Origin of the sequence: Simplicispira sedimenti (assembly GCF_022760965.1) — a bacterium.
GTDB lineage: Bacteria > Pseudomonadota > Gammaproteobacteria > Burkholderiales > Burkholderiaceae_C > Simplicispira > Simplicispira sedimenti.
Genome location: NZ_JAKVIJ010000016.1, coordinates 1 through 55,277, shown reverse-complemented (window position 1 = coordinate 55,277; position 55,277 = coordinate 1). Strand labels below are relative to the sequence as shown.

The 55,277-nt window shown below is 66.2% G+C and carries 55 protein-coding genes and 2 riboswitches (1 of these 57 running past the window's edge); of the genes, 27 read left to right on the top strand and 28 right to left on the bottom strand.

The window, feature by feature from the left end; all coding sequences use genetic code 11:
* Position 1 carries a 1-nt sliver of a superoxide dismutase gene (locus MJ602_RS15440; RefSeq protein WP_162016167.1) on the bottom strand. The gene continues 581 nt to the left of window position 1, outside the view, so only 1 of the gene's 582 nt is visible here; the start codon is cut by the window's left edge — 1 of its three bases falls inside, at position 1; its stop codon lies off the left edge, out of view.
* A gap of 132 nt (positions 2-133) precedes the next feature.
* Positions 134-1,441 (bottom strand): exodeoxyribonuclease VII large subunit, encoded by a 1,308-nt coding sequence (xseA, locus tag MJ602_RS15435; protein ID WP_423246718.1) that lies wholly within the window; start codon positions 1,439-1,441, stop codon positions 134-136.
* A 346-nt stretch (positions 1,442-1,787) separates the two neighbouring features.
* Here xseA and MJ602_RS15430 point away from each other — a divergent pair, with 346 nt between their 5' ends.
* From MJ602_RS15430 to adk, 6 genes are all read left to right on the top strand, one after another.
* Positions 1,788-2,420, top strand: coding sequence for a MotA/TolQ/ExbB proton channel family protein (locus MJ602_RS15430; protein WP_243021671.1), 633 nt, complete (start codon positions 1,788-1,790; stop codon positions 2,418-2,420).
* A 22-nt stretch (positions 2,421-2,442) separates the two neighbouring features.
* Positions 2,443-2,874, top strand: coding sequence for an ExbD/TolR family protein (locus tag MJ602_RS15425; protein WP_162016164.1), 432 nt, complete (start codon positions 2,443-2,445; stop codon positions 2,872-2,874).
* A gap of 36 nt (positions 2,875-2,910) precedes the next feature.
* Positions 2,911-3,927, top strand: coding sequence for a tetraacyldisaccharide 4'-kinase (lpxK, locus tag MJ602_RS15420; protein ID WP_243021670.1), 1,017 nt, complete (start codon positions 2,911-2,913; stop codon positions 3,925-3,927).
* Between the two features lie 27 nt (positions 3,928-3,954).
* Positions 3,955-4,137, top strand: coding sequence for a Trm112 family protein (locus MJ602_RS15415; RefSeq protein WP_162016162.1), 183 nt, complete (start codon positions 3,955-3,957; stop codon positions 4,135-4,137).
* Positions 4,134-4,919, top strand: a complete 786-nt coding sequence (kdsB, locus tag MJ602_RS15410; RefSeq protein WP_243021669.1) for a 3-deoxy-manno-octulosonate cytidylyltransferase — start codon at positions 4,134-4,136, stop codon at positions 4,917-4,919. The genes MJ602_RS15415 and kdsB overlap by 4 nt, the downstream gene beginning before the upstream one ends.
* A 141-nt stretch (positions 4,920-5,060) precedes the next feature.
* Positions 5,061-5,717, top strand: coding sequence for an adenylate kinase (adk, locus tag MJ602_RS15405; protein ID WP_162016160.1), 657 nt, complete (start codon positions 5,061-5,063; stop codon positions 5,715-5,717).
* A 66-nt stretch (positions 5,718-5,783) separates the two neighbouring features.
* Here the strand turns inward: adk and MJ602_RS15400 are convergent, their stop codons facing one another.
* On the bottom strand, positions 5,784-6,761 hold the full coding sequence (locus MJ602_RS15400; protein WP_243021668.1) for an asparaginase: 978 nt from the start codon (positions 6,759-6,761) through the stop codon (positions 5,784-5,786).
* Positions 6,762-6,831: 70 nt separating this feature from the next.
* Here MJ602_RS15400 and lexA point away from each other — a divergent pair, with 70 nt between their 5' ends.
* Entirely contained in the window at positions 6,832-7,506 is a 675-nt protein-coding gene (gene lexA / locus MJ602_RS15395) for a transcriptional repressor LexA (protein ID WP_243021667.1), read from the top strand.
* A gap of 558 nt (positions 7,507-8,064) precedes the next feature.
* Entirely contained in the window at positions 8,065-9,072 is a 1,008-nt protein-coding gene (locus MJ602_RS15390; RefSeq protein ID WP_162016156.1) for a D-2-hydroxyacid dehydrogenase family protein, read from the top strand.
* A gap of 102 nt (positions 9,073-9,174) precedes the next feature.
* On the opposite strand, the gene MJ602_RS15385 is transcribed toward MJ602_RS15390, so the two are convergent.
* The 4 genes from MJ602_RS15385 to MJ602_RS15370 form a co-directional block, all read right to left on the bottom strand.
* Positions 9,175-10,305: a branched-chain amino acid ABC transporter substrate-binding protein gene (locus MJ602_RS15385; protein WP_243021666.1), complete on the bottom strand. Its 1,131-nt coding sequence runs from the start codon at positions 10,303-10,305 to the stop codon at positions 9,175-9,177.
* Between the two features lie 133 nt (positions 10,306-10,438).
* The gene (locus MJ602_RS15380; RefSeq protein WP_243021665.1) at positions 10,439-10,711 is read right to left on the bottom strand and encodes a hypothetical protein; all 273 of its coding nucleotides are present in this window, start codon (positions 10,709-10,711) and stop codon (positions 10,439-10,441) included.
* 334 nt (positions 10,712-11,045) lie between these two features.
* Positions 11,046-11,480 carry a DNA polymerase III subunit chi gene (locus MJ602_RS15375; protein ID WP_243021664.1) on the bottom strand — a complete coding sequence of 145 codons (435 nt, stop codon included), beginning with the start codon at positions 11,478-11,480 and terminating at the stop codon, positions 11,046-11,048.
* An 8-nt stretch (positions 11,481-11,488) separates the two neighbouring features.
* Entirely contained in the window at positions 11,489-12,997 is a 1,509-nt protein-coding gene (locus tag MJ602_RS15370) for a leucyl aminopeptidase (RefSeq protein ID WP_243021663.1), read from the bottom strand.
* Between the two features lie 23 nt (positions 12,998-13,020).
* Here MJ602_RS15370 and lptF point away from each other — a divergent pair, with 23 nt between their 5' ends.
* From lptF to MJ602_RS15340, 6 genes are all read left to right on the top strand, one after another.
* Positions 13,021-14,115 carry an LPS export ABC transporter permease LptF gene (lptF, locus tag MJ602_RS15365; RefSeq protein WP_243021662.1) on the top strand — a complete coding sequence of 365 codons (1,095 nt, stop codon included), beginning with the start codon at positions 13,021-13,023 and terminating at the stop codon, positions 14,113-14,115.
* Positions 14,112-15,215 (top strand): LPS export ABC transporter permease LptG, encoded by a 1,104-nt coding sequence (lptG, locus tag MJ602_RS15360; protein WP_243021661.1) that lies wholly within the window; start codon positions 14,112-14,114, stop codon positions 15,213-15,215. Before lptF ends, lptG begins: the two co-directional genes overlap by 4 nt.
* A gap of 15 nt (positions 15,216-15,230) precedes the next feature.
* Positions 15,231-15,611, top strand: coding sequence for a sirohydrochlorin chelatase (locus MJ602_RS15355; protein WP_243021660.1), 381 nt, complete (start codon positions 15,231-15,233; stop codon positions 15,609-15,611).
* A 43-nt stretch (positions 15,612-15,654) separates the two neighbouring features.
* Positions 15,655-16,596, top strand: coding sequence for a CysB family HTH-type transcriptional regulator (locus tag MJ602_RS15350; RefSeq protein WP_162016148.1), 942 nt, complete (start codon positions 15,655-15,657; stop codon positions 16,594-16,596).
* Between the two features lie 14 nt (positions 16,597-16,610).
* On the top strand, positions 16,611-17,768 hold the full coding sequence (locus MJ602_RS15345; RefSeq protein ID WP_243021659.1) for a pyridoxal phosphate-dependent aminotransferase: 1,158 nt from the start codon (positions 16,611-16,613) through the stop codon (positions 17,766-17,768).
* A gap of 114 nt (positions 17,769-17,882) precedes the next feature.
* Positions 17,883-18,854 (top strand): MBL fold metallo-hydrolase, encoded by a 972-nt coding sequence (locus tag MJ602_RS15340; RefSeq protein WP_243021658.1) that lies wholly within the window; start codon positions 17,883-17,885, stop codon positions 18,852-18,854.
* Between the two features lie 42 nt (positions 18,855-18,896).
* Here MJ602_RS15340 and MJ602_RS15335 read toward each other — a convergent pair whose 3' ends face one another.
* From MJ602_RS15335 to MJ602_RS15325, 3 genes are all read right to left on the bottom strand, one after another.
* Positions 18,897-19,754, bottom strand: a complete 858-nt coding sequence (locus MJ602_RS15335) for a YbgC/FadM family acyl-CoA thioesterase (RefSeq protein ID WP_243021657.1) — start codon at positions 19,752-19,754, stop codon at positions 18,897-18,899.
* Between the two features lie 5 nt (positions 19,755-19,759).
* Positions 19,760-20,686 carry an alpha/beta hydrolase gene (locus MJ602_RS15330; RefSeq protein WP_243021679.1) on the bottom strand — a complete coding sequence of 309 codons (927 nt, stop codon included), beginning with the start codon at positions 20,684-20,686 and terminating at the stop codon, positions 19,760-19,762.
* A 76-nt stretch (positions 20,687-20,762) separates the two neighbouring features.
* Positions 20,763-21,632: a 2-keto-4-pentenoate hydratase gene (locus MJ602_RS15325; RefSeq protein ID WP_162016144.1), complete on the bottom strand. Its 870-nt coding sequence runs from the start codon at positions 21,630-21,632 to the stop codon at positions 20,763-20,765.
* A 75-nt stretch (positions 21,633-21,707) separates the two neighbouring features.
* On the opposite strand from MJ602_RS15325, the gene MJ602_RS15320 reads away from it, so the two are divergent.
* Entirely contained in the window at positions 21,708-22,844 is a 1,137-nt protein-coding gene (locus MJ602_RS15320) for an iron-containing alcohol dehydrogenase (RefSeq protein ID WP_243021656.1), read from the top strand.
* 78 nt (positions 22,845-22,922) lie between these two features.
* Here the strand turns inward: MJ602_RS15320 and MJ602_RS15315 are convergent, their stop codons facing one another.
* The 3 genes from MJ602_RS15315 to MJ602_RS15305 are packed head-to-tail and all read right to left on the bottom strand — an operon-like array spanning position 22,923 to position 27,375.
* Positions 22,923-24,086 carry a patatin-like phospholipase family protein gene (locus tag MJ602_RS15315; protein ID WP_243021655.1) on the bottom strand — a complete coding sequence of 388 codons (1,164 nt, stop codon included), beginning with the start codon at positions 24,084-24,086 and terminating at the stop codon, positions 22,923-22,925.
* A 21-nt stretch (positions 24,087-24,107) separates the two neighbouring features.
* Entirely contained in the window at positions 24,108-24,956 is an 849-nt protein-coding gene (locus MJ602_RS15310; protein ID WP_243021654.1) for an HDOD domain-containing protein, read from the bottom strand.
* 31 nt (positions 24,957-24,987) lie between these two features.
* Positions 24,988-27,375: a Tex family protein gene (locus tag MJ602_RS15305; protein WP_243021653.1), complete on the bottom strand. Its 2,388-nt coding sequence runs from the start codon at positions 27,373-27,375 to the stop codon at positions 24,988-24,990.
* On the opposite strand from MJ602_RS15305, the gene MJ602_RS15300 reads away from it, so the two are divergent.
* Both MJ602_RS15300 and MJ602_RS15295 read left to right on the top strand, forming a co-directional pair.
* Positions 27,374-28,087: an Lcl C-terminal domain-containing protein gene (locus MJ602_RS15300; RefSeq protein WP_243021652.1), complete on the top strand. Its 714-nt coding sequence runs from the start codon at positions 27,374-27,376 to the stop codon at positions 28,085-28,087. The genes MJ602_RS15305 and MJ602_RS15300 overlap by 2 nt on opposite strands.
* Positions 28,084-28,581: a hypothetical protein gene (locus MJ602_RS15295; protein WP_243021651.1), complete on the top strand. Its 498-nt coding sequence runs from the start codon at positions 28,084-28,086 to the stop codon at positions 28,579-28,581. Before MJ602_RS15300 ends, MJ602_RS15295 begins: the two co-directional genes overlap by 4 nt.
* 26 nt (positions 28,582-28,607) lie before the next feature.
* Here MJ602_RS15295 and MJ602_RS15290 read toward each other — a convergent pair whose 3' ends face one another.
* The 6 genes from MJ602_RS15290 to MJ602_RS15265 form a co-directional block, all read right to left on the bottom strand.
* Complete coding sequence (locus tag MJ602_RS15290; protein ID WP_162016137.1) at positions 28,608-29,513, bottom strand: SDR family oxidoreductase; 906 nt, start codon at positions 29,511-29,513, stop codon at positions 28,608-28,610.
* On the bottom strand, positions 29,510-30,445 hold the full coding sequence (locus MJ602_RS15285) for a glutathione S-transferase family protein (RefSeq protein ID WP_243021650.1): 936 nt from the start codon (positions 30,443-30,445) through the stop codon (positions 29,510-29,512). The genes MJ602_RS15290 and MJ602_RS15285 overlap by 4 nt, the downstream gene beginning before the upstream one ends.
* A gap of 29 nt (positions 30,446-30,474) precedes the next feature.
* The gene (locus tag MJ602_RS15280) at positions 30,475-31,494 is read right to left on the bottom strand and encodes an NADP-dependent oxidoreductase (RefSeq protein WP_162016135.1); all 1,020 of its coding nucleotides are present in this window, start codon (positions 31,492-31,494) and stop codon (positions 30,475-30,477) included.
* A gap of 82 nt (positions 31,495-31,576) precedes the next feature.
* Positions 31,577-32,017, bottom strand: a complete 441-nt coding sequence (locus tag MJ602_RS15275; RefSeq protein ID WP_243021649.1) for a PaaI family thioesterase — start codon at positions 32,015-32,017, stop codon at positions 31,577-31,579.
* Between the two features lie 175 nt (positions 32,018-32,192).
* Positions 32,193-32,984 carry an SDR family oxidoreductase gene (locus MJ602_RS15270; protein WP_243021648.1) on the bottom strand — a complete coding sequence of 264 codons (792 nt, stop codon included), beginning with the start codon at positions 32,982-32,984 and terminating at the stop codon, positions 32,193-32,195.
* A 184-nt stretch (positions 32,985-33,168) separates the two neighbouring features.
* Positions 33,169-35,034: an acyl-CoA dehydrogenase gene (locus tag MJ602_RS15265; protein WP_243021647.1), complete on the bottom strand. Its 1,866-nt coding sequence runs from the start codon at positions 35,032-35,034 to the stop codon at positions 33,169-33,171.
* A 92-nt stretch (positions 35,035-35,126) separates the two neighbouring features.
* On the opposite strand from MJ602_RS15265, the gene MJ602_RS15260 reads away from it, so the two are divergent.
* From MJ602_RS15260 to MJ602_RS15250, 3 genes are all read left to right on the top strand, one after another.
* Positions 35,127-37,535, top strand: coding sequence for a Kelch repeat-containing protein (locus tag MJ602_RS15260; protein WP_243021646.1), 2,409 nt, complete (start codon positions 35,127-35,129; stop codon positions 37,533-37,535).
* Complete coding sequence (locus MJ602_RS15255; RefSeq protein ID WP_243021645.1) at positions 37,535-38,317, top strand: hypothetical protein; 783 nt, start codon at positions 37,535-37,537, stop codon at positions 38,315-38,317. The genes MJ602_RS15260 and MJ602_RS15255 overlap by 1 nt, the downstream gene beginning before the upstream one ends.
* Positions 38,318-38,448: 131 nt before the next feature.
* On the top strand, positions 38,449-39,492 hold the full coding sequence (locus MJ602_RS15250) for a hypothetical protein (RefSeq protein ID WP_243021644.1): 1,044 nt from the start codon (positions 38,449-38,451) through the stop codon (positions 39,490-39,492).
* 31 nt (positions 39,493-39,523) lie between these two features.
* On the opposite strand, the gene MJ602_RS15245 is transcribed toward MJ602_RS15250, so the two are convergent.
* From MJ602_RS15245 to MJ602_RS15230, 4 genes are all read right to left on the bottom strand, one after another.
* Positions 39,524-40,432, bottom strand: coding sequence for a pseudouridine synthase (locus MJ602_RS15245; RefSeq protein WP_243021643.1), 909 nt, complete (start codon positions 40,430-40,432; stop codon positions 39,524-39,526).
* 69 nt (positions 40,433-40,501) lie between these two features.
* Complete coding sequence (locus MJ602_RS15240) at positions 40,502-41,821, bottom strand: HD-GYP domain-containing protein (protein WP_243021642.1); 1,320 nt, start codon at positions 41,819-41,821, stop codon at positions 40,502-40,504.
* 109 nt (positions 41,822-41,930) lie between these two features.
* Positions 41,931-42,572 (bottom strand): 3-oxoacid CoA-transferase subunit B, encoded by a 642-nt coding sequence (locus MJ602_RS15235; protein WP_243021641.1) that lies wholly within the window; start codon positions 42,570-42,572, stop codon positions 41,931-41,933.
* Between the two features lie 10 nt (positions 42,573-42,582).
* On the bottom strand, positions 42,583-43,287 hold the full coding sequence (locus MJ602_RS15230) for a 3-oxoacid CoA-transferase subunit A (RefSeq protein ID WP_162016126.1): 705 nt from the start codon (positions 43,285-43,287) through the stop codon (positions 42,583-42,585).
* A gap of 76 nt (positions 43,288-43,363) precedes the next feature.
* On the opposite strand from MJ602_RS15230, the gene MJ602_RS15225 reads away from it, so the two are divergent.
* Positions 43,364-43,909 carry a PAS and helix-turn-helix domain-containing protein gene (locus MJ602_RS15225; RefSeq protein WP_162016125.1) on the top strand — a complete coding sequence of 182 codons (546 nt, stop codon included), beginning with the start codon at positions 43,364-43,366 and terminating at the stop codon, positions 43,907-43,909.
* A gap of 38 nt (positions 43,910-43,947) precedes the next feature.
* Here MJ602_RS15225 and pcaC read toward each other — a convergent pair whose 3' ends face one another.
* Entirely contained in the window at positions 43,948-44,337 is a 390-nt protein-coding gene (gene pcaC / locus MJ602_RS15220) for a 4-carboxymuconolactone decarboxylase (RefSeq protein ID WP_243021640.1), read from the bottom strand.
* Between the two features lie 91 nt (positions 44,338-44,428).
* On the opposite strand from pcaC, the gene MJ602_RS15215 reads away from it, so the two are divergent.
* Complete coding sequence (locus tag MJ602_RS15215) at positions 44,429-45,004, top strand: peroxidase-related enzyme (protein ID WP_243021678.1); 576 nt, start codon at positions 44,429-44,431, stop codon at positions 45,002-45,004.
* A 64-nt stretch (positions 45,005-45,068) separates the two neighbouring features.
* Here MJ602_RS15215 and MJ602_RS15210 read toward each other — a convergent pair whose 3' ends face one another.
* The gene (locus MJ602_RS15210; RefSeq protein ID WP_162016123.1) at positions 45,069-45,491 is read right to left on the bottom strand and encodes an acyl-CoA thioesterase; all 423 of its coding nucleotides are present in this window, start codon (positions 45,489-45,491) and stop codon (positions 45,069-45,071) included.
* Positions 45,488-46,270 (bottom strand): SDR family oxidoreductase, encoded by a 783-nt coding sequence (locus MJ602_RS15205; RefSeq protein WP_162016122.1) that lies wholly within the window; start codon positions 46,268-46,270, stop codon positions 45,488-45,490. Before MJ602_RS15205 ends, MJ602_RS15210 begins: the two co-directional genes overlap by 4 nt.
* Positions 46,271-46,412: 142 nt before the next feature.
* Here MJ602_RS15205 and MJ602_RS15200 point away from each other — a divergent pair, with 142 nt between their 5' ends.
* Complete coding sequence (locus tag MJ602_RS15200) at positions 46,413-48,101, top strand: electron transfer flavoprotein-ubiquinone oxidoreductase (RefSeq protein WP_243021639.1); 1,689 nt, start codon at positions 46,413-46,415, stop codon at positions 48,099-48,101.
* 61 nt (positions 48,102-48,162) lie between these two features.
* Here MJ602_RS15200 and MJ602_RS15195 read toward each other — a convergent pair whose 3' ends face one another.
* Entirely contained in the window at positions 48,163-48,621 is a 459-nt protein-coding gene (locus MJ602_RS15195) for an Lrp/AsnC family transcriptional regulator (RefSeq protein ID WP_243021638.1), read from the bottom strand.
* A 253-nt stretch (positions 48,622-48,874) separates the two neighbouring features.
* Positions 48,875-48,973: riboswitch (glycine riboswitch) on the top strand.
* Positions 48,974-48,986: 13 nt separating this feature from the next.
* Positions 48,987-49,110: riboswitch (glycine riboswitch) on the top strand.
* Positions 49,111-49,154: 44 nt separating this feature from the next.
* Here MJ602_RS15195 and gcvT point away from each other — a divergent pair.
* The 3 genes from gcvT to gcvP all read left to right on the top strand — a co-directional run bounded on the left by gcvT (position 49,155) and on the right by gcvP (position 53,747).
* The gene (gcvT, locus tag MJ602_RS15190; RefSeq protein WP_243021637.1) at positions 49,155-50,291 is read left to right on the top strand and encodes a glycine cleavage system aminomethyltransferase GcvT; all 1,137 of its coding nucleotides are present in this window, start codon (positions 49,155-49,157) and stop codon (positions 50,289-50,291) included.
* A gap of 55 nt (positions 50,292-50,346) precedes the next feature.
* Positions 50,347-50,721 carry a glycine cleavage system protein GcvH gene (gcvH, locus tag MJ602_RS15185; protein ID WP_162016116.1) on the top strand — a complete coding sequence of 125 codons (375 nt, stop codon included), beginning with the start codon at positions 50,347-50,349 and terminating at the stop codon, positions 50,719-50,721.
* A 131-nt stretch (positions 50,722-50,852) separates the two neighbouring features.
* Positions 50,853-53,747, top strand: coding sequence for an aminomethyl-transferring glycine dehydrogenase (gcvP, locus tag MJ602_RS15180; RefSeq protein ID WP_243021636.1), 2,895 nt, complete (start codon positions 50,853-50,855; stop codon positions 53,745-53,747).
* 70 nt (positions 53,748-53,817) lie between these two features.
* On the opposite strand, the gene MJ602_RS15175 is transcribed toward gcvP, so the two are convergent.
* Positions 53,818-54,879: an integron integrase gene (locus MJ602_RS15175; protein ID WP_243021635.1), complete on the bottom strand. Its 1,062-nt coding sequence runs from the start codon at positions 54,877-54,879 to the stop codon at positions 53,818-53,820.
* Positions 54,880-55,015: 136 nt separating this feature from the next.
* Between MJ602_RS15175 and MJ602_RS15170 the strand changes: the two genes are divergently transcribed.
* On the top strand, positions 55,016-55,249 hold the full coding sequence (locus tag MJ602_RS15170; protein WP_341474767.1) for a DUF1010 domain-containing protein: 234 nt from the start codon (positions 55,016-55,018) through the stop codon (positions 55,247-55,249).
* The last annotated feature ends 28 nt before the right edge of the window (positions 55,250-55,277 follow it).

Sequence of the window (55,277 nt, the reverse complement as noted above, 5' to 3'; positions counted from 1 at the left end):
TGGAGCGATCCTTTCTTCTGTGGTGGGGAATGCGGCACCGGCACCAGCCGGTGGCGTTCAGGTCAACAAGCCATTGTAGGAACAAGCCCTGATCTTTGCTGGCCTGGGGCTTTGTCCGCGTCGGCGGTGGGGATCACGACGATGGGTGCGGCGCCTGCACCCGCAGTTCCAGCCGTCCATCGGCAAGCTGGGCCTGCAATGTGTCGTCGGTGTGGGCTTGTTGAACGCTGGTCACCGTGTGGCCTTGCGCGTCGCAAAGGATGGCGTAGCCGCGCTCCAGCACACGCTGCGGGGCCAGCAAATCCAAGCGCAGCGCACAGCGCGCCAGGCGCTCTTCTTGCGCCGCAAGGTGTCGCTGCATGGCTTGCGGCAACCGGGCCTCCACCGCTTGCTGGGATTGGGTCAGACGCTGCATTTTGAATAGCACCGCGTGGCGCAGACGGCCATGCAGGACGGACAGCCGCTGCTGCTCGCGCGCCGCCAGACCCGAAGGGCGCCCCAGGCGCAGGGTCAGGTGATCCAGGCGCTGGCCGCGCAGATCGATCTGGCGCTGCACGCCGTCCTGGAGCCGCTCGCCCAGTAAATCGAGCGCCCCCAGCCACACCGCGCGCGGCTGGGCGACCAACTCGGCGGCAGCGGTGGGCGTGGGCGCGCGCAGGTCGGCGCAGAAGTCGGCGATGGTGAAATCCGTTTCGTGCCCCACCCCGCAGACCACGGGCACCGGGCTTTGCACGATGGTGCGCGCCAGTTGCTCGTCGTTGAAAGCCCACAGGTCTTCGATGGAGCCACCGCCCCGCACCAGCAGGATGGCATCGATAGCCACATCGCCCGCCAACGCCAGGCGGTACAGGCGCGACAGCGCCGCACACAGGCTGGCCGGTGCCTGCGCACCTTGCACCTGGGCCGGCACCAGCACCACGGGCAGGTGGGGGGCGCGGCGGCGCAAGGCGGTCACCACATCGTGCAGAGCCGCCGCACCGGTGGACGTCACCAGCCCGATCCCCCTGGGCAGGGTCGGCAGCGCACGCTTGCGGGACGGGTCGAACAGGCCCTCGGCGTCCAGCCGGGCCTTGAGCCGCAGAAACTGCTCGAACAAGGCGCCCTGCCCTGCGCGGCGCAGTTGCTCGACGACGAGTTGCAGGTCACCGCGCGCCTCGTACACGCCCAGGCGGCCCTGGACCTCGACGAGCTCCCCGTCACGCGGCACGAAATCCAGCGCCTCGGCGGCCCGACGGAACATCGCACAGCGGATCTGGCCCTGGCCATCCTTGATGGCAAAGTAGCAATGCCCGCTGGCAGCGCGTGAAAAGCCCGTGATCTCGCCGCGCACGGCCACAGGGTTGAAGCGTGCCTGCAGGGTGTCCGCCACGGCGCGGCACAGCGCCCCAACCTCCCAGACACGCGGCGCCGCGAGTGGGTTTTCAATACCCATGGCCTGCATCCATGCGCTTTTCCGGGCTTGTTGCGCCGCAGTATTCCACAGAGCGCAAAAGTGTCATGGTTGTAAGCATTTGCTCATTGCCACGTGCCCCAACACATTGAAATTCGTGCATCTTATTGATTTTGTTGATTTTTTTGCTGCTTAAAAAACCAGCATTTTGTTCCAGCCACGGTGTGGCGCCGTTGTGCGGCCATCGACACCGGCCTTCTCCACAAAGTTATCCACAGAAACTGTGGGTGAGGCGCGCATACAAACGGATGCAATCGCAGCCCCCCCTGTGGCACAGGGATGGCCACAAAGCTGGGCCATAATCGCTTTTTGCCCACCCCGTGCGGAGACAAGACAATTGCTGTCCATCATACAAGCCGCAGGCTGGCCCATCTGGCCCCTGATCGCCTGCTCGGTTCTGGCCCTTGCGCTGATTTTCGAGCGTTTCATCTCCCTCAAATCCACCCGCATCATCCCGCCCAAGTTGCTGGATGAAGCGATTTCCGTGTCCTCGCAATCCCTCCCCGGCCCCGACGTGGTGGGCAAGCTGGCACAGAATTCGGCGCTGGGCGAAGTGCTGGCCACAGGCCTGCGCACGCTCAACAGCAACCCCCGCACGTCCGAGGCCGACCTGCGCGCCGCCATGGAAGGCGCTGGCCGCGTGGTTGCGCACCGGCTTGAAAAGTACCTCAGTGCACTGGCAACCATCGCATCGGCGGCGCCGCTGCTGGGCCTGCTGGGCACCGTGGTGGGCATGATCGAGATCTTCGGCTCCCAGGGCGGTGCCACAGGCGGCATGGGCAGCGGCAATCCGGCGCAGCTGGCGCACGGCATATCGGTGGCGCTCTACAACACCGCATTTGGCCTGATGGTGGCCATTCCGGCTCTGATTTTCTGGCGCTACTTCCGCAGCCGCGTGGATGCCTACCTGCTGACGCTGGAGCTGTCGTCCGAGCAGTTCGTGCGCCACCTGCTGCGCCACAAGAAGTGAACGTACCGGCAAAGGCTGCCCCATGAACTTCCGCCCCCGTGCCAAGGAAGAGCCGGAGATCAACCTGATCCCCTTCATCGACGTGCTGCTGGTGATCCTCATCTTTCTGATGCTGACCACCACCTACAGCAAGTTCACCGAGCTGCAGCTCACCCTGCCCGTGGCCGACGCCGAGCAACAACGCGACCACCCCAAGGAAGTGGTGGTGGCCGTGGCTGCCGATGGCCGCTATGCCATCAACAAGAGCGGCATCGACGGCAAGAGCGTGGATCACCTCGCCGCGGCACTGCGCGATGCCGCCAAGGCGGGCCAGGGTACGGTGGTCATCATCAGTGCAGACGCACTGGCGCCGCACCAATCGGTCATCTCGGTGATGGAGGCAGCGCGCCGCGTGGGCCTCACGCAAATCACCTTTGCCACCCAGTCCTCCGCCCGCGCGGGCGCAGGCAAGTAGGCGCCGTCCATCACTGCTGCCAGCCCGCAGCCTCACATGCACCAGGTCAGCGACGCCAGCCCCGCGCTGCAACGCGCGTGGCGGCAACGCGGCGCGCTGGCCTGCCTGCTCTGGCCCCTGTCACTGCTCATGGGGCTGCTTGTGCGCCTGCGCCGGGGCTTGTATGCGGCGCGCATTCTTCCATCGGGTCATCCGGGCGTTCCGGTCATTGTGGTGGGCAATGTGGTGGCGGGCGGCGCGGGCAAAACGCCGGTGGTGATGGCTGTGGTGCGCCACCTGCAGGCCCGTGGCTGGCGGCCTGGGGTTGTATCGCGCGGCTACGGTCGCAGCAGCACCGACTGCCGCGCAGTGCTGCCCGACAGCCCCCCCAGCGCCGCGGGCGACGAGCCCCTGCTGATTGCCCGCCAATGCAAAGTGCCGGTCTTCGTGGCGAGCCAGCGCCTGGAGGCCGCACAGGCACTGCGCCAAAGCCATCCCGACATCGACATCATCGTGTGCGACGATGGGCTGCAGCACCTGGCGCTGGCGCGCAACATCGAGGTCTGCGTGTTCAACAACGATGGCGTAGGCAACGGCTGGCTGCTGCCCGCAGGCCCGCTGCGCGAGCCTTGGCCTCGGCCTGTGGATCTGGTGGTGCACGCAGGCACCGCCCCGAAAGGCGGCCGCGCACCCTGCTTCGCCATGCAGCGCAGCCTGGCACCCACCGCAGTACGTGCCGATGGCAGCCAGGTGCCACTGCACCAATTGCAGACTCAGCCACTGCTCGCACTGGCGGGCATCGCCCGGCCCGGAGACTTTTTTGCCCTGCTGCAGCAATCCGGCCTGGAACCCCAACGCACTCTGGCACTGCCGGATCACTATGATTATGATAGCTGGCAGCGCCCATCAGATAAGCCCTACACACTGATTTGCACTGAAAAAGATGCCGCCAAGCTCTGGCGCCTTCATCCGGACGCACTGGCAGTGCCACTGCAGGTGGAAATTGCTCCCGGCTTTTTCGAGGCCCTGGATGCCAAGCTGGCTGCGCTGGGCTCGCTATCATCGCGCTCCTGATTTCCCGTCTTTCCCCACTGCACCGCCATGGACACCAAACTGCTCGAACTGCTGGTCTGCCCCGTCACCAAAGGCCCCCTCACCTACGACCGGGAGCGCCAGGAACTCATCTCGCGCAGCGCCCGCCTGGCCTACCCGGTGCGCGACGGCATTCCCGTCCTGCTGGAAAACGAGGCCCGTCCGCTGACCGACGAAGAGCTGGAGCGATGAGCACCCGCGGCTTTGCCGTGCTGATTCCGGCACGCATGGCGTCCAGCCGCCTGCCCGACAAGCCGCTGGCGGACATTGCAGGCCTGCCCATGGTGGTGCGCGTGGCCGAGCGCGCCGCAGCCAGTGGTGCCCAGCGCACCGTGGTGGCGGCAGACGATGCGCGCATCCTTGACGCTTGCCGCCAGCACGGGGTGGAGGCCATCCTCACCCGCACCGACCACGCCAGCGGCAGCGACCGCCTGGCCGAGGCCTGCACCCTGCTGGGCCTGGACGGCGACGATGTGGTCGTCAATGTGCAGGGGGACGAGCCGCTGATCGACCCGGCGCTCATCGGCGCCGTGGCCCAACTGCTGCACACGCACCCGCACGCCAGCATGGGAACGGCCGCACATCCGCTGGCTGCGGTGGACGAACTGGCCAATCCGAACGTCGTTAAGGTGGTATGCGATGCCGGCGGCATGGCCCAGTACTTCAGCCGCGCGCCCATTCCGTTTGCACGGGACCACGCGGGCCAGCCCTGGTGGCGCAGCAGCGACGCCAAGCACCCGGCGCTGGCAGGCTTTGCGCCACTGCGCCATATCGGCATCTACAGCTACCGCGCAGGCTTTTTGCGCCGTTTTCCCGAACTGCCGCAGGCCCCCACCGAGGTGATCGAGGCGCTGGAACAACTGCGCGCACTGTGGCACGGCCACCGCATCGCAGTGCATGTATCGGCTACCGCACCCGGCCCCGGCGTGGACACGCCCGAAGACTTGGCCCGCGTGCGCGCCCTGTGCACCTGATCGGTGCAGGCCCTGGTTTGTAAGTGAGGGTACAAGCGGCCCATGCTATCCTTGCCCCCCTAATAAGAGCACCGCATCCGGGGGCAGCGGTCCCGTGGCCCGCAGTGCCGACAGATTTTCCACACTTCGAGGACTATTCCCATGAGACTGATTCTGTTGGGCGCCCCCGGCGCCGGCAAGGGCACGCAAGCCGCTTTCATCTGCAAGAAATACGGCATTCCGCAGATCTCCACCGGAGACATGCTGCGCGCCGCCGTCAAGGCCGGAACCCCTCTGGGGCTCAAGGCCAAGGCCGTCATGGAATCGGGCGCGCTGGTGAGCGACGACATCATCATCGGCCTGGTCAAGGAACGCATCACCGAACCTGACTGCGCCAATGGCTTTCTGTTCGACGGCTTCCCGCGCACCATTCCCCAGGCGGACGCGATGAAGGAAGCGGGTGTCAAGCTCGACTACGTGCTGGAAATCGACGTGCCTTTCGACGCCATCATCGAACGCATGAGTGGTCGGCGCTCGCACCCCGGCAGCGGCCGCACCTACCACGTCAAGTTCAATCCGCCCAAGGTGGCAGACAAGGATGACGTGACCGGTGAACCCCTGATCCAGCGCGACGACGACAAGGAAGAAACCGTCAAGACACGCCTGGAGGTGTACAGCGCCCAGACGCGCCCCCTGGTGGATTACTACTCCGGCTGGGCAAAGCAAGACCCCGCCGCTGCACCCAAATACCGCGCGATCAGCGGCACCGGCAGCGTGGAGGAAATCACCGCGCGCGCCCTCGCTGCCTTGGCAGACTGAGAGATCAAGCTTGCGGGCCACGGCCTGCAGCCTCTGCAACGCCCCGCATGCGGGGCGTTGTCGTTTTCAGAGCGCGGGAGCCGATACGCCCAGCAGTTCCAGCAACAAGGACACCCTGGCCTTGACCGGAATGAGGCCCGGCGACAGTGGCAGCGCAGCGTGGGCCCTGGGCAAGGACAGCACCTGACCCAAGGGGCAGCGCGTGGTCACGCGCACAGCCACGCCGGCTTGCTGCGCGCGCTCCAGCGCGGCTTGCAGCGCATGGTGCAGCGTACCGTTGCCCGTGGCTGCCACCACCAGGCCCTGAACGCCGTCGCGCACCAGCGCATCGACCGTGGCCCCACACGCCCCAGCGTAGTTCATGACGATCTCGACACGCGGCCAGGACGCACCGGACGCTACTTTTTCAAGAGCGCCCTGCGCCCATCCCGCCTGCGCTTGAGGCCAATCCTGCGCCAAGCGCACGCGCCCTTCCTCCACCCAGCCCAACGGCCCGCCTTCGCCCGAGCTGAACGCATCCACGCGGTACGGATGCACCTTCTGAACCTGCCGCGCACCATGCACGGCACCGGCACACACCACCAGCACACCCCTGGCCCCCGGCGCATGCGCCACAGCCATCGCGTCCAGCAGGTTCTGCGGCCCATCGGGGGCGATCGCCGTCGCGGGCCGCATGGCACAGGTCAGCAGCACAGGCTTGCGCGCATCGAGCACGCTGTGCAGAAACCAGGCTGTCTCTTCCAACGTGTCCGTGCCATGCGTGATCACCACGGCTCGCACGCTGTCGTCCTGCAGGTGCGCATGGCAGCGCTGCGCCAACGCAGCCCACACGCCAAACTCCATGTTCTTGCTGTCGATCTGCGCCACCTGCTCGAAATCCAGCGGCCCCTGCGCAGCCTGCGCCAGGCCCGGCACGCCCGCAAGCAGATCCTGCACCCCTACCTGCCCGGCCACATATCCAATGTTGTCACCCGCTGCAGCGGCCTTTCCGGCAATCGTGCCCCCCGTGCCCAGCACCACGATTTTTTTTGTTTCCACTTGCATCCCTCGAAAAACTGGTTAAGAATACAGTTACTGTATTAAATAACAGCCCCTTGCCCACCGGGAGCCCGTCATGCAAAGCAGCCCCAAGCTCACAGCCCGTCAGCAACAGATTCTGGACCTGATCCAGAACGCCATTGCACGCACCGGTGCCCCGCCCACGCGCGCCGAAATTGCCACTGAACTCGGCTTCAAGTCTGCCAATGCAGCCGAAGAGCACCTGCAGGCCCTGGCCCGCAAAGGTGTCATCGAGCTGGTCAGCGGCACCTCGCGTGGCATCCGTCTGCGCGGTGAAGCCATTCGCTCCCTCAACGCGGCACGTGGCACCCAGTACAACCTGCCCATCCCGGGCCTCAGCCAACTGGTGCTGCCCCTGGTCGGGCGTGTGGCGGCGGGGTCCCCGATTCTCGCCCAGGAACATGTGGAGCAGTCCTATTGCGTGGAAGAAAGCCTGTTCCAGCACAAGCCGGATTACCTGCTCAAGGTGCGCGGCATGTCCATGCGCGACGTTGGCATCATGGATGGCGACCTGCTCGCCGTGAAAGCCTGCCATGAGGCGCGCAACGGCCAGATCATCGTGGCACGCCTGGGCGATGACGTCACCGTCAAGCGCCTGCGGCGCACCGCCCAAGGCGTCGAACTGCTGCCCGAAAACCCCGACTACCCCGTGATCGTGGTGCACCCCGGCGAGCCCTTCGCCATCGAAGGCCTGGCCGTCGGCCTGATCCGCAACACCATGCTCATGTGAGCCTGCATCCTGCACCGCCCCAGGTGGCGGGCGCGCGTGTGGCCCCTGATGACCCACGGCCCTGAGGTGGTGCTGTCCCTGCAATCCTGCCAGTGTTCAACCCTGACCTCTGGAGTATTCACATGGGAATTGTTCTCTTGGCAACGTCCGTCCTGCCCCGCCCTTTTCTCGGCCTGTATCGCTGGTGGAAAAGCCATGCTCATCGCCCCAACCGCGCATCAGCCCTGCCACCACCGCACGCCCGGCCTTGTGCGATGCCACCCCTTCCGCGCAACCCCGTAGCCTCCCGCGCACCCCGCGTCTGGCAGGGGCCGGTGCAGATGCCGGGTCATGGCGCAGCCCTGCCCCCTTCTCGGCCCCTGCGCTGCCACACCAGCGCCAATGGCCGGATGGTCATTGCCGGGCGCATGGCCGATGTCTGTGCAGAGCTGGAGCGCATGGCCGCTTGCGAACAGCGCCATTAGCACTGCGCGGCCCGGTGGAACTGAACTGCTTGCAGCGGGCCGCATTTACCCATGGTTGCATAGGCCAGGGGCGCGCCCAAGGCACAATGGCGGGATGAACATCGTGATCCTCGACGACTATCAGGATGCGGTGCGCAAACTGCACTGCGCGACCCGTCTCGACGCCTTCTCGGCCAAGGTCTATACCAACACTGTCAAGGGACTGGGGCAGCTTTCGGTGCGCCTCAAAGATGCCGATGTCATTGTGCTGATCCGCGAACGGACCCAAATTACCCGCCAATTGGTAGAAAAGCTCCCCCGGCTCAAGTTGATCGCCCAAACCGGACGCGTGGGCTCACACATCGATGTAGCCGCATGCACCGAACGTGGCATCGCCGTGGCCGAGGGTGTGGGCTCGCCGGTCGCCCCTGCCGAGCTGACATGGGCGCTCATCATGGCCTCCATGCGGCGCCTGCCGCAGTACATCTCCAACCTCAAGCATGGGGCCTGGCAACAATCAGGCCTCAAGGCCGCAGGCATGCCTCCCAACTTCGGCATTGGCAACGTACTGCGTGGCAAGACTTTAGGCATTTGGGGCTATGGTCAGATTGGTCAAATCGTTGCGGGCTATGGCAAAGCATTCGGCATGAACGTGCGTGTCTGGGGCAGCGAGGCTTCGCGTGCCAAAGCACTGACCGATGGTTACCAGGTGGCATCCCAATGTGAGGAATTCCTGGCTCAATGCGACGTGGTGTCACTGCATTTGCGCCTGTGTGATGCCACGCGCGGCATTGTCACCCTGGAAAGGCTTTCGTCCATGAAGCCCACAGCCTTGCTGGTCAACACCTCGCGCGCCGAACTCATCGAGCCTGACGCATTGATCGCCGCTCTCAACCGAGGCCGCCCCGGAATGGCCGCCGTGGATGTGTTCGAGAGCGAGCCCATCCTGCAAGGCCATGCCCTGCTGCGGCTGGAGAACTGCATTTGCACGCCCCACATCGGCTATGTGGAGCAGGACAACTACGAGTTGTACTTTGGTGCGGCATTCGACAACGTGGCGAACTTCATCAAGGGAACTCCGACCAATATCGTCAACCCTGGAGCCCTCCAGGTACGCCGCTGAACACCGAGCAGTAGCTCGCCACCCCCCCAAAGAAAGCGGCCTCCACACGGGAGGCCGTTCTGCGAAGCACACCCAAAGAGGTGTGCGGGAGGCGCCTGAAGATCAGTTCAGAGGCGTCTTCTTGCCATCCACGTACTTGTACAGGGTGATGGCGGGGTTCTTCATTTCGCCGTTGTCTTCGAAGGCGATGGCAGCGGTCACGCCCTTGAAGTTGGACTTGCGGATTTCAGGCGTATAGACCTTGGGGTCCACCGAGTTGGCGCGCTTCATGGCGTCCACGAGCAGCATGGTCGCGTCGTAGGTGTAGGGGCTGTACACCTGGAACTGACCGGGGTACTTGGCATCGTAGCGCTTCTTCCACTCCACGCCGCCAGGCATCTTGGCCAGCGATGCACCACCTTCGGCGCAGATCACGTTGGTCAGGGTCTTGGCACCCGCAGCCAGCTTGGCGATTTCAGAGGTGCAGACGCCGTCGCCACCGAAGTACTTGACGTCGGCCATGCCCAGTTGCTCCATCTGGCGCAGCATGGGGCCGGCTTGGGGGTCCATGCCGCCAAAGAAGATCGCGTCAGGCTTCTTGGCCTTGATGGCCGTCAGGATGGCCATGAAGTCGGTGGCCTTGTCGTGCGTGAACTGCTCGTCCACCACCTTCATGCCCTTGGCCAGAGCCACTTTCTTGAACACGTCAGCCACGCCCTGGCCATAGGCGGTACGGTCGTCCACCACAGCAACGGTCTTGAGCTTCAGGGTTTCAGCCGCGTAGGCAGCCAGACCCGCACCCAGAGAGTTGTCGGTAGCGATGATGCGGTGCGTGGTCTTGTAGCCAGGCTTGGTCAGGTTGGGGTTGGTGGCGGCGCCCGTGACCATGGGAATGCCGCAATCGTTGTACACCTTGGACGCGGGGATGGTCGTGCCCGAGTTCAGGTGACCCACCACGCCAGCGACCTTGGAGTCGCACAGCTTCTGTGCGGCAGCGGTGCCTTGCTTGGGATCGGCTGCATCGTCTTCGCCCTGCAGTTCGAACTTGATCTTCTTGCCACCGATCGTCACGCCCTGTGCATTGAGGTCTTCAATGGCCATGCGAGCGCCGTTTTCGTTGTCCTTGCCGTAGTGGGCCTGGGCACCGGAAATCGGGGCCACGTGACCGATCTTGACCACCTGCTCTTGTGCAGAGGCCATACCAGCGACAGCCGCGATAGCGGCAACTACGGTCAGTTTCAACTTCAATTGCATAGGATTCTCCAGTAAAGAATGGACGCTGAGATGCTTGTTTTTTTCTCAACGGGAGTGAAGGTACATCATTTTTTCAAGCCCAAATACTAGGGAACACGATAGCCATTAGAAAAAATTGGGCATAGCAAGCAAATCAAGCGGTGCCAGGGTGGCTGGCGAGCTCATCTGCAACCGCCTCATAGACCGATTGACGCACCACGGATTCCACTTCTTCGCGCAGTCTGGGCAGGATGGAACGGGTCTGTTCCTGCACCACATGGGCGATGGCCTCACGCAGGCGCTTCTCCAGAAGCACATCGACCCGCTGCATCACGCGGTGCACCATCATCTCTTCAAAGCCCTCCGGCAGGGTCGGCTGCGAAGGCTTGCCCAGCGTGGTGGTCATGGACTCGGATGCGTGCACCACTGCGGTCGTCTTCGTTGGCAACTGCGCGGACGTCACGACAACCGTTGAGGGCCTTGGCGCCACTGCTGCGGCTGGCGCATGCGCCGCAAGCACTGGGGCCGCCGCAGGCGCACGCGGTGCGACCGCCGGTGCCACAGGAGGGCGCTCGATCGGCGGGCGCTGCACCACAGGAGGCGCCGGCGGCGCAGACGAGTGCGCCACAGGTTCACGCGCCGAACCTGGCACTGCCGGGCGCATGGCTTGGGGCGCAGCTCCCTCGGGCACCACTTCGGTGAGGGTAGGAACAAAACGGGGCGGCGTGCGCGCAGGCGGACGGGAGGGAGGCGTATTCATCTCAGACAGTTTTCTGACCCAGGTCGTGTTTCACGGGCTCGTGCCCGCATTCGCGGTAACGTCGCCAACGCTGGCGTGCCAGTTGCTTGTCGTGTTCATCGTCGGCGCTGACCACCTCCACCACCTGGGCATATTCGCCCCAAGCCTCGGGCACGTCGTCCCCCAGGTTGAGCAACATGTCGCGGCTGGCAACAGCCTGCCCCGGCAGCGCCAAGACGATGTGTGATGCCTGCAGCACATGGTCTGGGCTGTCTGCCCGGCAATGGGCAACAAAGTCCTGGGGCGCCATGTTCCAGAGCATGGTGTCCACACGGTCCAGTACCTCCGCAGATCCCACAATGGCCAGATGGCGTTGCGCCCGCAGGGCTTTGCGAGCCACCCGACAGGCATGCGCCAGCCGGTCTGGCACCTGGGTATGGAAAGCAATATCAGGCATCGCCGGATTCAGGCAGCTGGCGCTGCCGAGCCCTTTCTGCGGCGCGCCGGGGACGATGTGCCGGTACTGGGTACAGCGGTCGCGGCGCGCTCCAGCAGGTAATGCACGAGCAAACCCACCGGGCGCCCCGTGGCTCCCTTGGCGGCTCCACCCTTCCAGGCGGTGCCTGCAATGTCCAAGTGCGCCCAGGGCTGCTCCCCGGCAAAGCGCTGCAGGAACTTGGCCGCAGTGACCGAACCCGCTGGCCGCCCCGCCACGTTGGCCACGTCGGCAAAGTTCGTCTTGAGCCCTTCGGCGTAATCATCGTCCAGCGGCATGCGCCAGCAGAGGTCGTCGCTGGCTTCCCCAGCAGCCTGCAAGGCCGACGCCAGCGAGTCATCGCTGGCAAACAGACCACTGCGCACACCACCCAGCGCAATCACGCAGGCGCCCGTGAGCGTGGCAATATCGATCATGGCTGCGGGCTTGAAGCGCTGTGCATAGGTCAGCGCATCGCACAACACCAGGCGCCCTTCGGCATCGGTGTTGAGAATCTCGATGGTCTGTCCGCTCATGCTGGTGACCACATCGCCCGGTTTGACCGCACGGCCATCGGGCATGTTCTCGCAGGCGGGAATCAAACCCACCACGTTGATGGCTGGTTGCAGCTCTGCCAGCGCACGGAACACGCCCAGCACACTGGCGGCGCCGCACATGTCGAACTTCATTTCGTCCATCTCTGGCGCGGGCTTGATGGATATACCCCCCGTATCGAAGGTGATGCCCTTGCCCACCAGCACCACCGGCGCCTGGGTCTTGGCTGCGCCCTGGTAGCGCAGTTCGATGAAGCGCAGGGGTTCCTCGGCCCCGCGCGCCACGGCCATGAATGCCCCCATACCCAGACGCGCCACCTCGGCAGGCCCCAGCACCTTGCACTGGATGCCTGGGTGCTTGGCCAACCCCTTGGCGGCCTGCGCCAGAAGGTTGGGCGTGGCATGGTTGGCCGGGCGGTTGCCCCATTCACGGGCCAGTTCCACCCCCACCGACACGGCCACCGCACGCTCAAAGGGCGCCGACATGGCACGCGCATCGTGCACCCCCACGAGCACCCGGGCCAGGCTGCGTGCCTCGGCCTTGGACTTGGTGGCCGTGTACACATAGCTGGCCTGCGCCACGCCGCGCACCACCGCCTCGACCGCTGCAGCACTTGCCGCGCCTGCAACGCAGACCACAGCGCGCTTGGGCGCCCCCTGCTTGAGGGCCGGTGCCACTGCAGCTACCGCCTGGCGCACTGCGCGCGCATCGCCCGCACCGATGCCGGCCAGCACCACGCGCCGCGCGGCTACACCAGCGACTTGGTACGAATGCAGGCTCTTGCCCGGCTTGGTATCCAGGTCCTTGGCTTTGATCGCCTGTGCCACCAGGGCTCCCAGCGCATCCTTTCCGGGCGCAAACCCGTCGGGCACCAGCAGCACCAGCAGATCGCACTTCTCGGAGGCTGCCTGAGCAACGTCCATGGTCTTGAGTTCAAAGTTCATAATCACCCTTTTACGTCGAACCAATGTTATTCGATTCATCCATCCGCAAGGAGTTGGCGCGCAGCTTTGGCGCCACCCTGGTGGTGCTGGTCACCGTGGTCATGACCATGATGCTGATCCGCACCCTGGGCCAGGCAGCACGCGGCAACGTCAATCCTTCCGATGTGATGCTGGTCATGGGCTTCACGGTGCTGGGCCAATTGCCCACCATTCTGAGCCTGAGTCTTTTCATCGCCATTGTGGGCACGCTCTCGCGCATGTACCGCGAGAGCGAGATGGTCATCTGGTTCGCCAGCGGACGGGGTTTGTCCAGCCTGCTGCGCCCGCTCTTGCGCTTTTCCTGGCCGGTCATGCTGGCGGTGGGCGTGCTCTCGCTGGGGGTGTGGCCATGGGCCAATCGGCAGATTCAGGAGCTGCGTTTCCAGTACGAACAGCGCAGCGACATCGACCGCATTGCCCCAGGGGAGTTCCAGGAGTCGGCCAACGGTCGTCGGGTCTTCTTCATCGACAAGGAAAGCCCCGACCCCCAGTCCGCCAACAATGTATTCATCCTCACTTCGGATGCCAAGGGCGATGCCGTGACCTCTGCGCGCAGCGCCCGCATGGAAGTGCGTGGCGACGAGCGCGTGCTGGTGCTCAGCCAGGGCCAGCGCCTGGATACGCCCGCAGACAAGTCCGGCACGCGCATCAGCCAGTTCGAGGAATACAGCACGCACATCGGGCAGGCGCCCCCCAGCGCCCTGGATGAGACACAGGCCAAGTCGCGCGCCACACTGCGCCTGATCGAAGACCCTCAACCCTTGTACATGGCGGAACTGGGCTGGCGCCTGGGACTGGCGCTGGCAGCCTTCAACCTGGTGCTGCTGGCGCTGGGCCTGGCCAGCGTAAATCCCCGGGCCAGCCGCAGCGGCAACCTGATGCTGGCACTGTTCACCTTCATCGTGTACTACAACTTCATGACGCTGGGCCAAAGCTGGGTGGCCGCCGGCAAACTGGGCCTGCCGACCTACATGGCCCTGCTGCACGGCGGTACCTTCGCGCTGGCGGCGCTGGTGCTTGCCGTACGCCACAACCACTGGAGCCCGGCACAGCTCTGGCAGCGGGGTGCCAAGGCATGAGAACCATCCGCAAACTGGTACACCGCGAGGTGATCGGTGCCGTGTCCTTCGTGACCTTCGGGTTTTTGGCGCTGTTCTTCTTTTTCGACCTGGTGGATGAATTGCGCTGGGTCAACCGCAGCCCGACACCTGGCAACGACATTTCGCTCGCCGTGCTGTCGGTGGCTCTGCGTATTCCCAGTCATTTGTACGAACTGCTGCCCATCACGGTGCTGATCGGGACGATCTTTGTCATGGCGCGGCTGGCACAAAGTTCGGAATTCACCATCATGCGCACCAGCGGCCTGGGCCCAGGCCGCGCGCTGCGCGCTTTGTTGACCCTGGGTCTCGGTTTTGTGCTGGTCACATTTGCGGTCGGCGACTACCTCGCCCCCTTGAGCGACAAGGCAGCGCAGCTCATCAAGGCCCGCGCCCAGGGCCGCCTGAGTACCGGTGCCACTGGCGCCTGGCTCAAGGAGCGCCAGGGTGACCGCTCCTATGCGGTCAACGTGCGCGCGATCATCGCCGACGGCAGCATGCAGGGCGTGCGCGTGTTCGAGTTTGACGATCTAGGACGAATGGCAGCGCAAATCCACGCACCCAGCGCCCGCTTTGTGGATGACGGATGGATGCTGCTGGAAGCCCGTCGCAGCGTTTTTGCGAGCCAGGACTCCCCCAACGCCCACATCACCCAGGAAGAATCTGCGCAACTCCTGTGGCCCACAACCATCACCTCCGACATGGTGGCCGCTGCCGTGCTCAAGCCCGATCGCATGGCCACCATCGACCTGTTCCAGTACATCAGCCACCTCAAGGACAACGGCCAGTCGGCGCAGCGCTACGAGATCGAGTTCTGGCGCAAGGTGTTCTACCCGCTGTCCTGCCTGGTGATGGTGGTGCTGGCCCTGCCCTTTGCCTACCTGCATTTCCGCTCTGGTTCGATCGCAGGGTACGTGTTCGGCGGCGTGATGGCAGGCATCAGCTTCTTCCTGCTCAACAACCTGTTCGGCTTTGCCGGCAACCTGCAGAACTGGTCGCCCTGGCTCACGGCTGCGGCACCGGGCATCATTTATTCGCTGGCATCCCTGGCCGCCTTTGGCTGGCTGGTGCTGCGGCGCTGACCGCTGTACAACTCCATGACCACACCCACCCAAGGCATCGTTCTGTTCGCACACGGCTCGCGCGACCCCCTCTGGCGCGCGCCCATCGAGGCCGTCGAGGCCCACATCCGTGCCCACCACCCTGGCGTTGCCGTGCGCTGCGCCTACCTGGAGCTGACCACACCCGACCTGCCCCAGGCCGTGGAAGACCTGGTAGGCCAGGGCGCCACGGCGGTGACCATCGTTCCGATGTTCCTGGGCACCGGCAAGCACGCCCGCGAGGATCTGCCCGTGCTCGTGGCCGAACTGCGGGCCCGCCACCCCCACGTGCAAGTGCATGTACAGGCGGCCATTGGCGAAGACCCGCGCATGACGGCGCTCATGGCCCACATTGCCTGCACCCCGCCCGCGCAATAGACGATTGCAGCATAATGATGCGACTTTTTAGCCGCATCTGGATATGAACCTGCACCAATTCCGCTTCGTCCAGGAAGCCGCGCGCCGCAACCTGAACCTCACCGAAGCCGCCAAGGCACTGCACACCTCGCAGCCAGGGGTCTCCAAGGCCATCATCGAGCTGGAAGGTGAGTTGGGCATCGAGATTTTTGCGCGCCACGGCAAGCGGCTGCGGCGCATCACCGAACCCGGCCAGCATGTGCTGCGCAGCATCGAGCTCATCATGCGCGAGGTGGGCAACCTCAAGCGCATTGGCGAGCAGTTCAGCGCCCAGGACAGCGGCACGCTCTCCATCGCTACCACCCACACGCAGGCGCGCTACGTGCTGCCCGTGCCCGTGGCCAAGCTGCGTGAGGCCTACCCCAAGGTCAACATCAGCCTGCACCAGGCCACGCCGCACGAGGTGGCGCGCATGGTGATCGACGAGGTGGCCGAAATCGGCATGGCCACCGAATCGCTGGCCGACTACCCCGAACTCGTCACCCTGCCCTGCTACGAATGGCAGCACGTGCTGGTGCTGCCCCACGGGCACCCGCTGGCGCAAAAGGAGCGCATCGGCATCGACGACATTGCGCACGAGCCGCTGATCACCTACCACCCCTCGTTCACCGGGCGCGGCAAGATCGACGCCGCCTTTGCTGCACGCCGCCTGCAGCCGCGCATCGTGCTCGAAGCCATTGACTCCGACGTGATCAAGACCTACGTGCGCCTGGGGCTGGGCATAGGCATCGTGGCCGAAATGGCCGTGCGTGACGACCCGCTGGGCGACCTGGCCGTGCGCCCCATGGGCCATTTGTTTGGCCAGAGCGTGGCGCGCGTGGCCTTCAAGCGCGGCGCCTACCTGCGCAATTTTGTGTACAAGTTTGCCGAGCTGCTGAGCGACCGCCTGAGCCGCGAACTGGTGGCCCGCGCCATGAGCGGGCAAGTGAACGATTACGAGCTTTGATCTGCGCACACGTTATGACCGAACGCACCCCCGTCCTCGCCAGCCGCCTGCCCCAGGTGGGCACCACCATCTTCAGCGTCATGTCGGCCCTGGCCGCCGAACACGGCGCCGTCAACCTGGGCCAGGGCTTCCCCGACTTCGACTGCGACCCGGCCCTGATCGATGCGGTGCACCAGGCCTTGCGCGCCGGCCACAACCAGTACCCGCCCATGCCCGGCGTGCCTGCCCTGCGCCAGGCGGTTGCTACAAAATTAGTAGCTACCAGCGCACACCAGTATTGCCCTGATGCCGAAATCACCATCACAGCCGGTGCCACCCAGGCCATCCTGACGGCCATCCTGGCCATCGTGCACCCCGGCGACGAGGTCATCGTGCTCGACCCCTGCTACGACAGCTACGTGCCCAACATCGAGCTGGCCGGTGGCAAAGCCGTGCGCGTGCCCCTCACGCCGGGCACCTTCCGCCCCGACTTTGGCAAGATCAGCGCCGCCCTCACGCCGCGCACCCGTGCCCTGATCATCAACAGCCCGCACAATCCCAGCGCCACCGTCTGGAGCGCGCAGGACATGCAGACCCTGCAGGAGCTGCTGGCGCCCACCGACGTGCTGCTCATCAGCGACGAGGTGTACGAGCACATGGTGTTCGACGGCGCCGCACACCAGAGCGCCGCGCGCTTTCCGGGGCTGGCGGCGCGCGCCTTCATCGTGTCGAGCTTCGGCAAGACCTTCCACGTCACGGGCTGGAAGGTGGGCACTGTGGCCGCGCCTGCGCCACTGATGGCCGAGTTCCGCAAGGTGCACCAGTTCAACGTGTTCACGGTGAACACGCCCATGCAGCACGGCATTGCCGCCTACCTGCGCGACCCTGCGCCCTGGCAGCAATTGCCCGCCTTCTACCAGGCCAAGCGCGACCTGTTCCGCCAGGGGCTGGAGGGCTCGCGCCTGCGCCTGCTGCCGAGCACCGGCAGCTATTTCCAGTGCGTGGACATCTCGGCCGTGAGCGACCTGAGCGAGGCCGACTTCTGCCAGTGGCTTACGCGCGAGATCGGCGTGGCGGCCATTCCGCTCTCGGCCTTCTATGGCGACGGGTTCGACCAGCGCGTGGTGCGCTTCTGTTTCGCCAAGAAGGACGAGACGCTGCGCGAAGCCATCGCGCGGCTGCGCAAGCTCTGACCACCCACCAGGGGGGCAAAACCCAGCAAGGCACAGGGTTGTGCCATGCCGACACCACCCGCCCAGGCATGCCCACTTAGCATGCGCAGACCCACCACACCCTCAGGAGTCTGCATGCTGACACGCCGCCATTTTCTGGGAGCCAGTCTGGCCATGACCGCCTATGCCGGCGGCTCCATGGTGCCCGCCTGGGCACAAAACGCACCGTCCTTGGGAACACCCACCCTGCCTTCACCGGGCTGGCGGCGCACCAAGGTGGGCGATGCCGAGGTGATAGCCCTCATCGATGGTATTGCGCGGCGCCCTTTGGGCGAGGAGTTCGTGAAGAACGCCCCCCTGGCCGAGGTACGCGCCCTGCTGGCCAGCCAGAACCTGCCCACGGACTACATCGATGTGCCGTTCACGCCCTTCCTCATTGTGGCGGGCGGACGCAAGATCCTGCTGGACACCGGCCTGGGCGAGTTTGGCGGCCCCACCACCGGCAAGCTGCTGGAACACCTGCACGCCGCCGGTGTGCAGCCGTCCGAGATCGACACCGTCCTCATCAGCCACTACCACGGCGACCACATCAACGGCCTGCGCAACAAGGCGGGCGACTATGTGTTTGCCAAGGCCAAGGTCATGGTGCCCACCACCGAGCACGCCTTCTGGATGGACGACGCCCGCATGGCCGCCGCCCCGCAGGGCATGAAAGGCGCTTTCGAGAATGTACGCCGCACCTTTGCCTCCATGCCCCAGGGCATGCTGGTGCCATTCGAGCCGGGGGCCGAGATGGCACCGGGCATCCAGTCCATCGCGGCCTACGGGCACACGCCGGGGCACACGCTGTTCCACCTGCAGTCGGCGGGCCAGCATTTCCATTACGTGGCCGACCTGACCAACGTGCCCGCGTTGTTTGCCCGCAACCCCGACTGGGCCGTCACTTTCGACATGGACGCCGAAGCGGCCCGCAAGGTGCGCCGCGAAATGCTGGCGCGCACGGTCACCAGCCAGTCGCTGGTGGGCGGCTTTCACTTCCCCTTCCCGGCCCTGGGCCGCATGGTGGCGGCAGGGCAAGGATACGCATTCGAGCCGCTCAAGGTCTGAATTTGCAAGGCCTGACTTCTCACGGCCCGAAGCCGCACCGGGTCACAGTGCCCGCTGCATGGTGATGTGAGGGATGCCCGCCTCCATCCACGGTTCGCCGTGGATGCGGTAGCCCGCACGCTCGTAGAACGCCCGCGCCTGCACCTGCGCATGCAGCAGCACGCGCTGGTCGCCGCGTGCGCGGGCGGCGTCTTCCAGGGCACGCAGCACCTGACGGCCCCAGCCGCCGCCGCGCAGGGCGCGCTCCACCGCCATGCGGCCAATGCGCCCTTCCCCCGGCGCATGCTGTAGCAAGCGCCCCGTGGCCACGGGCATGCCCAGGCGGTTGCGCAGCACCACATGCACGGCGGTGGCGTCGAGTTCATCGACCTCGATGTCTGCGGGAATGCCCTGCTCCTGGATGAACACGGCATGGCGCACCCGCGCCGCATCCGGGCCCAGGGCATCCCAGGCGCCGCAGTGGGCATGGGCCATGGCATCTCCCGCCTCGTAGGCCGCAAAAATGGCGCGCAAGGCTTCCGGCACCGGGCGCGAAGTCTGCGTGGCCGGGTCGGCAAACACGTACACCAGCTCGCCCGACACCAGCAACTGCTCGCCCCGGAAAATGCCCGCCTGCAACAGCAAGGACGAATTGCCCACGCGCGCACAGCGCAGGCCAATGTCCAGCAGGTCTTCCAACTGCGCCGAGGCGTGGTACTCCAGCGTGGCCTTCTTGACGTAGATGTCGCCCCCCAGCGCCACCATGCTGGCCTCGTAGGGCAAGGCCAGCGCGCGCCAGTAGTCCATCATGGCGGTGTCGATGTACATCAGGTAGTGGGCGTTGAAGACGATTTTCTGCATGTCCACCTCGGCCCAGCGCACGCGCAGGCGGTGAAAGCAGCGGAAATCGGTGCGTTGCATGGTGTTCACTCCAAAACCAAACCAAAGGCCCGGCGCAGCGCAGCCGCCGCGTCGGCATGGGCCTGGCGCGCTTCGGGGATGGCGCGGCCCATCTTGATGAATTCATGCGTGACGCCGCGGTAGATTTCCAAGTCCACCGCCACCCCTGCGGCACGCAGCTTGTCGGCGTAGTCAATGCCCTCGTCCACCAGCGGGTCACATTCGGCCAGCCCCACCCAGGCGGGGGCCACGCCCTCCACATCGGGTGCGCGCAGCGGGGCAAAGCGCCAGTCCTCACGCTGGCTGCGCGTGGGCACATAGTGGCCAAAGAACCAATCAATGGCCTGCGCCTCCAGCACCAGGCCGTGCGCAAAGGTGGCGTGCGAGGGGGTGTCCTGGTGCGCCGTGGTGCCGGGGTAGATCAGCAGTTGCAGCGCCAGCGGCAGGCCCGCATCGCGCGCCTCGATGGCGCAGACTGCCGCCAGGGTGCCACCCGCACTGTCGCCACCCACAGCCAGGCGGGTGCGGTCTGCGCCCAGGCGCTCGGCCTGCGCGGCCAGCCAGGCCAGGGCGTCCCAGGCGTCGTGCGCGGCGGTGGGAAAGCGGTACTCAGGCGCAAGCCGGTAGTCCAGCGACACCACCATGGCGCCCGACAGGCGCGCCAGCTCGCGGCACAACACATCGTGCGTCTCTATGCTGCCCACCGTGAAGCCACCGCCGTGCAGGTACAGCAGCGCGGGCAGGCCCTGCCCCGCGCTCGGGGCGTACAGGCGGGCTGGCAAGGCATGGCCGTCGCGCGCTGGAATGCGCAGGTCTTCAATCCTGGGCAGCTCGGCACGCGGCACTTCGAGCACGCCCGCACCCGCCTCGTAGGCGGCACGCGCCTGCGCAGGGGTCAGGGTGTGCAGCGCCGGGCGCCGGGCGCGGTGCATGCGCTCCAGCACGCCGCGCATCTGCGGCGTGAGGCGGCCATGGTGGATGTGCAGGTGTGCGTGGGTGTGCAAGGTGGAATCCACTGCCGCAAGCCCCTCACTTGAACTGCACACGCACCGGCGCAGCACCGGGCAGGCCGTGGTAGGTGGCCGTCACGGCCAGCCCCGGCTTGGGCGGCAGCAGCGGCGAGAACGAGCCCAGGCTGATGAGGTCGCCCGGCTGCATGGCCAGCCCCTCTTGCGCCAGGGCACCGGCCAGCCACACCACGGCGTTGAGCGGGTGCTCCAGAATGTCGCTGCCCTTGCCAGCACCCAGCACTGCACCGCTACCGTCCTGCAGGCGCACCTGCATGTCGCGCAGGGCATCGAGCAGCGCGTAGCGCTCGGCGCGCAGCACGGGCACGGCCAGGGGCGCACCGGCCACGCCCAGGCGGGCGCCCACGTTGATGGCGCTGATGGCCGCGCCGTTGAGCTTGGGCGGCGCCTGCACCACCAGGTCGGGCAGCTCGATGAAAGGGATGACCTGGTCGATGGCTTCGAGCACCTCCATGGGCGTGCGCGCCTGGTTGATGGCCGCGCTCTTGACGCGCACCAGCATGTCCGCCTCGTACAAGGGGCGCGCGCCAAAGGCCGCCTCCACCGTGGCGCCGTTCGCCAGCACCATGCCCTCGTAGAGCTTGCCCCACACCGGCTTGTCGGTGTTGAAGCGCTTTTGCACCGCCGGATTGGTCAGGCCCGCCTTGTAGCCCACCACCTTGCCCAGGCGCGGCGCCAGCAGCGCGTTGAGCTTGGCGCGCGTGCAGGCGCCATCGGCATCGCTCAGCCCCTCGGGGTTGGCTGCGGGCTGGCGCGACAGGTAATGCGCCGCCAACTCGGCGGCCTGCGCATCGCTCAGGCAGGCAGCACTTGCGTTTGTCGCAAAAGCGACGGCCAGCGCCAGGGGGACAAGGGTGCGGGTCTTGGTCATGCAGGTCTCCGGGTTTACAGTTGTTTGCATCCATCCTAAACGCAAGCGGGCAGCGGTTGCTGTCACCCCCACGCCATGGCCTTCATTTACTACGTCACCCAGATCCAGTTCGAATACGGCGCCATCCAGCTGCTGAAGCAGGAGTGCGAACGCGTGGGCATCACACGCCCGCTGGTGGTCACCGACCCCGGCGTGAAGGCCGCCGGCGTGCTGCAAAAAGCGCTGGACGCCCTGCCCGACCTGCCCGTGGCCGTGTTCGACCAAACGCCCTCCAACCCCACCGAGGCCGCCGTGCGCGCCGCCGTGGCGGTGTACCAGGCCCAGGGCTGCGACGGCCTCATCGCCGTGGGCGGCGGCTCGGCCATCGACTGCGCCAAGGGCATCGCCATTGCGGCCACGCACGAAGGGCCGCTCACGCACTACGCCACCATCGAAGGCGGCTCGCCGCGCATCACCGAGCGGGCCGCGCCGCTGATCGCCGTGCCCACCACCAGCGGCACCGGCAGCGAGGTGGCGCGCGGCGCCATCATCATCGTGGACGACCACCGCAAGCTCGGCTTCCACTCCTGGAACCTGGTGCCCAAGACCGCCATCTGCGACCCCGAACTCACGCTGGGCCTGCCCCCACTGCTGACCGCCGCCACCGGCATGGACGCCATTGCGCACTGCATGGAGACCTTCATGTCCGCCGCCTTCAACCCACCGGCCGACGGCATCGCGCTCGACGGCCTGGAGCGCGGCTGGGCCGCCATCGAAAAGGCCACGCGCGACGGCTCCGATCGCGAAGCGCGCCTGAACATGATGAGCGCCAGCATGCAAGGCGCCATGGCCTTCCAAAAAGGCCTGGGCGCCGTGCACAGCCTGAGCCACAGCCTGGGCGGCGTGAACCCGCGCCTGCACCACGGCACCCTCAACGCCATGTTCCTGCCCTCCGTGGTGCGCTTCAACGCGCAGGCCCCATCGGTGCAAAAGGACAGGCGCCTGGAGCGCATGGCCCACGCCATGGGCCTGAACAGCGCGACGGACATCCCCGAAGCCATCCGCGACATGAACGCCCGCCTGGGCCTGCCCACCGGCCTGGCCGCCATGGGCGTGACCGAAGCCTTGTTCGACGACGTGATCAAAGGCGCGCTGGCCGACCACTGCCACAAAACCAACCCGCGTGTGGCCACGGCAGAGGAGTACCGGGAGCTGCTGGCGGCGTCGATGTAGCCATCGCCCCCACAAAGACGTCGCACAAAGCACGGTAAAAAATCTCGGCCTCTGTTGTAGCCGCAGTTGACCCAGAACCTATAGCGCCCCCACCACCCCCACATCCGGCCGCTCCAGCCACGCACTGAACTCCTGGGCCAGTTGCTCGCTGGCCGATACGGCGGTGCGCCACAGGCGCATGCGCTGGGCGGGGTCGTGGGCGTAGTGGATGAAGTCGTTGCGGTCGGGCAGTTTGGCGTGGGGCAGGCTGCGCACCCAGTCGGGGTGGGGACTCAGCAGCACCATGTGGTCCAGCGCCGGGGTGGCATGGTGGCGCCAGCGCAGGTGTTTGTCCAGCCAGCCGGGCACCACGGCCTGCTGGAAGTGGGGGTACAGCACCAGCCCGGCAGGGTTTGAATCTTTTTGGCCTTCAGCGCCCGTATCCATTGCGCTGGCAGCTATTGTTTTAATAGCATTTCGTGGGCAACGGTAGTGCAGGTGCATGTGGTAGTCGGTGATGCCGCCGTCCCAGTAGGCGCCGCTGGGGGCGCCTGCAATGTGTGGCACGGCCTGCAGCACGAAGGGGATGGAGCAACTGGCCTGCATGGCGGCCAGGAAGTTGGCTTCGGTCAGCGGCAGTTGGCGTGTGCGCAGGTCGTGCGTGGCAAAGGGCAGCGGTGCGCAGGCGGCGCCCGGTGCGCCATCGGGCGCGGAGAACACCACGCGTTCCAGCCAGGCGCTCAGGGCCTTGCGCTGCGCCATGTTGGACACAAAGGCGCCCAGGTAGCCCAGCGGCGTGGCCCAGCGGTGCTCACGCGCCAACAGGTGGCGGCCACGGGCCGCTACGATGTGCAGGCGGTAGCGGGGGTGTTGCAGCACGGAATCGATCTGCCCGCCGTAAAACGCCTGCAGCGTTTGGCCGAAACGGGCGCTGACCTGCTGCGGCGTAGGGCGGCGGGCGCCGGGCTCGGGGTCGTACTGCTGGGCGATATAGTCGTGCTCCAGCCGCTGCAGGGCGGCCACCGGGTCGGGCAGGCAGGCCGTGGCCATGCGCCACGCGCCGATGGAGGCGCCCACCAGGTGCACGGGCTGGGTGGAGCGCGGCAGCCAGGTGCCGAACAGAAAGCGGTCCAACGGCCCCAGCACCAGGCCCTTGGGGCCGCCGGCGGCGGCGGGGATGGTGCACACGTCCTGCGGCTGCAGGCCGTGGCGGCGCAGGTGGGCCAGCGCCTTTGCGCCTGCGTGGATGCGCAGTGCCTTCATGCCGATGGGTCGCAGATCAGGTCAGACCAGGTACAGGTCGGGGTCTGCGGCATCGGCGGATTCTTCGGGTTTGGGGTTCCAGTCGATGGGGTCCTGGCGCAGCACCATGTCGATGTCCAGCCCCAGGGGCAGGCCCACCTGGTCGGGGAAGGTGACGACCATTTCCTTTTCGTCCATGCCCGCCTCGTGGGCGCGCACGCGCCACACGGCCAGGTGCACCACACCGGCCAGTGGCTCGTAGGTGCGGTTTTCGAACGGGGCGTGCTGGTATTTGAGGGCATCGACCACGGCCTCGGGCAACTGCCAGCGCTCCGCCAGGCCGGCGCTGACCTGGTTGTAGCAGTAGCCAAAGATGCGCCCTTCCAGCTTGGCCCGGCGCAGGTCCAGCGGCGCGACCAGGGTGTTGAGCGACTGCACGCGCTCGGGGTCGGCCTGGTGGATGAGCAACTCGCCAATGCCGTGCAGCAAGCCTGCGGTGTAGGCCGCCGCCTGGCTGTGGTGCACGCTGCCCGCCAGCGAGCGGGCGAACTTGGCTGCGGCCAGGCTGTAGCGCCAGAACTGTTGCAGGTTCAGGCCCGGCACCGAGCGCGAGGCCGTGCCCAGCGGCGCGGTACTGACCAGTTCGCGCAGGTGCGCCGTGCCCAGCAGGGCCAGCGCCTCGGAGATGCCGGCCACGGTGCGGGGGCCTGCGAAGGCGTCGGAGTTGGCTTTTTCGAGCAGGCGGGCGGCCAGGGCCGGGTCGGTGCCGAACAACTGGTTCACGCGCCGCAGGTTGGGTTCCTCGTGCGCCAGCTCGCTCATGAGCAAGGCCACCGCCCTGGGCAGGCTGGGCAGGAGGGCGGGCGTGGCCAGCAGGGCGTTCAGTTCCATGGGGGCACGGCGGTGGGATCGGTTCGCCTGATTATGTACCTGCCCTGCCCTTTCCTTGCTGCAGCTTGGCAAACGCCGAGGCCATGGCGCTCTGGGGCGCGGGTTCGTTGCTTCGGCGCGACTGTGCCTGGCCCCGGCCTGCGCTTTCAAAGCGGTTGTCGCGCGGCCCGTCGCGGCGCGCGGGGGCGGCGTCCAGCTTCATGCTCAGGCTGATGCGCTTGCGTGCAACATCCACCTCCAGTACCTTGACCTTGACGATGTCGCCGGTCTTGACCACCTCGCGCGCGTCCTGCACAAACTTGTGTGCCAACTGGCTGACGTGCACCAGCCCGTCCTGGTGCACGCCCAGGTCCACAAAGGCGCCGAACTGGGCCACGTTGCTCACCGTGCCCTCCAGCACCATGCCTTCCTTGAGGTCGGCAATGTCTTCCACGCCTTCGTTGAAGCGCGCCACCTTGAAGTCGGGGCGCGGGTCGCGGCCGGGCTTTTCCAGCTCGCCCAGGATGTCCTTGACCGTGATGACGCCGAACTTCTCGTTGGCAAACAGCTCGGGCTTGAGCGTCTTGAGCATGTCGGCGCGGCCCATCAGCTCGGCCACGGGCTTGCCGGTCTGGGCAATGATCTGCTCCACCACGGGGTAGGTCTCGGGGTGCACGCCGGTCATGTCCAGCGGGTTGTCGCCGCCGCGGATGCGCAGAAAGCCCGCGGCCTGCTCGAAGGTCTTGGCGCCCAGGCCCGACACGTCCATGAGCTGCTTGCGGTTTTTGAACGCGCCGTTCTGCTCGCGCCAGCGCACCACGGCCTTGGCCACGCTGGGCGAGAGGCCCGACACGCGCGAGAGCAGCGGCGCACTGGCGGTGTTCAGGTCCACGCCCACGGAGTTGACGCAGTCTTCGACCACCGCATCCAGCGTGCGCGCCAGCTCGCTCTGGTTCACGTCGTGCTGGTACTGGCCTACGCCAATGCTCTTGGGGTCGATCTTGACCAGCTCGGCCAGCGGGTCCTGCAGGCGCCGCGCAATGCTGGCGGCGCCGCGCAGGCTCACGTCCACGTCGGGCATTTCCTGGCTGGCGTATTCGCTGGCCGAATAGACCGAGGCGCCGGCTTCGCTGACCACTATCTTTTCGATAGCTGCCTGCGCTTGTCCCGCTTGCCCTTGGGCCGCTTTTTGCCATAACTTGATGAGCTCGGCGGCGAGCTTGTCGGTCTCGCGGCTGGCGGTGCCGTTGCCGATGGCGATGAGCTGCACGCCGTGCTTTTCGACCAGGCGGGCCAGCGTGTGCAGGCTGCCGTCCCAGTCGCGACGCGGCTCGTGGGGGTAGATGGTGGCGGTTTCGACGAGCTTGCCGGTGGCGTCCACCACGGCCACCTTCACGCCGGTGCGGATGCCGGGGTCCAGCCCCATCACCGCCTTGGTGCCCGCCGGGGCGGCCAGCAGCAGGTCGCGCAGGTTGTCGGCAAACACCTTGATGGCGACCTTCTCGGCCTCTTCGCGCAGGCGCGAGAACAGGTCGCGCTCGGTCGAGAGGCTGAGCTTGACGCGCCAGGTCCAGGCCACGCATTTGCGGATCAGGTCGTCGGCCTTGCGGCCTGCGTGGCTCCAGCCCAGGTGCAGGGCAATCTTGCCTTCGGCCAGGCTGGGTTTGCCAGGCTCAGGTTCGACGGGCAGCACGAGCTTGGCTTCCAGAATCTCCAGCGCCCGGCCGCGGAACACCGCCAGCGCCCGGTGCGAGGGCACGCGGCCAATGGGCTCGTCGTAGTCGAAGTAATCACGGAACTTGGCCACCTCGGGATCGGCCTCGTTCTTGGACTCCACCTTCTTGCTGCGCAGCAGGCCCTCGGCCCACAGCCATTCGCGCAGTGCCTGCACGAGCTGCGGGTCTTCGGCCCAGCGTTCGGAGAGGATGTCGCGCACCCCGTCCAGCACCGCCAGGGGGGTGGAGAAGTCCGGCCCCGGCTTGCCGTCGTCCAGCAGCGTGGCGGGCTTGCAGAAGGCCTGCGCCTCGGCCACCGGGTCCAGCGTGGGGTCGGCAAACAGCTTGTCGGCCAGCGGCTCGATGCCGAATTCGCGTGCAATCTGGCCCTTGGTGCGGCGTTTTTGCTTGAAGGGCAGGTACAGGTCTTCCAGTTCCTGCTTGGTGGGCGCGGCGGCAATGGCGGCGCGCAAGGCGTCGGTGAGCTTGCCCTGCTCGTCAATCGCCTTGAGCACGGCGGCGCGGCGCTCGTCCAGCTCGCGCAGGTAGGACAGGCGCGCTTCGAGCTCGCGCAGCTGGATGTCGTCCAGCCCGCCGGTCGCCTCCTTGCGGTAGCGCGCGATGAAGGGCACGGTGGCCCCGCCGTCCAGCAAATCCACCGCAGCGCGGACCTGCGATTCCCCAATTTTGATTTCTGCGGCCAATTGCCGGATGATGCTCTGCATGAACCAAGGTCTGAAACACGAAGCGCGCGAGTTTGCCACAGCCGGGCCGGCACCATCCGTCACCTGCGCGCCCCGCCCTGCCGCCCGCATCGGGCGCACATGGCGCTTGGCCCAGGCGTGCGTGCTGGCGCTGGCCGCCCTGGCCGGCGGTGCCACCCATGCACAACCAGACGAGGACGAGGACGGCCAAGCCCAGCCCCCCACCTCCGCCCCTGCGGCCGCCCCGGTACGCATGGAGGTGTCGGAGGACGGCACCCTGGTGATCGATGCGCGCTCCAAGGTCGCCTGGTCGCGCTGCCTGGAAGGCACGCGCTGGAACGGCAAGACCTGTGCCGGTCTGCCACGCCTGTTCACCCGCGGCGAAGCCCAGGCCGTGGCGCGCGAGCGCAGCCAGGCCGAGGGCGTGCCCTGGCGCTTGCCCCGCGCCACCGAGCTGCGCCACCTGGTGCAGCGCCGCGCCGTGCCGCCAGGGGTGGATTCGGTGCTGTTCCCGTCCTCGCCCGGCACCTGGCACTGGTCCAGCACCTCGCGCATCCACACCGGCAGCGTCAACATGTACAACTATGGCAGTGCCATGCAGGGCAGCACCGGCGGCGTGGCCAACCGCATGGGCACGCGCCAGGGCTGGGCGGTGGACATGGGCAGCGGCGACTCTGCCCCGGTGCACAAGGACAGCGCGCTGCCCGTGCGGCTGGTGCGCCCCTACCCGTGAACGGCGCCACAACCCGCGCCGCCTTGTATGGCAGCGCCCTGCTGGTGGTTGTGCTGCTGACGGGTCTGCTGTGGTACCTGGCGCCGCTGCGCCCCAGCGCCCTGAGCCTGCAATTTGCCGCCACGCCGCAGGCGTTTGGCGCCATCGTGCACACCTGGCCGCCCGAGCACCTGGAACGCTACCGCCTGCACCTGCTCATCGACGGTGCGCTGCTGCTGGCCTACGGCGTGTTTGGCTACCTGTTTGCCACGCGGCAGGGGCTGATGGCGCATTGGCGCCCATGGCTGCGCACCGCCGTGGCTTGGTTGCTGCCACTGGCCGCCGCCAGCGACGCCACCGAAAACGCGCTGCACTGGTGGCTGACCGAGGTGCCGCGCTTTGGCGTGCCGCAGGTGTACAGCGCCGCCTTCGCGGCCGTGGCCCTGAAATGGGCCCTGTGCATGGCCTTTGTGCTGGCGGTGGTGGCGGCTGCGGCCACCCAGCCAGACGAATGAAGTCCGCAGCCGCTGCGTGAAGGGCCTTACCCGGCGCGCAACTGCGCGCGCAGTTGTACGCCCAGCTCGGGCTTGTCGGCAAAGGGGTCGGTGGGGTTGCGCACCTGCACGATGTCTTCCATGCGCGTGCGCACCGCGCCCAGGGCCTGGGGGTGGCTGAAGATGTAGAACTGCCCGGCGGCCACGGCGTCGAAGACCTTTTGCGCCACTTCGGCGGCGGTCACCTTGCCGCTGCTGACCGCCTTGGAGATCATGGCCTGGCCGATGAGCTGGCTGCGCGTGGGCTTGTCGGCCGCCAGGGCGCCGGGGCGGTTGCGGTGGCTGTCGTTGATGCCGGTGGACACAAAGTACGGGCACAGCACGCTGGCGCCGACCTGGTCGCTCACGAGGGAAAGGTCCTGGTACAGCGTCTCGCTCAGGCTCACCACGGCGTGCTTGCTGACGTTGTACACGCCCATGTTGGGCGGCGTGAGCAGGCCGGCCATGCTGGCGGTGTTGACGATGTGGCCGCGCCAGGCGGGGTCGTTGCGGGCGGCGTCGAGCATCATGGGGGTGAATACACGCACGCCGTGCACCACGCCCATGAGGTTGACGCCCAGCACCCATTCCCAGTCCTGCACCGAGTTTTCCCAGATCAGGCCACCCGAGCCCACGCCCGCGTTGTTGAACACCAGGTGCGGCGCCCCGAAGCGCGCCAGCACGTCGGCTCCGAGTTGCTCCATTTGCGCGGCGTTGGACACGTCCACGCGGCAGGCCAGCACCTGGCTGCCCGCAGCGCGCATTTCAGCGGCGGCGGCGTCCAGCGCGTCCTGCTGCACATCGACCAGCACCAGGTTCATGCCCAGGCGTGCGCCGATGCGCGCGCATTCCAGCCCAAAACCCGAGCCCGCGCCGGTGAGGACGGCGGTCTTGCCTGCAAAGTTGTCGATCATTGCTCTGCCTTTCTGAGTACGTATCCGATGCGTGGGAAATGAACGTGCACCGTGCCCGCACGGGGGTCTTCGCGGCGCAGCGTGTAACGGGTGCGGGTGGCCGCCAGCAGCGTGCCTTGCGTGGGTTCCTGGCCGAAGCTCTCTGCCGCCACGGTGACCTGGCTGCCCAGGGGGATGCCGTGCTCGTCCTGGAACACGTCATCCAGCAGCGGCGCGGGCTCGGCGTTGGCGGCCACGGTGATGGCGTCTTCGGCCTTGAACTTCTCCATGCGCGCCGGGCCCAGGGCGGCGATGCGGTCCATCCACTCCAGCACGGCGGGCACGGGCTCGAAGATGTCGGCCATGGTGGGCACACACACGCGGGTGAACCACAGCGGGTGGTAGGCGGCAAAGTCGGCCACGCAGGGCTGGTCGCCAAAGAGGAAGTCATGCTCCTCCACCATGTGGGCAATGCGCCGCAGGTAGGAGCGGTAGGCGGCGGTGGCGTCCTGCGGGCGCAGGCGCTGCATGCCAGCGCTCATGGCGCCCCGGTCGGCGGCAAAGGCCTTGGCGGCCTCCGGCGGCTGCTGCGCAAACAGGGCGGTAGCGCCACGCGGCTGCAGGTTGTAGGCCATGGCGGCCCAGAACAAGGTGCTGTCGGCCCACTGCGCGACGATGCGCGAGACCCCCAGCAGGTGCGGCGGGTACAGCGCGGGCTCGGCGCTGCGCTGCTCCAGCACCTGGCAGATGAGCGCGGTGTCGCAATAGATGTCGGCGCCGATCTGCAGGATGGGCGTGCGCCGGTAGCCGCCGGTCAGGGCCAGCACATCGGGCTTGGGCATCACGTCGGGGATGATGACCGAGCGGTAGGCCAGTTGCTTGAAGGCCAGCACGCGGCGGATCTTTTCGGCAAAGGGCGACGCGGGGTAGTGGTGCAGGATCAGGGTGTCCATGGGGTCTCCGGCGGTGGTGGTCAATGGGTTCAGACCAGCTTGACGAGCTGCTTGCCGAAGTTCTTGCCCTTGAGCATGCCCAGGAAGGCCTCGGGCGCAGCCGCCAGGCCCTGGGCCACGCTCTCGCGCGGGCGCAGCGTGCCGCTGCCCACGAGCTGACCCAGTTCCTTGAGCGCCTCGGGCCAGACCTCCATGTGCTCGCCCACGATGAAGCCTTCGACCTTCATGCGGTTGATGAGGATGAGCGCCGGGTTGGCCATGGCCAGGGGCGCGCCGTCGTAGCCCGCGATCATTCCGCACACGGCAATGCGGCCAAACGCATTCATGCGCAGCATCACGGCATCCATGATCCAGCCGCCGACGTTTTCAAAGTAGCCGTCGATGCCGTCGGGGCAGGCGTCCTTGAGCGCCTTGGCCAGCGAGCGCGTGTCGCCGTTGTGCGCCTTGTAATCGATGCAGGCGTCAAAGCCCAGCTCCTCGGTGGCGTAACGGCATTTGTCGGCGCCGCCCGCAATGCCCACCGCACGGCAGCCCCGGGCCTTGGCCAGCGCAGCAAAGGCGCTGCCCACCGCGCCGGTGGCGGCGCTCACCACCACGGTGTCACCCGCCTTGGGCGCAATGATCTTGACCAGCCCGTACCAGGCCGTGACGCCGGGCATGCCCACGGCGCCCAGGTAGTGCGACAGGGGCACATGGGTGGTGTCCACCTTGCGCAGGGTGCCGGGGGTGTTGGCATCGACCACGCTGTACTCCTGCCAGCCACCCATGCCCACCACCTTGTCGCCCGCGGCGTACTTGGGATGGCGGCTCTCGACCACCTCGCCCACCGTGCCGCCGATCATCACGCTGTCCAGCGGCTGGGCGGCGGCGTAGCTCTTGCTCTCGTTCATGCGGCCGCGCATGTAGGGGTCCAGGCTGAGGTAGTGGTGGCGCACCAGCACCTGGCCGTCCTGCAGCGCAGGCGTGTCGGTGGCGACGAGGCGGAAGTTCTCCACCGTGGCTTCGCCCTGGGGGCGGCTGGCAAGCAGGATTTGCTGGTTGCGGGGCATGGTTTGGCTCCTTTTGCTACTGTTTTGATAGCTGCTTTCGCTTTATCCATAAGCGCTACAGCCAGATTTGTCTATGAACCCATCAATCGGTGGGCACGGCCTTGAGTACATGCACCTGGCGCCCATCCACCGGCAGGCGGCGCACCACCTTGAAGGTGCCCGTGGCCTGGCAGCACAGGCGGCCCTGTGCGTCATGCACCGTGGCCTCGGTAAAGGCCAGCGTGGCCGTGCGGTGCAGCAGGCGCCCACGCGCCACCAGCGGCCCCTGGGCGGGCTGCATGAAGCTGGTCTTCATCTCGACGGTGACCACGCCCATCTCGGGCGCGTGGCTGCGCGCCGCCGTGGCCATGGCCACGTCCAGCAGCGTCATCAGCGCACCGCCGTGGGTCACGTCAAACGAGTTGTGGTGCTCCGGCCGCGCCGCGTAGCGCAGCTCGGACTCCCCCGCCTCCATGCGGTGCAGGGTAAAGCCCAGGTGCTCCACAAACGGAATGTGCACGCCAAAGCTCATTGCGTCTGTCATCTCAGCATCTCCACAACACGCCGCACCACCCCTGCCGCAGGACATGGGCGCGCCCCAGACCAGGGCCGCCGTGCAAGGGCCGCCCCGCCGCACTGGCGGCGTCCCCCTGCCCGCCTCGCAACGCGAGGCGAGAGCGGGGGGAAGGCGCGCAGCGCCACAGGGGGGTGCACCAAAATCACCCCCCCACCAGCGCGCTCACGCCGCCATCCACGGCCACATACTGGCCGGTGATGTGCTTGCCCGCGTCCGACGCCAGCAGCACGCTCAGGCCCTTGAGGTCTTCGTCGTCGCCCAGGCGGTTGAGCGGTGCATGGGCGCGCAGCTTGTCTTCGCCCAGCGCCTGCAACAGGCCCTTGGTCATCTTGCTGGGGAAAAAGCCCGGGCAGATGGCGTTGACGCGGATGCCGTAGCGCCCCCACTCGCCCGCCAGCGCGCGCGTGAAGTTGATGACCGCGCCCTTGGAGGTGTTGTACGCCACGGTCTGCATGCCCACCGGGTTGCCCCCCAGGCCGGCAATGGAGGCCACGTTCAGGATACTGCCGCGCTTGCGCGCAATCATGCTGTGCTTGGCCACGTACTGGCTGAGCAGGAAGTAGCCGCGCACGTTGAGGTTCATGACCTTGTCCCAGGCGTCGAGCGGGTGGTCTTCGGCCGGTGCACCCCAGGTGGCACCCGCGTTATTGACGAGGATGTCGATGTCGCCCATGCGCTCCAGCGTCTCGCGCCCCAGGCGCTCGATGTCGGCTTCCTTGGCGCAGTCGGCAGCTATCCAGCGGGCATCAATGCCAGCGGCCTGCAGCTCGGCGGTGGCCTCTTCCAGGTCGGCGGCCTTGCGCGAGCTGAGCATGATGCGCGCGCCCGCCTCGCCCAGCGCGTGGGCCATCTGCAGGCCCAGGCCGCGCGAGCCGCCGGTGACGAGTGCGGTCTTGCCTTGGAGGTCGAACAGTTGTTGGATGGTACGGGTCATGGTGGTGTGGTCTCCTTGGGTAATGCATTGGCCCTGACCGCCCAGCAGCGCTGCCAGGGCCGGTCGTCGTCGAACGATTGTGCGCGCCCGCCCTGGCGACGCCTGTCTCCTGAGCGATTGGCCGGGGCAAAACGCCGGGACACAGGCACGGGGCGGGTGCGCGTGGTAGTTGTGCCGTGTCGCCTTAGAACGCCTCTTCTGCCATCGCCATGCAGGTGGGGTCGCGAGTGCCCACCACGCGCAGCCAGGCACCGATCTTGGGCAGCTCGTAATGGTAAAAATACCTTGCAGCGCCCATTCTTCCTACGTTAGCAGCTATCGAAAGCGTAGCATCTTGCGCCAGCACCTTGCACGCTACATCCAGCCACATCCAGGCCAGCACCATGTGGCCAAAGGCCTGCATGTAAGGCACGGCGTTGGCCAGCGCCTCGTTGGGGTTGCCGGTGGACCAGGCGGCCTGGGTGGCGGCGCTCACGTCCTGCAGGGCCTGGGCGAGCTGGTCGGCATAGGGCGCCAGTTCGGGCCTTTGGCGGGCCTGGGCAATGGTGGCTCCGATGGTGCGCGCCAACAGCTGCAGCCCTGCCCCGCCCTGCATGATGACCTTGCGGCCCAGCAGGTCGGCGGCCTGGATGCCGTGCGTGCCCTCGTGGATCATGTTCAGGCGGTTGTCGCGCCAGTACTGCTCCACCGGAAAGTCGCGCGTGTAGCCGTAGCCGCCGTGGATCTGGATGGCCAGCGAATTGGCCTCCAGGCAGAACTCGCTGGGCCAGCTCTTGGCGATGGGGGTGAGCACCTCCAGCAGCAGCTTGGCCTGCGCGGCGGCCTCGGCGCTGCCCGTGCGGCCCTCGTCCACCAGCTTGGCGCAGTACAGGTTGAGCGCCAGCGCGCCCTCGCTGTAGCTCTTTTGCGCCAGCAGCATGCGCTTGACGTCGGCGTGCTCGATCAGGCGCACCTGGGGGCTGCTGGCGTCCTTGCCGCCTTCGCTGATGGGGCGGCCCTGCAGGCGCGTCTTGGCGTAGTCCAGGCTGGCGTAGTAGCCCGCCAGGCCCAGCATGGTGGCGGCCATGCCGATGGCGATGCGTGCCTCGTTCATCATGTGGAACATGCACTTGAGGCCCTCGCCCGGCTTGCCCACCAGGTAGCCGATGGCGCCAGCCCCCCGGCCGTCCAGGCCGCCGCCCTGCTCCGCGCGCACGGGGTACTTGCCCTCGCCAAAGTTCAGCAGCGTGTTGGTGGTGCCGCGCCAGCCCAGCTTGTGGTTCAGGCCGGCCAGGGCCACGTCGTTGCGCTCGCCGGTGAGCTGGCCTTCGGTGTCCACCAGCTTCTTGGGCACGATGAACAGCGAGATGCCCTTCACGCCCGGCACCAGCTTGCCATCCGGCCCCGGAATCTTGGCCAGCACCAGGTGCACGATGTTCTCGGTCAGCTCATGGTCGCCCGAGCTGATCCACATCTTGTTGCCGCGCAGGCGGTAGCGCGGGCCCAGCGGGTCGGTCTCGAAGCCCTCGCCATCGGCCTCGGCGCGGGTGGTGATGTCGCTCAAGGACGAGCCTGCCTGCGGCTCGCTCAGGCACATGGTGCCCGCCCAGCGGCCGTTGAATTCGTTGGCGGCAAACACCTGCTGCTGCATCGGCGTGCCATGCACCAGGATGGCATTGGCATTGCCCGTGGTCAGCAGGTTGGAGCCAATGCTGATGGACGCGCAGCCAAAGAAGCTGCCCGCCGCCGACTCCACCACATAGGGCAGCTGCATGCCGCCCAGCTCATAGTCTTGCGCGGCGCTCAGCATGCCGCTTTCGGCATAGGCCTGGCGCGCTTCGTAGGTGCATTGCGGCAGGATGACCTTCTCGCCGTCGAAATGCGGCTCCTGCACATCCACCGTGCGGTTGAAGGGCGCGTACTTCTCGCGCGCGATGCGCTCGCAAGTGTCCATCACGGCGTCGAAGGTCTCGCGCGAATGGTCGGCAAAGCGCTCGCGCGCGGTGAGCGACTCGGCCTGGAGCCAGTCGTACAACAGAAAGTCGAGGGTGGAGCGGAGGGAGGTGGTCATGCGCCAAATGATAGAAGCCGCAGCCCGAAAAACCGTGTCCGGTGGGTGACGCACACAGCCCCTATCATGGGGCCCCAAACCGGCCCTGTCCCATGCCCCACCCTTCCATCTTCCAAAGACTCCGCCACGCTGGCAAGGCCCTGGGCACCCTGGCAGGGCTGGCGATTTCTTGCCTGGCCCCCGTGCCAGGGACCGCCGCAACGGCGATCGCGCCAGTTCCGGCCTATGCAGAACTGCCCCTGCCAGACAACCAGTCCATCACCACCCTGCCCACCGGTGAGCTGGGCTGGCTGGGGCAGCGGCCCATAGAGCCTACCCCCAAGGGCCTGCCCACGGGCTGCTGGGCCTGGGAGCTGGTGATGGCACGCTGGCACCCGGCCAGCGGCCGCACGGCACAGGTGCCGCTCAAGCCCGGCATCGGCGGATTTGTGTACAGCCAACTGGTGCTGCCCACCGGGCTGCTGGCCCTGACGCAAACCGGTTGCCAGGACGGCAAGGAGCGCTGGCGCTTCGTGTTCCTGCCCCACGGCGGCGGCCCGGTGCTGCAGGCGGACACCAGCGAAGCCATCGACGTTTTTCAGACCGGGCTGCTGGCGCTGGGGGACGAGCGGGCCGCACTGGTCACGCGCGAAAAGGACACGCGCCACATCAAGGTGCTGACCGTGCAGCGCAGCAAGGGGCGGCTGGAGATCGCGGCCATGCCGGTTCTGCCGGTCGCGTACAACCGCGACTTTGCCAGCGCGGTGGCCGGGCAGGACCAGGTGATGATTCTGGGTGGCTCCAACGGCAACTACCGCGGTTGCTCACCCTGCCGCGCCGAGACCCATGTGCTCGACCTGAAGACCAAGGCCTGGCGCAATGGCCCACCGATGCTGGAGGCCCGCTCGGAACTGGCGGCCAGCAGCCTGCCCGATGGCAGCGTCCTGGTCACCGGCGGCTGGACCCAGGCGGCCGCGTGGGGCAGCGGCGCCTCGCGCACGGCAGAACGCTGGAACCCGGCCACCAACCGCTTTGAAGCGCTGCCGCCCATGCCCAACGGCACAGCCCGGCACAGGCATCTGTGGTGGGACGCCCCCTGGGGCCGCAGCTTGTTGGTGGTGCCAGGGCTTGCGGGCGCGGTGCAATCGCTGGACACCCGCCACTGGAGCTGGCGCACCGTGGGCGAATGGGCCAGTGGCAGCGAAGAAGGCGGGTGCGGCTTCTACCCCTTTGTCGTCGATGGCAATGCCTATGCCTGGCTGGTCAACCGCAGCGAGGGGCATTACTCGAGCAAGTCCTGCGGCGAACAGAAATATGCGGATCTGAGCCTGCTGCGGCCACCCAGCGGCGCGGCCCCTTCTGCCCTGGCACCACCCGAAAGCACCCTGGTCACCTACCGGCACGGCGCAGCCTTTCTGCCTGCCGCGGGCAAGGCCCCGGCGCTGGTGATCGGCGGATCGCGCCATGCGGGGATGAACGCGTTCGTCATCAGCAGCGCCGTGGAAGCCATCGACCGCGAGGGGCGCGTGAGCACGCTCCCATCCTTGCTGACAGCGCGCCAGGATGCCAAGGCCTTCCGGGCCGCAAACGGCATCCTGGTGGTGGGCGGCAACGGGCCCGACAGCCCTTATGGCGGCGTGCGCGATCCCAAGCCGCTCAAGGCCGAGTGGCTGGCGCCCGGCGGCAGCGCCGTCTGGCAGGAGGTGGGCGGAAAAGGCCCCTCACCGTCTGCCGCCGTGGCGCAGTTGCGCGACGGTAGCCTGCTGGTGATTGAGCCCAGCGGCGAGCTGCAACAGCTCACACTCACCGTGCGGGGCACACAGCCATTCTTCGAGAGCCGTGCCTGGCCCGCGCTGACCCGCGAACGCCGCAACGGCGACGGGGACGGTGCAACCAACGCCATGGTTGTCCAGGAACTCGACGATGGCCGCATCGTCGTGGCAGGCGGGTCGGTGCGTTCCGAACGCATCGCCCGGTATTCAACCAAGGTGCTGGAGCCTGGGCAGCCGGACGAGTACGTGGGCATCGGCGACTTCCTGCCCTGGCGCCGCTACGAGATCTTTGACCCCACCACACGGCGCTGGTCCCGCTCGGCACCCTCCAAGGCTGCTGGTGGACGCGCCATCGTGATGCGCAGCGGGCGGGTCATCAAGGCTGCACCAGCCCCGCAGCCAGCGCAGGACTCGGGGCCGCAACGCTTTGTGCTCGAAGCTTCCGACCCCACCGGAGCAGCCTGGGCGCCGCTGGCCCACAAAGGTTCGCGCCTGCAGATCAACGACCGGTACATCCTTTTCACCATCGAGGACGAACTGTTTGCCAGCGGTGAGATCGCGGGCCTGGGCACCGGCGGCGGGCCCAGCGGGCTGGAATGGCTCAACCCCGCCACAGGCGCCTGGGACCTGCTGTGGCAGGCGGGGCCGGGCGAGAACTGGCGAGCGCACCAGGGGCGCATCGTGCGCCGCACCGTCGTGGGTGCCAACGGACAGCCCAAAGCACTCTTGATCCCGGTAGGAGGACTGTGATGCGGTTATTTTCGGTCGTACTCTACGGCTCCATGGGTCTGCTGATGGGCGCATCGGCCATGGCAGGCGAACAGGGTGACGCAACCACGCCGCTGGGCAGCAAGCTCGTCGAGTTCCTGCTTGGCGCCGACCAGTGGCAGCCCGGCGACCGCTACCGCAGCGGCAGCCAATGGCTCGCGCTGGTGTGCAGCAAAACGGACTGCCAGTTGGAGCCCGCCAAGCTCAAGGTGCGCCGCGAGAAGTGGCAGGGCCACTACGACGACCAGCCCACCCAGGGCCAGCGACTGGTGTTCCGCCGCCAGACGGCCGGCCCCGGCACGGTGCTGGCCTGGTTCAAACAAGACCCCGCTGCGCCCTGGCTGCAGGCCGGGCCGGTGCCCACCTACGGGGCCGCCACATTCCGAAAAAAGCGCCCCGCCAGCGAAGGCACGCTGGAGCTGGCGGTGGATTTGCCCCACGGAGGGCAGGCCACGCTGGTGCCGCTGTTCGATGCCGAAGGCGGCCGATTCCTGCTGCAACTGCGCGCCCAGGGCAAGCGCCAGTTGCTCGACGAACTGGGGCTGTGTTCGCACACCGTATCGACCGACTACCTGGTCTGGGCGGGCGACCTCGACCGCGATGGCCAGCCCGACTACCTGATCGACTTTGCCGACGAAGTCGGAGAAGCCAAGCTCTACCTGGCCCGCGCCGCTGCCGCCAAGGAGCTTGCGGGGGTTGCGGGGGTCTATGTCCCTTCCCCCTTTGGCGGCGAGTGCGACGGGGAAGGCTGGGTGTCGCGATGATCCAATGCCTTCTATCTCAACGCATCGCAGCGCTGGCTTGGGTCCTTGGCGCGGCTTGGCTGGCTGTCGCCGCACATGCCCAGGATAAGCCCACAGGCGCCTGGAAAGGAACCATCGGCCAGGCCCCGGTGATGGTTTGTTTTTCTGACGACAGCCAGGCGCAGTACTACTACCTGCGCCACCGCCGGAACATCGCCCTGGTGCCGCCCCAGGGCGCTGTCGATCCCAGAGACAAGCCCCAGGCCATTGCCCAAGCATGGAAAACGGGCGATTTCAGGCTGGATGAAACCGTGCCCGGCCCCAATGGAGAAAGCCGCATCAGCGGCCGCTGGATGCTGCAGGCCACCTCACCCACACAGATCACCGGCACCTGGACGGCACCGGACGAGGGCAAGGCCCAGCCCATCTCCCTGCGCAAGGCGATACCCACGCCTGCCACAGAGTCGGCCCCGTTGGGTGGGGACTGCGAGCCGGCCTTTTACGAACCGCTCCTCGCGGCGATGCGCCTGAAGCGCGAACCTGCCACCATCGGCAGCCACTCGTATCAGACCGTGTCCAGCGAGGAAGCCACCACGCTCCAGGTACCGGCCGAGCTGCCCCATGCCAAGGCGCTGAATCACCTGGCGATGCAATGGCTTCGTCGCCAGTCGGTGCTGTCCTACGACTGCAGCGCTGGGCGCGGTTCGCGGGGCTTTGCGAGTTCGGACGAGCCCATCGGCAGCACGCTCACGCCAGTGCTATGGACGGATGCCTACCTCGTGCTGCAAGACAGCATGCCCGAGATCTTCTGCGGCGGCGCCCATGGCTCCTCGTCCTTGTCCACCATCACCTGGTCGTGGCACAAGGGACGTGCGGTGGACACCTGGGCCTGGCTGCAAGGCGGGGAAAAGTCCCTCATTGCCCACGCAAGCAAGTCAGGCCAGCCCATTGCGTCGGGCCTGAAGCGCCTGATCACCCGACTGCACCCACGCAACACCGAAGGCGACGATTGCCGCGAAGTGCTCGACCTGATGAGCGTGCAGGCGCCCTACCCTTCGGCAAAGGGCCTGGTGTTCAACACCGACTTCTTCCACGCCATGCGTGCCTGCAATGACGAAGTGCCCCTGAGCTGGAAGCAGCTGTGGCCCTACCTGTCGACCGAGGGTCGCGCCGCTGCGCAGCAATTCCAGCCCTAGCCTCCCTTGACGTGGGCATGCCTGCTGCGGGTCACAAGGGTTCCAACTGCCGCTGACTCAGGAAGCGCCGGGGTTCGCCCGTCAGGGGATCCGAGAATTCCAGCCACCGGGCCAGCAGTTGCAAGGGGCGGGAGTAGTCGCCCTCTGGCGGGTCGTTCACCTCGGGGTAGAAGGCATCGTTGCGCAGGGGCAGGCCCAGCGCGGCCATGTGCACGCGCAACTGGTGGCGCTTGCCGGTGACGGGCTCCAGGCGGTAGCGTGCCCAGCCCTGCCCCACCTCCAGCACCTGGATGCGGGTGTGGCTGTTGGGTTCGCCAGGCACTTCGTGCATACGGAAGAACTGCGGGCTTTCCTCCAGGCGGCTGCGGTATTCGGGCGGCAACGCCAGACCTTCACGCCAGGGCGCCACCGCCTCGTAGTGCTTGGTGATGGCGCAATCGCGGAACAGGCCCTGGTACAGCCCTCGTGTGGCCCGTTGCACCGAAAAAAGCACCAACCCCGCGGTGTCGCGGTCGATGCGGTGCAGCGGCGAGAGTTCAGGCAACTGCAGCCGGTGCTTCAGGCGCACCAGCAGGCTGTGGTGCAGATAGCGGCCCGTGGGAGTGACGGGCATGAAATGCGGCTTGTCGGCCACCAGCAAGTGGGCGTCCTGGTAGAGCACCGTTTCTTCGAAGGGGATGCAAGGCTCCTGGTCGAGCCAGCGGTAGTAGTACAGGCGAATGCCGCGCTCGAAGGCCCGCGCCGGGGTCACGGGCACGCCGTGCTCATCGACGACGTCACCCTGCTCCATGCGCAGCGCCCATGCCTCGCGCGTGACGGCCGGTATGCGTTGTGCCAGAAAGTCCAGCATGGTGCCGCTGCCGCTGGAGGGCAGCACCACGCAACTGGGGCTCACGCCTGCGCGCACGGGCAACACGTCGGGGTGGCGGGGGTTGTGCATATCAGACGATCATTTCAAGGGAGAGGCCATGGCCTGTCGGTCCATCAAGCCGCGCAGGCCCAGACACACCTACCCCGATTGAAGACAGCGGACCCAGTCACACCACTGCGCTGCAGCGACGGCCCCAGGGCTGGAGCCCTGCTCGAGTTCTGCATGCCAGCGCCGCTGACAACCGAAAACGATGTGCTCCAGTTGCCACAGTGCCTCGCGCAGCACGTAGGCCAGTTCCGCCAGGCCCTGCTCATCCCCTTGCAAATGCTCCAGCAACACGGTGTGGTGGTCAGGGTGCGCACCGGCTTCCGTCAGCGCTCGTTTGAGGGCTTGGAGGCCCTCCTCCACATAGGCAAACGGCCCCAGGTCCGCCGCATGTCCGCCCCCTTGCGACCACTGGGATTTGGCCTGCTCCCACTGCACAAACGCCTTGGCCAACTGGTCCGCCAAGCTATGGATCTGCTCACCCTGGGGCAAGGCGCGGGAAGACTGGGCGTTGGATTCTTCGGTCAAAAGGGGCAACACATGGGCCACCAGCGGCGCAGGAAACTTGCGATGGTTGAGGCGCAGCACCAGAGAGAGTTGCTGCGCGGGGCTGTCCAGGTACTTTTCATAGAACGCGGTCACCAGCACGGACAACAGCAGGATCTGGCCCATGGGCGAGATGTCTTGGCCCGCCAGGCCGCGAGGGTAGCCCGAGCCATCCATGCGTTCGTGGTGCTCCAGCACCGCGACCTCCACGGCGCGGCCATAGACTCCGGCCTCGCGCACCAACAGCATGGAAGTGATGGGATGGGCCACCAGATGCTTGCGTGACGGGCCGGTCACCTTGTGGCTCGGATCGCGCCAGGTGGGGTCCATGTGCAGGGTACCCAGATCGTGCAACAGCCCGGCAGCGGCCAGGGATGTGAGCTGGTGCGGCTCCAGACCGCTGCGCACCCCCAGATACAAAGCCACCAGCATCATTTGCAGGCTGTGCAGGAAAAGGTCGGGCATTTGCTCGCGCAGCACCGTCAGCTTGAAAGCGACGGGCGGTGTCAGCGGCAGCGATCGCAGCGGCTCCAGCAATGGCTGCGCGTCACCCAAGGCCTTGCGCAGCAGCAATGGCAAGGGTTCGGACTCCAGCATCTGCCGGACGGCTTGCTGCAGCGATTCCATATTCACGGCGTTGGCGACCGACAGGTGCGTATCCAATGGCTCGCGCAACTTGTGCTGCACCAGGCGGTCGTACAGGCGGCTGTCAATGCAGGCGCCCTTTTCCACCAGCTTGATGCCGCTTTCGCTGTAAATCGCGTCCTGTGTGACCACAGAACAGCGCTCGGCCATGTCCGTCACACGGCGCAGGTAATGGGGCCTGTCCTGCACACTGTCGCCGGTCTCGAGCAATGGGTCTGTCATGAAAAACTGCGGGGATGCCTGCGCGCACTATAGCGGCAGGCTTGGCGCCATCTGAATGCAACAAAGCCCGCATCGGCGGGCTTTGTTGACACAACGCAATGCAGCCGACTCAAGCCAGCAAGGGCACGCCGGTCTTGGACTGCAGGAACTCCAGGCTCACTTCCGGTGCCAGCTCCACCACCTTGAGGCCTTGCGGGGTCACGTCCATGACCGCCAGGTCGGTGATGATGCGATCCACCACGCCCTGGCCCGTGAGCGGCAACGTGCATTTCGGAAGGATCTTGAGGTCTTCGGTGCCGTCCTTCTTCTTGGCCACATGCTCCATGAGCACGATCACGCGCTTGACGCCGGCCACCAGGTCCATGGCACCGCCCATGCCCTTGACCATCTTGCCGGGAATCATCCAGTTGGCCAGGTCGCCCTTGTCGGTGACCTGCATGGCGCCCAGGATGGACAGGTTGATCTTGCCGCCACGGATCATGGCGAAACTCTCGTGGCTGCCGAAGATCGACGAGCCCTTGATGGTGGTCACCGTCTGCTTGCCGGCATTGATCAGGTCTGCGTCCACCTCGTCCTCGTAGGGGAAGGGGCCGATACCCAGCATGCCGTTCTCGCTCTGCAGCCACACCTCGATGTGGTCGGGCACGTGGTTGGCCACCAGCGTGGGGATGCCGATCCCCAGGTTCACATAGAAGCCGTCCTGCAGTTCCTGTGCGGCACGCGCCGCCATTTGGTCTTGGGTCCAGGGCATGGTGTTCTCCTCACACTTTGCGGTCGCGGGTGGTGCGCTTTTCGATGCGCTTTTCAGGCGTGGGGTTGTGCACGATGCGGTGCACGTAGATGCCGGGCAGGTGCACGTCGTCGGGTGCAATGTCGCCCGTGGCAACGACGCGTTCCACCTCGACGATGCAGATCTTGCCGGCCATGGCCGCAGCAGGGTTGAAGTTGCGCGCCGTCAGGTGAAAGCGCAGGTTGCCCGACATGTCGGCCACGTCGGCCTTGATGAGCGCCACCTCGGGCACCAGGGCGCGTTCCATCACATAGGTTTCGCCGTCGAATTCGCGCAGTTCCTTGCCGTCGGCCACCAGGGTGCCCACGCCGGTCTTGGTGAAGAAGGCCGGGATGCCCGCGCCACCCGCACGCAGCTTTTCTGCCAGCGTGCCCTGGGGGGTGAATTCCAGCTCCAACTCGCCCGCCAGGTATTGGCGCTCGAACTCCTTGTTCTCGCCCACGTAGCTGGAGATCATCTTCTTGATCTGGCGCGTCTCCAGCAGTTTGCCCAGGCCGAAACCATCGACACCGGCGTTGTTGGAGATGACGGTGAGGTTCTTCACCCCCGAATCGCGCAGCGCATCGATCAGTGCCTCGGGAATGCCGCACAACCCGAAACCACCCACGGCCAGCAACTGGCCGTCTGCCACCACGCCCTCAAGGGCCGCGGCCGCCGAAGGAAATACCTTGTTCACGAGAGTCTCCTCATCAGTAGGGATGCGCTACGATACTACTTATTTGATTAAGTAGTTTTCCGTAAAGATTTGCACTATGGATGTGGATTACCGCCTTGCCTTCGAACTGGCGCCTGTGGGGCTGATCCTGTCGCGCAACCGCACCATGGTGGACTGCAACGCCCATGTGTGCGAGATGTTCGGCTGCTCGCGCGAACTGCTGTTGGGCCAGTCGTTCCAGATGCTCTACCCCAGCGCCGAGGAGTACGAGCGCCTGGGTGCGCGCATGGCGCCCATCCTCAACGCCAAGGGCTGGTATGCGGACAACCGCATCATGAAGCGCGCGAGCGGCGAGCTGTTTTGGTGCCATGTATCGGGCCGCGCCCTCAACCGCGAGGCGCCGCACGCCTCGGGCATCTGGAGCTTCGAGGATTTGAGCTCGCAGCGCCCCGTCAAGGCAGAGCTGACGGGGCGCGAGCGCGAAGTGGCGGCGCGCGTGCTCGAAGGGCTTACGTCCAAGGAGATCGGCAAGGCCCTGGGCATCAGCCACCGCACGGTGGAGATCTACCGCGCCCGGCTCATGCGCAAGTACGGCGCCTCCACCGCGGCCGACCTGGTGCACAAGCTGCTGGCGGGCGCGTAAACCGCGCCGCAGCGCCTGCGGCCCTGTGCTGTGGAACCTCAGCGCGGCACTGCGGGCTCCACCACCTCGGCGGCGGTGCGAAACGCATCCACCGCTGACGGCACGCCGCAGTAAATGGCCGCGTGCAGCAGCACTTCCTGGATTTCCTGCACCGAGGCACCATTGTTCAGCGCCCCGCGCACATGGCCCTTGAGCTCGTGCGGGCGCCCCAGGGCCGTGAGCATGGCCACAGTGACCAGGCTGCGTGTCTTGCGGTCCAGGCCGTCGCGCTGCCACACGTCGCCCCAGGCCGCGCGCGTGATGTGCTCCTGGATGGGTGCGGTGAACGGTGTGATCCCGGCCAGGGCGCGGGCCACAAAGTCCTCGCCCATGACCTGCTTGCGCGTGGTCAGGCCCTGGTCGTATTGCTGCTGCTGTGCTGCGTTCATGGTGCTGTGTTCCTATGGTTTTTGGGTGGGATGATTCGGCAGGAAACGTATCATGGTTTCTTTCCCCCTCACCTTGAAGCACACGACCACCATGAGCCCACGCTACCCCTTCCCCGCACTGGACGACCTGCCCGAAGACATCCGCACCCGCATCCTGGAGGTGCAGGAAAAGGCGGGTTTCATTCCCAACGTGTTTCTGGCATTTGCCCGCCGACCCGCGGAGTGGCGCGCCTTTTTTGCCTACCACGATGCCCTGATGCTCAAGGAGGAAGGCAATCTGACCAAGGGCGACCGCGAAATGATCGTGACCGCCACCAGCGCCGCCAACCAGTGCCTGTACTGCGTGGTGGCGCATGGCGCCATCCTGCGCATCTACGAGAAGAAGCCGATGGTGGCCGACCAGGTGGCCGTGAACCACCGCAAGGCCGACATCACGCCGCGCCAACGCGCCATGCTCGACTTCGCCATGAAGGTGTGCCTGCGCTCGCACGAAATCGAGGACGCCGACTTCAGCGCCCTGCACGCCCACGGCCTGGACGATGAGGACATCTGGGACATCGCCGCCATCACGGCTTTCTTTGGTCTGTCCAACCGCATGGCCAGTTTTGCAGGCATGCAGCCCAACCCCGAGTTCTACCTGATGGGCCGGGTGCCCAGGCAGAAGTGATGCTATTTATTTGATAGCTACTAGCGCCCTATTTCAGGGCGCTAGTAGCCAAAAATGCTTCAAATCACGGGGTCACCAGTGCCCGCATCCAGTCGGGCAGGGTCTCGGCTTTTTGCTGCGGAAAGTCCACCCAGATGGTGGTGGCCCCGCCTTCGGCGCAGACCACGCCGGGCTGATCGGTGCGCTCCATGGTGCACCAGGTCTCGAAGGTGGTGCGCCCAGGGTCGCTGACATACAGCTTGACCCGCACATCGCCCGGGTATTCGAGTTGCCGGTAGAAGTTGCAGAAAGCGTTGACGATGACCGGCCCCTGTCCTTGCGGGTCGGGGTCGCATCCCACGGCACGCATCCACTCGATGCGCACCGTCTCCATGTAGCGGAAATACACCGTGTTGTTCACGTGCCCCATGGCGTCCATGTCGCCCCAGCGAATGGACAGCACCATGTCATGCACCAGCTTGCGCTGCTCGGGTAGCGCAATCTTCATACCGCGAATCCGTCGTCCGCCGCAATGATGGCGCCGTTGATGAAGTGGCTCTGGTCGCTGGCCAGCATGACGATGAGCGCATCCAGATCCTGCGGCTGGCCCACACGCTTGCGCGGCAGCATGGCCATGAGCTTCTTGCCCTGCTCGGTGTTCCAGTGGTGGTGGTTGATCTCGGTGTCGATGTAGCCGGGGCAGACGGCGTTGGTGTTGATGCCAAAGCGCCCCCACTCCATGGCCATGGCGCGCGTCATGTGCACCACGGCGGCCTTGCTCATGCAGTACACCCCAATCTGCGGCAGCACCTTGAGCCCCGCCATGGACGCCACGTTGATGATGCGCCCACCGGTAAAGCTGCCCGGCGCCGCGCCCTGCGAGCGCGCCAGCATGCGCTTGCCCACCTCTTGCGCGACGAAGAACGCGCCCTTGACGTTGGTGTCGAAGACGTAGTCGTAGTCCTCCGGCGCGACATCCTGCAGGCGCTGCGTGGTGCTCACGCCCGAGTTGTTGACCAGAATGTCGATCGAGCCCATTTCGGTCTCGGCGTGCGCCACGGCGGCCTTGATGGAGTCGTGATCGGTCACGTCCAGTTCGACCACATGGGCGTCGCCGCCCTCGCCTTCGATGCGTGCGCGCAGCTCCTTGAGTTTTTCGATACGGCGGCTCGCCAGCACCACCCCTGCGCCGGCACGTGCCAGGGTTCGGGCAAACTGCGCACCCAGGCCGCTGGACGCGCCGGTAACAAAGGCAATGCGACCGGACAGATCGATGTTGTAGGCCATTTAGAGTCCCTCCACTGAACAAAATAGAACGGTCGTTCGATTGTCTGTATTCCTTGCATACAATCAGTCACCCGCCGGACAGTGGCTGTGCCCCCTGTTTGCAGACAATCTGCCCCATTATCAAACGCCCGACGAGAAGCACATGACAAACGAAGAAATCCTCGCCCAGTTTGGCCCCCGCGAGTCCATGGAATACGACGTGGTGGTCGTTGGTGGGGGCCCAGGGGGCCTGTCCACAGCGATCCGCATCAAGCAACTGGCAGCAGAGCGCGGCCAGGACGTCTCGGTCGTGGTGCTGGAAAAAGGCTCGGAGCCCGGCGCGCACATCCTCTCGGGCGCCATCATGGACCCCAAGGCGCTGACCGAACTCATCCCCGACTGGAAGGAAAAAGGCGCCCCCCTGAACCAGCCCGTCACCGACGACGCCTACAGCTTTTTGAGCGAGCGCTCGGCCTTTCGCGTGCCCAACATGTTCCTGCCGCCGTTTGCGCACAACCACGGCAACTACATCGTCAGCCTGGGCGCGGTCACCAAGTGGCTGGGCGAACAGGCCGAGGCCCTGGGCGTGGAAATCTTCCCCGGCTTCACCGCCGCCGAAGTGCTCTACAACGATGACGGTTCCGTCAAGGGCGTGGCCACCGGCAATATGGGCATCGGCAAGGACGGCGAGCCCACCGACAACTTCCAGCTCGGCATGGAACTGCTGGGCAAATACACCATCTTTGCCGAAGGCGCACGCGGCCACCTGGGCAAACAAGTCATCGCCAAGTACCAGCTCGACGCAGGGCGCGACCCGCAGAGCTTTGGCATCGGCATCAAGGAACTGTGGGAAATCGACCCCAAGAAACACCAGCCCGGCTTTGTGATGCACACCGCCGGCTGGCCCATGGAGAACGACACCTACGGCGGCGCCTTCCTGTACCACCTGGAAGGCAACAAGGTGGCCGTGGGCTTCGTCACCGGCCTGGGCTACACCAACCCCTACCTGAGCCCGTTCGAGGAATTCCAGCGCTGGAAGACCCACCCCAACATCCGCTACTACTTCGAGAACGAGCAGGGCGAAGTCACCGCCAAGCGCCTGTCCTATGGCGCGCGCGCCATCAACGCCAGCGGCCTGAACTCCCTGCCCAAGACCGTGTTCCCCGGCGGCGCGCTCATCGGCTGCGACGCGGGCTACCTCAATGTCAGCCGCATCAAGGGCAGCCACGCTGCCATCAAGACCGGCATGCTCGCAGGCGAAGCCGCCTACGAGGCCGTCACGGCTGGGCGCCAGCACGACGAACTCAGCGCCTACCCCAAGGCCTTCGAGGAAAGCTGGCTCTACACCGAGCTGAACAAGGACCGCAATTTCAAGAACTGGTTCAAGTACGGCCTGACCACCGCCACGCTGATGAACGGCTTCGAGCAGTTCGTGCTGCGCGGGCACATGCCCTGGACGCTGCACCGTGACAAGGCCGACCACCAGTACCTCAAGCCCGCCAGCGAGTGCAAGCCCATCGAGTACCCCAAGCCCGACGGCAAGCTGACCTTCGACCGCTTGAGCAGCGTGTTCATCAGCAACACCAACCACGAAGAGAACCAACCGGCGCACCTGACGCTCAAGGACGCCAGCGTGCCGGTGAAGATCAACCTGGCCCAATACGCAGGCCCCGAGGCACGCTACTGCCCGGCCGGGGTGTACGAGTTTGTGGGCGAAGGCAGCGACAAGCGCCTGCAGATCAACGCGCAGAACTGCGTGCACTGCAAGACCTGCGACATCAAGGACCCGACGCAGAACATCGTGTGGGTCACGCCCGAGGGGGGCGGGGGGCCGAATTACTCGGGCATGTAATCAAAAACCATAGCGCTTCGCGCTGAAGGGGCCTGCGTTGCAGGCCCTTTTTATTGGAATTTCAAACAGCGGACAACGGCAGATCCGCTTTTTTCAGCGTGCGCAGCACAAAGCTGGAACGGCTGTGGCGAATGCCCTTGATCTTGTAGAGCTTCTCGCGCAGCAGGCGCTCATAGTCGCGCGTGTCCTTGACCACCACACGCAGCAGATAGTCGTAGTCGCCCGACACCAGGTGCGCCTCGATCACCTCGGGAATGCTGGCCAGCGTTTCGCCGAATTTCTCCAGCGTGTTGTCGGAATGGCTGTCGAGCGTGACCTGCACCAGCACGGTGTCGGCCAGATCCAGCGCCTGGGGGTTGAGGCGCACGGTGTAGCCCTCGATCACCCCGGACTCCTCCATCTTCTTGATGCGGCTCCAGCAGGGCGATGGGCTCAGGCCCACGGCCTGGCCAATCTCTTGCAGGCTGGCGCGGGCGTTGGCCTGCAGTACGGCGAGGATTTTTTTGTCGAGTCGGTCCATGCCACGGATTATTCTGCACACAACGCCATGAGAGCAAATTTTGCTGTAACAAAGGCTATTTACTGGAAACAAAGCAAATTTGCCTGCCAACCCCCTGGCATACTTTGCTGCATCAAGGCGCTCTTACCGGAACGCATGAAATGCCAAGGCCCCGGCTGGTTACCGCCAGTCGGGGCGCTTGCTTTTGGGGGCCTGCACCGGGGCCGACGCAGACAAAAATCCCTGCGGTGCGGCGGGCATTGCAGGTAGAATCGCGCCTTCGTCAGGAGAGAGTGCTCCGCCACCCGCGAGCAGCACCGCCGAAGGCGCAGGCACCCGCCGAACGCTCAGGCAAAAGGACTGGCAACCGCCCGCAGGGATGCGGGCGTTCCCTTGCTGGAGAGAGGTGGCCGCGCGCAACGCACAGGCCACCCACCGAAGGAGCAAGCCGCGCGGGCCAGCCAGGGCGCAGCGGTGAATCTCTCAGGTAAAGCGGACAGCAGGGCAAATCCCGTGGCATTGGTGCCACGGCCCCCATTTGCCCTGGAGTTCTTATGTCCGCACCTGCCGCCGCCCCCCTGCTCACCACGCCCCTCAACGCGCTGCACATCGAACTGGGCGCCCGCATGGTGCCGTTCGCCGGTTACTCCATGCCCGTGCAGTACCCCGCAGGGCTCATGGCCGAGCACCTGCACACCCGCCAGGCCGCAGGCCTGTTCGATGTGTCGCACATGGGCCAGCTGCGCCTGGTCGGCCCCGATGCCGCCGCCGCATTTGAAAGCCTGATGCCCGTGGACGTGATCGACCTGCCCGTGGGCAAACAGCGCTACGGCCTGCTGCTGAACGACGAGGGCGGCATCATCGACGACCTGATGTTCTTCCGCATGGCGCAGGACGAGCTGTTCGTCATCGTCAACGGCGCCTGCAAGGTGGGCGACATCGCCCACATCCAGGCGCGCATCGGCCAGCGCTGCCAGGTGGTTCCGCTGCCCGACCATGCCCTGCTCGCCCTGCAGGGCCCGCAGGCCGCCACGGCCCTGGCACGCCTGGCGCCCGGCGTGGAAAAGCTGGTGTTCATGACCGGCGGCCAGTTCACGATCGCGGGCTGCGACTGCTTCGTTACGCGCAGCGGCTACACCGGCGAAGACGGCTTCGAGATCTCCGTGCCCGCCGCGCAGGCCGACACCCTGGCGCGCGCGCTGCTGGCCCAACCGGAGGTCAAGCCCATCGGGCTGGGCGCACGCAACTCGCTGCGCCTGGAGGCCGGCCTGTGCCTCTACGGCAACGACATCGACACCACCACCACGCCCGTGGAGGCCGCGCTGAACTGGGCCATGCAAAAGGTGCGCCGCACCGGCGGCGCGCGCGCCGGCGGCTTCCCCGGTGCCGACAAGGTGCTGGCCCAGCTCGACAACCCCGCCAGCGTGGCACGCAAGCGTGTCGGCCTCGTGGCCCTGGAGCGCGTGCCCGTGCGCGAGCACACCGAACTGCAGAGCGAAGGCGGCCAGAAGATCGGCGAGGTCACCAGCGGCCTGCTCGGCCCGAGCTTCGACAAACCCATTGCCCTGGCCTATGTGGACGCCCAGCATGCCGCCGTTGGCACGCGCGTCAACGCCATCGTGCGCAGCAAGGCCGTGCCCATGGAGGTCTGCGCCACCCCCTTCGTGCCCACGCGCTACTACCGCGGCTAACGCCCCTGGCGCAGGCTACATTCCGGATTCCCTTCATCTTTCAGGAGCTTTTCCCATGACCATCAAATATTCCAAAGACCACGAGTGGATCAACGCCGCTGATGCCAACGCTGCCGTGGTCGGCATCACGCTGCACGCCCAGGACGCCCTGGGTGACGTGGTGTTCGTGGACTTGCCCGCCGTGGGCACCACGTTTGCCCAGGGCGACGTGGCCGGTGTGGTCGAGTCCGTGAAGGCTGCTGCCGATGTGTACATGCCCGTTTCGGGCGAGGTGGTGGAAGTGAACGAGGCACTGCGCGCCGACCCGTCGCTGGCCAACTCCGACCCGCTGGGCGCGGGCTGGTTCTTCAAGGTCAAGCTGTCCGAGCCCGCCCAGCTCGACGGCCTGATGGACGAGACCGCGTATTCGAGCTTCTCTGCCAGCGCCTGAGCGCACCGGCTTTAAAAACCATAGCAGCCAGCGCACGCATTCAGGCGCATTCAGATACAAAAATATTTGAATCCGCCTGAATTCGGGCGCAAGCAGCTCCTATTTCAATAGCACTCCAGACTGGTTCCGCCATGCAGATGCCCGCCGCCCTGCCCTTGTCCGCACTCGAAAACACCACCGAGTTCCTGCCCCGCCACATCGGCATCGACGCGGCCGACGAAGCGCACATGCTGTCGGTGATCGGCGAGGCCTCGCGCCGCGCCCTCATCGACGGCATCGTGCCGCGCTCCATCGCGCGCGGCCAGGCCATGGACCTGCCGGCCCCGGCCACCGAGAACGCCGCGCTGGCCGAGCTCAAGGCGATCGCCTCCAAGAACAAGCTGCTCAAGAGCTTCATCGGCCAGGGCTACTACGGCACGCACACGCCCGGCGTGATCCTGCGCAACATCCTGGAGAACCCCGCCTGGTACACGGCCTACACGCCCTACCAGGCCGAAATCTCGCAGGGCCGCATGGAGGCGCTGGTCAACTTCCAGACCATGGTGTGCGACCTCACCGGCATGCCGATTGCCAACGCCTCCATGCTCGACGAGGCCACCGCCGCCGCCGAGGCCATGACGCTGGCCAAGCGCTCGGTCAAGGCCAAGGGCAATACCCTCATCGTCAGCGGCGACTGCCACCCGCAGACCATCGAGGTCATCCAGACGCGCGCCGCGCCGCTGGGCCTCACAGTCAAGGTGGTCCGCTCGGGCGACGAATGGATGGCCGCCATCGGCCAGGACGACTACTTTGCCGCCATCAACCAGTACCCCGGCTCCAGCGGCTGGCTGGCCGACTGGCAGATGAGCGCCGACATCATCCACGGCAAGGGCGCCGCGCTGATCCTGGCCGCCGACCTGCTGGCGCTCACGCTGCTCAAGACCCCAGGCGAGATGGGCGCCGACATCGTGGTCGGCACCACGCAGCGCTTTGGCATGCCCATGGGCGCGGGCGGCCCGCACGCCGCCTACATGGCCTGCCGCGACGACTTCAAGCGCTCCATGCCCGGCCGCCTGGTGGGCGTGAGCGTGGACGTGCACGGCAAGCCGGCCTACCGCCTGGCGCTGCAGACGCGCGAGCAGCACATCCGCCGCGAGAAGGCCACCTCCAACATCTGCACCGCGCAGGTGCTGCCCGCCGTCATCGCCAGCATGTACGCCGTGTACCACGGCCCCGAGGGCTTGAAGCGCATCGGCCAGCGCGTGGCACGCTACACCGCCATCCTGGCGGCAGGCCTCAAGCAACTGGGCTTCACGCCGCTGCACGCCACCGCCTTCGACACCCTGACCATGGACCTGGGTAGTAGTGACGCCGCCCGCGCCGTGGTGCAGCGCGCGCTGGACGCCGGCGCCAATGTGCGCCTGCTGCGCGGCCAGTGCGTGGCCCTGTCGCTCGACGAAACCACCACGCGCGACGACCTGGCCCTGCTCTGGCGCACCTTCGCGCCCACGGCCACGCAACCCACGGTGGAGCAGCTCGCCGCCAGCGCGCCCGACCTCATTCCGGCCAGCCTGCGCCGCGCCAGCCGCTACCTCACGCACCCGGTGTTCAACACGCACCACAGCGAAACCGGCATGCTGCGCTACATCCGCCAGCTGTCCGACAAGGATCTGGCGCTCGACCGCACCATGATCCCGCTGGGCTCGTGCACCATGAAGCTCAACGCCACGAGCGAGATGATCCCGATCACCTGGCCCGAGTTCGCCAACGTGCACCCGTTCGCGCCGGCCGACCAGCTCGAAGGCTACCGCCTGCTCGACGAGCAACTGCGCGCCTGGCTGTGCCAGGCCACGGGCTACGCGGGCATCAGCCTGCAGCCCAACGCAGGCAGCCAGGGCGAATACGCCGGCCTGCTGGCCATCAAGGCCTACCACGCGGCCCAGGGCCACGCGCACCGCAACATCTGCCTGATCCCAAGCAGCGCGCACGGCACCAACCCCGCCAGCGCCCAGATGGTGGGCATGCAGGTGGTGGTGACCAAGTGCGACGAAAACGGCAACGTGGACATGGCCGACCTGCAGGCCAAGTGCGAACAGCACAGCCAGAACCTGGCCTGCGTGATGATCACCTACCCCAGCACGCATGGCGTGTTCGAGACGCAGGTCAAGGAGCTGTGCCAGCTCGTGCACAGCCATGGCGGCCGCGTGTACGTGGACGGCGCCAACATGAACGCCCTGGTGGGCGTGGCCGCCCCCGGCGAATTTGGCGGCGACGTGAGCCACCTGAACCTGCACAAGACCTTCTGCATCCCGCACGGCGGCGGCGGCCCCGGCGTCGGCCCCGTGTGCGTGGTGGCAGACCTCGTGCCCTACCTGCCCGGCCATGCCACGGCCGGTCAGTCCGCCACGGTGGGCGCCGTTTCTGCCGCGCCGCTGGGCAACGCCGCCGTGCTGCCGATCAGCTGGATGTACATCCGCATGATGGGCGCCGAGGGCCTGCAGGCCGCCACCGAGGTGGCCATCCTCAGCGCCAACTACATCAGCGCGCGCCTCAAGGACCACTACCCCACGCTGTACGCGTCAAGCAACGGCCATGTGGCGCACGAGTGCATCCTCGACCTGCGCCAACTCAAGGAGACCAGCGGCGTGATGGCCGAGGACGTGGCCAAGCGCCTGATCGACTACGGCTTCCACGCCCCCACCCTGAGCTTCCCCGTGGCCAACACGCTGATGGTCGAGCCCACCGAGAGCGAGACGCTGTTCGAGATCGACCGCTTCATCGACGCGATGATCGCCATCCGCGAGGAAATCCGCCAGGTGGAAACCGGCGCCTGGCCGCAGGACAACAACCCGCTGAAAAACGCACCGCACACGGCCGAGAGCCTGTTGGGCGCCGAATGGACCCGCCCCTACACCCGCGAGGCCGCCGCCTACCCCGTGGCCGCGCTGCGCCAGGCCAAGTACTGGTCCCCCGTGGGCCGCGTGGACAACGTGTACGGCGACCGCAACCTGTTCTGCAGCTGCGTGCCGGTGAGCGAGCTGGCGTAAAGCGCGCTGATGCAGCGCCGGGGTGGCGCTGCTTGATGAAAACAAAGGCCCGGTCACGGGCCTTTGTGCTTTACAGCGCATCGAGCGGGCTGAGCACCCCGCGCCCGCCCTTGTTGAGCACATGCGTGTAAACCATGGTGGTGCTCACATCGGCATGGCCCAGCAGCTCCTGCACCGTACGGATGTCGTAGCCCGCCTGCAGCAAATGCGTGGCAAAGGAATGGCGCAGCACATGCGGACTGACCGGCTTGTCGATCTGCGCCAGCCGGGCTGCCTCGCGCACCGCGCGCTGCACCGACTCCGGGTACACATGGTGGCGCCGCTCCAGCAAAGCGCCCGTCACCGCATCGGGGCGCGGATCAACGGAGCGCACCGGCGACGGAAACACCCATTGCCAGGCCCAGCTGCGATCTGCGTTGGCGTACTTCACCGCCAGTGCATGCGGCAAATGCACACGGCCAAAACCCGCCTCGATATCCTTTTCGTGCAGCGCCCGCGCCTTTTGCAATTGCTGCTGCAAAGGCTGGATCAGGTTTTCGGGCAGCACGGTGATGCGGTCTTTGTTGCCTTTGCCTTCGCGAATCACAATTTCGCGCCGGGCAAATTCCACATCCTTGACGCGCAGGCGCAGGGCTTCGAGCAAGCGCATACCCGTGCCATACAGCAACTGCGCAATCAGCCCGGTCGTGCCCTGCATGTGCAACAACAACGTACGCACCTCGGTGGCCGTCAGCACCACCGGCAGGCGCCTGGGCGCCTTCGCCTGCACCACACCGTCCAACCAAGGCAAATCCACACCCAGCACCTGTTTATACAGATACAAAATCGCAGCCTTGGCCTGGTTCTGGGTTGATGCAGACACCTGGCGCTGCACTGCCAGATGCGTCAAAAAAGCTTCCACCTCCACAGCGCCCATCTCTTGCGGATGGCGCTTGCCGTGAAACAGGATAAAGCGCCGCGCCCAATCGACATAAGCCGTCTCGGTGCGAATGCTGTAATGGCGCGTGCGCAGATGATCACGCAAACGATCCAGCAGCTTGGGCGCTGGCGCGATCCCCGACGCGGCAGGTGCAGCGGGTGCAGCGGGTGCAGCGGGTGCAGCGGGTGCAGGATAATCTGAAGACGATGTCATCCGGAAAATTTTAGGTTTGCCTAAACATCATCATCTCGGTACTATCCCTGTGTACCAATCGATACATCTTGTTTTGGCAGACCAACTTGCTTACGATGGCTATCGTCTAATTCTAGTTAGTCCCATCAGACGCTCTATGCGCGCAGCCATGCATTCCAGCGCTTCGCCCCGTTCGCAGGGCTTTCAAGCCTTTTTGGCGTCCAGCGCTTGTGCAGCAAGCGCGGGCAGCTATCGTTCTTGCAGCGCTGCGCCGCTTCGGTGGCCCAGCGCTTTTGCGTGGGCTGCGCCCCTCTCCAAGGCTGGGCGCCCCTTCTTGGCCTTCGGGTCTAACTCTGCGTATATGGACTCCCCCACAACAGCAAGAGCCTGACCGATTGGGGACCAAGGGGTAAAGAACC

Coding starts and splice junctions, on each gene's coding strand:
- MJ602_RS15175 (WP_243021635.1), bottom strand. CDS start 54,879: ATGACATCGTCTTCAGATTATCCTGCACCCGCTGCACCCGCTGCACCC.
- MJ602_RS15400 (WP_243021668.1), bottom strand. CDS start 6,761: ATGCAAGTGGAAACAAAAAAAATCGTGGTGCTGGGCACGGGGGGCACG.
- MJ602_RS15345 (WP_243021659.1), top strand. CDS start 16,611: ATGACCGAACGCACCCCCGTCCTCGCCAGCCGCCTGCCCCAGGTGGGC.
- MJ602_RS15305 (WP_243021653.1), bottom strand. CDS start 27,375: ATGCAGAGCATCATCCGGCAATTGGCCGCAGAAATCAAAATTGGGGAA.
- MJ602_RS15335 (WP_243021657.1), bottom strand. CDS start 19,754: ATGCAACGCACCGATTTCCGCTGCTTTCACCGCCTGCGCGTGCGCTGG.
- lexA (WP_243021667.1), top strand. CDS start 6,832: ATGCAAAGCAGCCCCAAGCTCACAGCCCGTCAGCAACAGATTCTGGAC.
- MJ602_RS15260 (WP_243021646.1), top strand. CDS start 35,127: ATGCCCCACCCTTCCATCTTCCAAAGACTCCGCCACGCTGGCAAGGCC.
- MJ602_RS15250 (WP_243021644.1), top strand. CDS start 38,449: ATGGTTTGTTTTTCTGACGACAGCCAGGCGCAGTACTACTACCTGCGC.
- MJ602_RS15240 (WP_243021642.1), bottom strand. CDS start 41,821: ATGACAGACCCATTGCTCGAGACCGGCGACAGTGTGCAGGACAGGCCC.
- MJ602_RS15300 (WP_243021652.1), top strand. CDS start 27,374: ATGAACCAAGGTCTGAAACACGAAGCGCGCGAGTTTGCCACAGCCGGG.
- MJ602_RS15245 (WP_243021643.1), bottom strand. CDS start 40,432: ATGCACAACCCCCGCCACCCCGACGTGTTGCCCGTGCGCGCAGGCGTG.
- MJ602_RS15235 (WP_243021641.1), bottom strand. CDS start 42,572: ATGCCCTGGACCCAAGACCAAATGGCGGCGCGTGCCGCACAGGAACTG.
- MJ602_RS15270 (WP_243021648.1), bottom strand. CDS start 32,984: ATGACCCGTACCATCCAACAACTGTTCGACCTCCAAGGCAAGACCGCA.
- MJ602_RS15370 (WP_243021663.1), bottom strand. CDS start 12,997: ATGAACTTTGAACTCAAGACCATGGACGTTGCTCAGGCAGCCTCCGAG.
- MJ602_RS15275 (WP_243021649.1), bottom strand. CDS start 32,017: ATGACAGACGCAATGAGCTTTGGCGTGCACATTCCGTTTGTGGAGCAC.
- MJ602_RS15325 (WP_162016144.1), bottom strand. CDS start 21,632: ATGACCAAGACCCGCACCCTTGTCCCCCTGGCGCTGGCCGTCGCTTTT.
- MJ602_RS15290 (WP_162016137.1), bottom strand. CDS start 29,513: ATGATCGACAACTTTGCAGGCAAGACCGCCGTCCTCACCGGCGCGGGC.
- MJ602_RS15265 (WP_243021647.1), bottom strand. CDS start 35,034: ATGACCACCTCCCTCCGCTCCACCCTCGACTTTCTGTTGTACGACTGG.
- MJ602_RS15205 (WP_162016122.1), bottom strand. CDS start 46,270: ATGGCCTACAACATCGATCTGTCCGGTCGCATTGCCTTTGTTACCGGC.
- lptG (WP_243021661.1), top strand. CDS start 14,112: ATGAGAACCATCCGCAAACTGGTACACCGCGAGGTGATCGGTGCCGTG.
- MJ602_RS15280 (WP_162016135.1), bottom strand. CDS start 31,494: ATGCCCCGCAACCAGCAAATCCTGCTTGCCAGCCGCCCCCAGGGCGAA.
- MJ602_RS15340 (WP_243021658.1), top strand. CDS start 17,883: ATGCTGACACGCCGCCATTTTCTGGGAGCCAGTCTGGCCATGACCGCC.
- MJ602_RS15170 (WP_341474767.1), top strand. CDS start 55,016: ATGCGCGCAGCCATGCATTCCAGCGCTTCGCCCCGTTCGCAGGGCTTT.
- gcvT (WP_243021637.1), top strand. CDS start 49,155: ATGTCCGCACCTGCCGCCGCCCCCCTGCTCACCACGCCCCTCAACGCG.
- MJ602_RS15425 (WP_162016164.1), top strand. CDS start 2,443: ATGAACTTCCGCCCCCGTGCCAAGGAAGAGCCGGAGATCAACCTGATC.
- pcaC (WP_243021640.1), bottom strand. CDS start 44,337: ATGAACGCAGCACAGCAGCAGCAATACGACCAGGGCCTGACCACGCGC.
- MJ602_RS15350 (WP_162016148.1), top strand. CDS start 15,655: ATGAACCTGCACCAATTCCGCTTCGTCCAGGAAGCCGCGCGCCGCAAC.
- MJ602_RS15255 (WP_243021645.1), top strand. CDS start 37,535: ATGCGGTTATTTTCGGTCGTACTCTACGGCTCCATGGGTCTGCTGATG.
- MJ602_RS15210 (WP_162016123.1), bottom strand. CDS start 45,491: ATGAAGATTGCGCTACCCGAGCAGCGCAAGCTGGTGCATGACATGGTG.
- MJ602_RS15385 (WP_243021666.1), bottom strand. CDS start 10,305: ATGCAATTGAAGTTGAAACTGACCGTAGTTGCCGCTATCGCGGCTGTC.
- MJ602_RS15375 (WP_243021664.1), bottom strand. CDS start 11,480: ATGCCTGATATTGCTTTCCATACCCAGGTGCCAGACCGGCTGGCGCAT.
- gcvP (WP_243021636.1), top strand. CDS start 50,853: ATGCAGATGCCCGCCGCCCTGCCCTTGTCCGCACTCGAAAACACCACC.
- MJ602_RS15415 (WP_162016162.1), top strand. CDS start 3,955: ATGGACACCAAACTGCTCGAACTGCTGGTCTGCCCCGTCACCAAAGGC.
- MJ602_RS15310 (WP_243021654.1), bottom strand. CDS start 24,956: ATGGAACTGAACGCCCTGCTGGCCACGCCCGCCCTCCTGCCCAGCCTG.
- adk (WP_162016160.1), top strand. CDS start 5,061: ATGAGACTGATTCTGTTGGGCGCCCCCGGCGCCGGCAAGGGCACGCAA.
- MJ602_RS15315 (WP_243021655.1), bottom strand. CDS start 24,086: ATGAAGGCACTGCGCATCCACGCAGGCGCAAAGGCGCTGGCCCACCTG.
- MJ602_RS15285 (WP_243021650.1), bottom strand. CDS start 30,445: ATGGACACCCTGATCCTGCACCACTACCCCGCGTCGCCCTTTGCCGAA.
- lptF (WP_243021662.1), top strand. CDS start 13,021: ATGTTATTCGATTCATCCATCCGCAAGGAGTTGGCGCGCAGCTTTGGC.
- MJ602_RS15195 (WP_243021638.1), bottom strand. CDS start 48,621: ATGGACCGACTCGACAAAAAAATCCTCGCCGTACTGCAGGCCAACGCC.
- MJ602_RS15390 (WP_162016156.1), top strand. CDS start 8,065: ATGAACATCGTGATCCTCGACGACTATCAGGATGCGGTGCGCAAACTG.
- MJ602_RS15330 (WP_243021679.1), bottom strand. CDS start 20,686: ATGCGCGGCGTGCTGGAGCGCATGCACCGCGCCCGGCGCCCGGCGCTG.
- gcvH (WP_162016116.1), top strand. CDS start 50,347: ATGACCATCAAATATTCCAAAGACCACGAGTGGATCAACGCCGCTGAT.
- MJ602_RS15225 (WP_162016125.1), top strand. CDS start 43,364: ATGGATGTGGATTACCGCCTTGCCTTCGAACTGGCGCCTGTGGGGCTG.
- kdsB (WP_243021669.1), top strand. CDS start 4,134: ATGAGCACCCGCGGCTTTGCCGTGCTGATTCCGGCACGCATGGCGTCC.
- MJ602_RS15215 (WP_243021678.1), top strand. CDS start 44,429: ATGAGCCCACGCTACCCCTTCCCCGCACTGGACGACCTGCCCGAAGAC.
- MJ602_RS15200 (WP_243021639.1), top strand. CDS start 46,413: ATGACAAACGAAGAAATCCTCGCCCAGTTTGGCCCCCGCGAGTCCATG.
- MJ602_RS15355 (WP_243021660.1), top strand. CDS start 15,231: ATGACCACACCCACCCAAGGCATCGTTCTGTTCGCACACGGCTCGCGC.
- xseA (WP_423246718.1), bottom strand. CDS start 1,441: ATGCAGGCCATGGGTATTGAAAACCCACTCGCGGCGCCGCGTGTCTGG.
- MJ602_RS15320 (WP_243021656.1), top strand. CDS start 21,708: ATGGCCTTCATTTACTACGTCACCCAGATCCAGTTCGAATACGGCGCC.
- lpxK (WP_243021670.1), top strand. CDS start 2,911: ATGCACCAGGTCAGCGACGCCAGCCCCGCGCTGCAACGCGCGTGGCGG.